This window comes from Paenibacillus sp. 1-18 (assembly GCF_000520755.1).
Classification (GTDB): Bacteria; Bacillota; Bacilli; order Paenibacillales; family Paenibacillaceae; genus Paenibacillus; species Paenibacillus brasilensis.
Genome location: NZ_ASSB01000407.1, coordinates 1 through 43722, shown reverse-complemented (window position 1 = coordinate 43722; position 43722 = coordinate 1). Strand labels below are relative to the sequence as shown.

At 44.6% G+C, this 43722-nt stretch carries 41 protein-coding genes and 3 pseudogenes; 33 read left to right on the top strand and 11 right to left on the bottom strand.

All coding sequences use genetic code 11. The features are described from left to right. The 3 genes from L693_RS29710 to L693_RS0127415 all read right to left on the bottom strand — a co-directional run. On the bottom strand, positions 1-118 hold a 118-nt coding region (locus L693_RS29710; RefSeq protein ID WP_197030085.1), incomplete at its 3' end, for a threonine/serine exporter family protein. A 20-nt stretch (positions 119-138) separates the two neighbouring features. Beyond that, positions 139-894 (bottom strand): threonine/serine exporter family protein, encoded by a 756-nt coding sequence (locus L693_RS0127425; protein ID WP_025721670.1) that lies wholly within the window; start codon positions 892-894, stop codon positions 139-141. Between the two features lie 111 nt (positions 895-1005). Next, positions 1006-1860, bottom strand: a complete 855-nt coding sequence (locus L693_RS0127415) for a hypothetical protein (RefSeq protein ID WP_025721669.1) — start codon at positions 1858-1860, stop codon at positions 1006-1008. 375 nt (positions 1861-2235) lie between these two features. Between L693_RS0127415 and L693_RS0127405 the strand changes: the two genes are divergently transcribed. Together L693_RS0127405 and L693_RS0127400 are read left to right on the top strand one after the other, a co-directional pair. Beyond that, positions 2236-3012 (top strand): HAD family hydrolase, encoded by a 777-nt coding sequence (locus L693_RS0127405; RefSeq protein ID WP_025721668.1) that lies wholly within the window; start codon positions 2236-2238, stop codon positions 3010-3012. Positions 3013-3106: 94 nt separating this feature from the next. Continuing rightward, on the top strand, positions 3107-3787 hold the full coding sequence (locus tag L693_RS0127400; RefSeq protein ID WP_025721667.1) for a serine/threonine protein kinase: 681 nt from the start codon (positions 3107-3109) through the stop codon (positions 3785-3787). 83 nt (positions 3788-3870) lie between these two features. Here the strand turns inward: L693_RS0127400 and L693_RS0127395 are convergent, their stop codons facing one another. Next, positions 3871-5289, bottom strand: coding sequence for an NAD-dependent malic enzyme (locus L693_RS0127395; protein WP_025721665.1), 1419 nt, complete (start codon positions 5287-5289; stop codon positions 3871-3873). 271 nt (positions 5290-5560) lie between these two features. Next, complete coding sequence (gene speD / locus L693_RS0127390; protein WP_025721663.1) at positions 5561-6367, bottom strand: adenosylmethionine decarboxylase; 807 nt, start codon at positions 6365-6367, stop codon at positions 5561-5563. A 659-nt stretch (positions 6368-7026) separates the two neighbouring features. Here speD and L693_RS0127385 point away from each other — a divergent pair. Then, positions 7027-7863, top strand: coding sequence for a hypothetical protein (locus tag L693_RS0127385; RefSeq protein ID WP_049825309.1), 837 nt, complete (start codon positions 7027-7029; stop codon positions 7861-7863). Between the two features lie 94 nt (positions 7864-7957). Here the strand turns inward: L693_RS0127385 and L693_RS0127380 are convergent, their stop codons facing one another. Beyond that, positions 7958-8971: an RluA family pseudouridine synthase gene (locus L693_RS0127380; RefSeq protein WP_025721661.1), complete on the bottom strand. Its 1014-nt coding sequence runs from the start codon at positions 8969-8971 to the stop codon at positions 7958-7960. Between the two features lie 218 nt (positions 8972-9189). On the opposite strand from L693_RS0127380, the gene recQ reads away from it, so the two are divergent. The 3 genes from recQ to L693_RS0127365 all read left to right on the top strand — a co-directional run bounded on the left by recQ (position 9190) and on the right by L693_RS0127365 (position 14536). Continuing rightward, a complete protein-coding gene (gene recQ / locus L693_RS0127375) occupies positions 9190-11088 on the top strand; it encodes a DNA helicase RecQ (RefSeq protein ID WP_025721660.1) in 1899 nt (632 codons plus the stop codon). 50 nt (positions 11089-11138) lie between these two features. Then, entirely contained in the window at positions 11139-13049 is a 1911-nt protein-coding gene (locus L693_RS0127370) for a B12-binding domain-containing radical SAM protein (protein ID WP_025721659.1), read from the top strand. Positions 13050-13225: 176 nt separating this feature from the next. Then, positions 13226-14536, top strand: a complete 1311-nt coding sequence (locus L693_RS0127365) for an alkaline phosphatase (RefSeq protein ID WP_025721658.1) — start codon at positions 13226-13228, stop codon at positions 14534-14536. A 209-nt stretch (positions 14537-14745) separates the two neighbouring features. Here L693_RS0127365 and L693_RS32555 read toward each other — a convergent pair whose 3' ends face one another. After that, positions 14746-14835, bottom strand: a complete 90-nt coding sequence (locus tag L693_RS32555; RefSeq protein ID WP_370880996.1) for a putative holin-like toxin — start codon at positions 14833-14835, stop codon at positions 14746-14748. 837 nt (positions 14836-15672) lie between these two features. Here L693_RS32555 and L693_RS30340 point away from each other — a divergent pair. Continuing rightward, positions 15673-15831, top strand: a complete 159-nt coding sequence (locus L693_RS30340) for a hypothetical protein (RefSeq protein WP_155983957.1) — start codon at positions 15673-15675, stop codon at positions 15829-15831. 14 nt (positions 15832-15845) lie between these two features. Here the strand turns inward: L693_RS30340 and L693_RS0127345 are convergent, their stop codons facing one another. Next, positions 15846-16451 carry a DedA family protein gene (locus L693_RS0127345; RefSeq protein WP_025721657.1) on the bottom strand — a complete coding sequence of 202 codons (606 nt, stop codon included), beginning with the start codon at positions 16449-16451 and terminating at the stop codon, positions 15846-15848. Positions 16452-16470: 19 nt separating this feature from the next. Further along, entirely contained in the window at positions 16471-17046 is a 576-nt protein-coding gene (locus L693_RS0127340; protein WP_025721656.1) for a class I SAM-dependent methyltransferase, read from the bottom strand. Between the two features lie 282 nt (positions 17047-17328). On the opposite strand from L693_RS0127340, the gene L693_RS28625 reads away from it, so the two are divergent. The 23 genes and pseudogenes from L693_RS28625 (at position 17329) to L693_RS0127220 (ending at position 33456) form a co-directional block, all read left to right on the top strand. Continuing rightward, a complete protein-coding gene (locus L693_RS28625; RefSeq protein ID WP_081752223.1) occupies positions 17329-17598 on the top strand; it encodes a hypothetical protein in 270 nt (89 codons plus the stop codon). A 448-nt stretch (positions 17599-18046) separates the two neighbouring features. After that, a complete protein-coding gene (locus L693_RS0127330) occupies positions 18047-18475 on the top strand; it encodes a GNAT family N-acetyltransferase (RefSeq protein ID WP_025721654.1) in 429 nt (142 codons plus the stop codon). A 186-nt stretch (positions 18476-18661) separates the two neighbouring features. Then, positions 18662-19153, top strand: coding sequence for an 8-oxo-dGTP diphosphatase (locus L693_RS0127325; protein ID WP_025721653.1), 492 nt, complete (start codon positions 18662-18664; stop codon positions 19151-19153). Positions 19154-19155: 2 nt separating this feature from the next. Then, on the top strand, positions 19156-20163 hold the full coding sequence (locus tag L693_RS0127320) for a phosphotransferase family protein (protein ID WP_025721651.1): 1008 nt from the start codon (positions 19156-19158) through the stop codon (positions 20161-20163). 44 nt (positions 20164-20207) lie between these two features. Next, positions 20208-20507 (top strand): annotated as a pseudogene (locus tag L693_RS28620) (GNAT family N-acetyltransferase); the annotation flags it as partial. Positions 20508-20569: 62 nt separating this feature from the next. Next, positions 20570-21067 carry a DUF1572 family protein gene (locus L693_RS0127310; protein WP_049825308.1) on the top strand — a complete coding sequence of 166 codons (498 nt, stop codon included), beginning with the start codon at positions 20570-20572 and terminating at the stop codon, positions 21065-21067. A gap of 114 nt (positions 21068-21181) precedes the next feature. Further along, on the top strand, positions 21182-22216 hold the full coding sequence (locus L693_RS0127305) for an NAD(P)/FAD-dependent oxidoreductase (protein WP_025721647.1): 1035 nt from the start codon (positions 21182-21184) through the stop codon (positions 22214-22216). Positions 22217-22364: 148 nt separating this feature from the next. Continuing rightward, positions 22365-23030, top strand: a complete 666-nt coding sequence (locus L693_RS0127300) for an HD domain-containing protein (protein ID WP_025721646.1) — start codon at positions 22365-22367, stop codon at positions 23028-23030. A gap of 175 nt (positions 23031-23205) precedes the next feature. Beyond that, on the top strand, positions 23206-24267 hold the full coding sequence (locus L693_RS0127295; RefSeq protein WP_025721645.1) for an SPFH domain-containing protein: 1062 nt from the start codon (positions 23206-23208) through the stop codon (positions 24265-24267). Further along, a complete protein-coding gene (locus L693_RS0127290) occupies positions 24264-25265 on the top strand; it encodes a sugar kinase (RefSeq protein WP_025721643.1) in 1002 nt (333 codons plus the stop codon). Before L693_RS0127295 ends, L693_RS0127290 begins: the two co-directional genes overlap by 4 nt. Positions 25266-25340: 75 nt before the next feature. Further along, positions 25341-25520 (top strand): hypothetical protein, encoded by a 180-nt coding sequence (locus L693_RS0127285; RefSeq protein ID WP_025721641.1) that lies wholly within the window; start codon positions 25341-25343, stop codon positions 25518-25520. A gap of 184 nt (positions 25521-25704) precedes the next feature. Then, the gene (locus L693_RS30335) at positions 25705-25854 is read left to right on the top strand and encodes a hypothetical protein (protein ID WP_155983956.1); all 150 of its coding nucleotides are present in this window, start codon (positions 25705-25707) and stop codon (positions 25852-25854) included. 186 nt (positions 25855-26040) lie between these two features. Next, a complete protein-coding gene (locus L693_RS0127275) occupies positions 26041-26436 on the top strand; it encodes a hypothetical protein (RefSeq protein WP_025721638.1) in 396 nt (131 codons plus the stop codon). A 107-nt stretch (positions 26437-26543) separates the two neighbouring features. Next, complete coding sequence (locus tag L693_RS31835) at positions 26544-26753, top strand: hypothetical protein (protein WP_025721637.1); 210 nt, start codon at positions 26544-26546, stop codon at positions 26751-26753. 67 nt (positions 26754-26820) lie between these two features. Continuing rightward, positions 26821-27402, top strand: a pseudogene (locus L693_RS31830) (DJ-1/PfpI family protein). Continuing rightward, entirely contained in the window at positions 27399-27569 is a 171-nt protein-coding gene (locus L693_RS30870; protein WP_167518723.1) for a hypothetical protein, read from the top strand. The pseudogene L693_RS31830 and the gene L693_RS30870 overlap by 4 nt, the downstream one beginning before the upstream one ends. A 33-nt stretch (positions 27570-27602) precedes the next feature. Beyond that, entirely contained in the window at positions 27603-28316 is a 714-nt protein-coding gene (locus tag L693_RS0127255) for an HAD family hydrolase (RefSeq protein WP_025721636.1), read from the top strand. Further along, the gene (locus L693_RS0127250) at positions 28313-28921 is read left to right on the top strand and encodes a GNAT family N-acetyltransferase (RefSeq protein WP_025721634.1); all 609 of its coding nucleotides are present in this window, start codon (positions 28313-28315) and stop codon (positions 28919-28921) included. Before L693_RS0127255 ends, L693_RS0127250 begins: the two co-directional genes overlap by 4 nt. A gap of 251 nt (positions 28922-29172) precedes the next feature. Continuing rightward, complete coding sequence (locus L693_RS0127240; protein WP_025721632.1) at positions 29173-29673, top strand: ribosomal maturation YjgA family protein; 501 nt, start codon at positions 29173-29175, stop codon at positions 29671-29673. A 60-nt stretch (positions 29674-29733) separates the two neighbouring features. Beyond that, a pseudogene (locus L693_RS0127235) lies at positions 29734-30947 on the top strand (rhamnogalacturonan acetylesterase). A 131-nt stretch (positions 30948-31078) separates the two neighbouring features. After that, complete coding sequence (locus tag L693_RS0127230) at positions 31079-32023, top strand: class I SAM-dependent methyltransferase (protein ID WP_025721630.1); 945 nt, start codon at positions 31079-31081, stop codon at positions 32021-32023. A gap of 287 nt (positions 32024-32310) precedes the next feature. Then, on the top strand, positions 32311-32868 hold the full coding sequence (locus L693_RS0127225) for a hypothetical protein (RefSeq protein ID WP_025721629.1): 558 nt from the start codon (positions 32311-32313) through the stop codon (positions 32866-32868). Between the two features lie 27 nt (positions 32869-32895). Next, entirely contained in the window at positions 32896-33456 is a 561-nt protein-coding gene (locus L693_RS0127220; RefSeq protein ID WP_025721628.1) for a GNAT family N-acetyltransferase, read from the top strand. 3 nt (positions 33457-33459) lie between these two features. Here the strand turns inward: L693_RS0127220 and L693_RS0127215 are convergent, their stop codons facing one another. Further along, entirely contained in the window at positions 33460-33801 is a 342-nt protein-coding gene (locus tag L693_RS0127215) for a GIY-YIG nuclease family protein (protein ID WP_025721626.1), read from the bottom strand. A gap of 31 nt (positions 33802-33832) precedes the next feature. Then, on the bottom strand, positions 33833-34591 hold the full coding sequence (locus tag L693_RS0127210; protein WP_025721624.1) for a DUF2087 domain-containing protein: 759 nt from the start codon (positions 34589-34591) through the stop codon (positions 33833-33835). Positions 34592-34952: 361 nt separating this feature from the next. Here L693_RS0127210 and L693_RS0127205 point away from each other — a divergent pair, with 361 nt between their 5' ends. The 3 genes from L693_RS0127205 to L693_RS0127195 all read left to right on the top strand — a co-directional run bounded on the left by L693_RS0127205 (position 34953) and on the right by L693_RS0127195 (position 43278). Further along, positions 34953-36974, top strand: a complete 2022-nt coding sequence (locus tag L693_RS0127205; RefSeq protein WP_025721622.1) for a fibronectin type III domain-containing protein — start codon at positions 34953-34955, stop codon at positions 36972-36974. 82 nt (positions 36975-37056) lie between these two features. Then, complete coding sequence (locus tag L693_RS0127200; RefSeq protein WP_049825310.1) at positions 37057-42870, top strand: RHS repeat-associated core domain-containing protein; 5814 nt, start codon at positions 37057-37059, stop codon at positions 42868-42870. A 21-nt stretch (positions 42871-42891) separates the two neighbouring features. Beyond that, positions 42892-43278 carry a DUF5071 domain-containing protein gene (locus tag L693_RS0127195; protein ID WP_025721619.1) on the top strand — a complete coding sequence of 129 codons (387 nt, stop codon included), beginning with the start codon at positions 42892-42894 and terminating at the stop codon, positions 43276-43278. Positions 43279-43722: the final 444 nt, after the last annotated feature.

The window sequence follows — 43722 nt, the reverse complement described above, 5'->3', positions numbered from 1 at the left end:
AGAAAAGCCAGCCGAGCATACCGACAAAGCCGCATTGCAGCAGCGAGCGCCGGGGGGCGTGAAACAGAATGCCGAAAGCAGCGGTGGCAATAAAGCTTGTGAATAATTGTGCAAGCATAAGCTTGGATCTCCTCCGAATCACATATACGTAATGATAACTGCAACACCAGCTCCGATGCCAAAAGACGTCAGGCAAGCATCAGCACCCTTCGAAAGTCCCGAAACAAGGTGTCCGGCCATTAAATCACGGATGGCATTGGTTATTAACAAGCCTGGCACGAGTGGCATGACGGAGCCAATAATGATTTTGTCCATCATCTGCCCCCAACCTGCTATCGTGAGCAGAGCCGCTAGCAAGCCGATCAAAAAAGATGCGGAAAACTCTGAGAAAAACTTAACCTTAACAAGCCTGTGAAAATATTGCACGGATGCGAAGCCAATACCGCCGCACAACACGGCTGCAGGGAAGTCTCGCCAGACTCCACCAAACATAATCATAAAACAACCGCTAGCCAGGGCGGCGGCTGCCAGCTGTACACGGTTGGAATAGCGGAGAGGCCCACATTCAATCTCTGAAAGCTCCTCTACCGCAGCGCGGGGAGACAAGTCACCTGTGCTGATTTTACGTGAAATGGAATTCACCGCAGTTACCTTGTGCAAATCGGTGGTCCGCTCTACGATACGAATGAGCTTGGCAGGCTCCGAGTTGTTAATGGCAAAAAAAATCCCGGTCGGTGTTACATAGCTATGGGACTCGGGGATACCGTAGGCTGAGGCAATGCGGGACATCGTGTCTTCGACGCGGTAGGTTTCAGCTCCATTTTGCATCATCAGCTTGCCGGCCAACAGACAAACCTCCACGATCTCAGGAGTAGGATAGGAATGATTATTCATGCTCGCTCTCTTTCATGCGTACGGGTCGTTTGACCCTATTATTTTCATTTATTGTAGCACAAAAAGCCGCCTTTTTAGAGGCGGTGTTGCTCGAGAAATTCAAGAATTCGGTTAAGATTCCACCGTATCCGGAATAACTGTATAATAGGACTCTTCCAAACATGCTGCGGCCTCAGACAGGCCCATAGCTTTAAGCTGTCCTGCTACAAAAGCACGCAGGGCGGAATGGGTGAACAGATGCCGTGTCTGGGCATCCCGAATAAAGGCCAGTCTGGCTTCATACGATCCGCTGCGAAACAACTCACGCACAGCTTCACCTTGCTGTCCCCAATGGAAGGGCTCTGCCACGCTCAAAAGGGCACCCTTAGTAGAAGAGTGTTGCCTTGCAGTCGAATATCTTTGAATGCCCAAGCCGTTCAACGTAGGAGCGGCTTCATTTTGCTTCCGTTCCAATCGCAAATTGTCGATGTAGACAGCCATATCCTGTATGGGCTGGATACTGAAGCGTTCTCGAAAGCATTCGCGTACAAATTGCGTGCGTTCATCTGTGGCCTGAGGCGTTCGCTGATCTAGATGTCCAGAATAGTCCTCTCCATTGGCGTAGTACCGTTTTAATGAACTGTTTTCTGTATAAACCACGCTTAAAAAATCCTGCAAATGGCGCGCAACCACCCATACTCCTGTCCAATCAACGGGGGATACGCACACAATAGGAGCCTGTGAAAGATCCTTTTCAAGTCCAAAATCGGTTAAAAAACCATAATGTATTCCATCCACACCTGCATGGGCAAAAGGAATGACATCTGGCGGTGTAGCCATATATCGTGGTGCGCGACCCTGCTCCATTATCAATCCCAAATCAAAGCCCAGAGAATGCCGGTTCGCTTCAAGCTCCTGTTCAAATTCGATAAGTGCCTCAATCAAAGGTGTAGCTGATCCGTAGGCTAAGTTAGAACCGGAATCCATCGTGTATGCCTCCCTTTTCCAAATACATCCGTAAAGCATTCATCCCTAAAAGTTAAGTGATTTCACACGAAATGTAAACCTCTGTAACGAATCTTTTCAAAAATGTGACCTTCTACCTGTGTACTGAGGAATAAAACTCTTTCGGGTCAAGCAGGACAAGATACCTATGTTAGTCCAGTATATTAGTTCAGTACAGGAGTAAAGTGAATTTGCGAAAAAAAGTGGTCTTTTCAGAGTATGTTAGCAGCTGTGAAGCGTGAATGCGGGAGACGGATCATGAATGGGTAGGGTGCAACGCAACAGGTCAACGGGTATAATATCAGGACAAGGTGAAGATGAGCGTCATCCAAAGATTTTACAGAAAGAAGTGGGCATATGAATTTGCAAAAGAAGGCCGTTTTTTTTGATGTAGATGATACCATGTATGATCATTTGCACCCTGCACGCGCTGCGCTGCGTACAGTATTAGGATTAAGTGAGCGTTTTCCTTATGAAGAAGCCTACCACCGCATTCGTTATTATAGCGATCTATTGTCGGCCCAAGGAGGATTATTGGAGGGGAAGGCAGGATCAGATGAGTTGGACGATATGAGGGAGGGCCGTTTCGTTCTGGCTTTACAGGAATTCGGAGTGGATATCACTCGTGAGCAGGCGGCACATGTTCAAAAAGTATACTTGGATCGCCAGTATCGGATCGCTCCTTTTGAGGGAGCCACATCCTTAATGGATGCATTGAGCTCGGCTGGATACTTGGTTGGCTTGATTACGAACGGTCTTGAAGAGCATCAGATGAGTAAAATCAAGGCGATGGCGCTGGAAAATCATGTTGCACCCGAGCATATCTTTGTATCTGGAACTGTTGGATATGCCAAGCCCGATCCACGCATTTTTGAGGTAGTGAACGAGCGGACAGGAACTTTGGCAGAGCATTGCTGCTATATTGGGGATTCCTGGCGGAATGATGTGGCCGGAGCCGTAGCCGCAAATTGGCGGGGGATTTGGTTCAATCACAGGAACGCTTCCCCGGAATCTGACGTGCTGGGAGCCTATGAAACAGCGGTAAGTTATGCAGAGTTGAAGAAATTACTGCTGCCTGATACTTTGAAGCCGGTGCATATTGCAGGTTCCAAAACCAATCCTGCATCATTTTGAACCCGTTCCTGAAGATGACCCGTAATACAACTTATCCGGCATATGTCTAACTTCATTTGAAATGTTTTAGAACAGGAGAAGGAAGGGATCGCACATGGTTGAACAATGGAGACAAGCAGACGACATCATAAGTCAAGTGACCGTTTACAGTACGGAGGATAATGACCCAGTTACTATTAAAACAGTCACCCAGGACGTCCGCTGTATTGGCATTGGAACAGATGCGGCCGTATTTACACTTGATTCATTACCCGGCTACGCGTTCAAGGTGTATTCAGACATGGCGATCGAGAAGAAAGATGCGGAGGCCCAGGTGTATGAACGCTTGCAGGGGTCCGATTTTTTTCCTCATTATTACGGGAAGGGCGATAAATACATTGTGATTAGCTATGAATCCGGTATTACGCTGCTGGATTGTCTGCTGCAAGGAATACCGGTGCCGGAGCAGGTCATTCTGGATGTGGAAGAGGCGAGGGAATTTGTCCGATCCAAGGGATTGAATCCGCGTGATATTCACCTCAAGAATGTGCTAATGCAAAATGGACGTGCCAAGGTATTGGATGTATCCGAATATGTCAAAGAAGGCGATGACAAACGATGGGAGCATCTCGTATGGGCGTATCACACGTTTTATTCAGGTATATCGGAGGTTAAAGTCCCGTCCTGGGTTTTGGATACGATCAAAAAGTGGTATTACAAGCTGGATAACTCCAGCTTCAATCTGGAGGAGTTTGCCCAGCGGGCCAGTCAATTGTTCTCTAAATGGAGATCATAACGGCTATTGCGGTAGCCCATTTAGTACCTGAATTTTTATAAAAAAAGGATTGCACCCGCAATAAGGGGAGCAATCCTTTTCTTTTATCTGAAATCTCGGGGCACTCTTCTGGCGACACCGCTCGCAATTGCAGCTTTAATGACATTTTCCCGTACACGTTGAACAGCGCTCTCATTAAATACACCGGGGATGATATACAGCTTGTTTAACTCCTCGGGACGGATAGTGCTGGCGATGGCTTCTGCCGCCGCCAGCTTCATCTCCTCGTTAATTTCACGGGCACGGCAGTCAAGCGCTGCCCGAAAAATACCAGGGAAACAAAGCACATTGTTAATCTGATTAGGATAGTCCGAACGTCCTGTGGCGATGACACCTGCGATATCCTCGACTTCCTCTGGCGCAATCTCGGGAACCGGGTTAGCCATGGTGAATAGCACAGGAGCCTCATTCATGCGTTTCACGTCCTCTCGTTGCAGCAGTCCACCTGCCGATAGACCGATAAACACGTCAGCGTCCTTCAGAACCTCAGACAGTGAGCCAGACAGCCGTTCGGGGTTGGTATGCTGCGCATACCAGTTCCACATCGAGTTCTCATAAGTCTCATCAGCTGTAATCGCTCCGTGACGGTCTACGCCAATGATGTTGACAGCTCCGGCAGATAGCAAAATCTTGCTGCAGGCCACACCCGCCGCGCCGATACCGCACACGACAATTTTGACCTCAGACAGTGATTTGCCGACGACCCTCAGCGCATTGATCAGACCAGCATATAAGACGACAGCTGTGCCGTGCTGATCGTCATGAAAGACTGGAATGTCCAGTTCTTTTCGTAGCCGCTGCTCAATCTCAAAGCAACGTGGTGACGAAATATCCTCCAGATTAATACCGCCAAAAGCTGGGGCCATTTGCTTAATAGCCTTGATAATTTCCTCGGTGTCCTGCGTGTCCAGGCAAATCGGAAAGGCATCAACGGAACCGAGCTGCTTGAATAGCATGGCTTTGCCTTCCATGACCGGCATGGCTGCATAGGGGCCGATGTTGCCCAATCCGAGGACGGCGCTTCCATCAGAGACAACAGCAACTGTGTTGCGCTTGATCGTCAACCGGAAGGCTTTGTCCGGCTCCTCATGAATGGCCATGCATACGCGTGCCACATCCGGGGTATATACCCGGGACAAATCGTCACGATTTTGAATCGGAACCTTGGGCTGCATTTCAATTTTACCCCCAAGGTGTAGGAGAAAGGTACGATCAGAGATGGACAATACTTTTACGCCTTGCGCTTTTTTGATCCGGGTAATCATTCGGTCGATTTCTGCTGGATCGGCAATGGTCACCGTAATATCCCTCACAGTGACTTTCTCAGAGGTACGAATGACGTCAATCGCAATGACATCTCCGCCATGTTCGTTTACCAGCGTAATCAATTGACCAAATTGGATGTGCTCGGTGGAAATTTCCAGTCGTAAAATGATATTTTTACCGCCAATACCGCCTTGCATGCAAATTCCTCCTTTTTGTTGCATAACAAAATCAATTGATTGCGCTTACAAATGGAAGCGAGCCTCCAAATAGCTGCTGACATTTCAAATTAGTAGTTTCTTTCCCTATCATATTGAACAATCTCCCATTTGTACAGATAAAGCTGGAAGATACCTATGACTCCGCAGCAAAAAAGGACAAAAGCCCGGCTATATTCCAGCCCAAACGATCATCCTCTCTTCAAAAAAAGATTCAGCATTGTGCATCATTCGATGCCCAATGCTTATCTGGCTACGTCATATTTTTACCATAATAAATTTCGTCCATTTCAGCTTTGAGGCGTGTTGATATGTTCTGTTGCTCGTCCATGCTCATACTTTCCTTTGTATAGCCGAACAGATAATTGTCCAAATCGAATTGTTTTAGCTTGCATTTGGTATGGAATATATTTTCCTGATACACGTTCACATCTATCATGTCATACTGGCTGCGTACTTCGGCGGGAATATAGTTTTGAATGGAGACGATGTCATGGTCAATGAACAGCTTGTGTCCATTCGTATCACGCGTAAAGCCGCGTACCCGATAATCAATCGTCATAATATCTGTGTCGAAAGAATGGATCAAATAATGCAATGCCTTAAGCGGAGAAATTTCTCCACAGGTAGAGACATCAATATCTGCTCGGAACGTACTGATCCCCTCGTCTGGATGATACTCCGGGTAGGTGTGGACAGTGATATGGCTTTTATCCAGCTGTATCACGACTGAGTCAGGCAGGGGGCCTGGTGATTCGGTGTATGATTCAGTTGGTACCTCCACAATAGGGCCTTCCGATATAAGCACTGTCACGCTCGCTCCTTGAGGAACATAGTCCTGTTGGGCTACGCTCAGCACATGGGCGCCTATAATGTCGGACACATTTTTCAGGATAGCTGTCAGCCGGTCCGAATTGTATTGCTCATCAATATATTCAATATAGGCCTCGCGTTCTTCTTTGGTTTTGGTGTAACAGATATCATACATGTTGAAGCTTAATGATTTGGTCAGATTGTTAAATCCGTGCAGGGTAATCCGCTGTTCCGGTGTGATGGTCATAGGCTATTTCCCCTTATGGTCGCAGTATTCATACATAATATTCCCAACGAACCTGTTCATATACCGATTCATCCAATCAGTTCTGTAGCGATAAGACTAAGGCATGAACAAATATGTCTTACCCGTTAGGGCGAATTGCAAACAGGCAAGGGAACCAAAGGAGCCTCTCTTTTTAACATGTATGGAAATTTAATGCGCATATACTTTATTTCTTCCTTAGCGATTTTTAAGTAACAGGATTTATAATGTGGACTATGCAAATGAGGAAAAAGGCTATATGGGTGTCTACTCAAGTGTGGGAAAGTCGTTGTTAGCGGATTAGTTGTTTTGGTGTTGGAACAGAATCGACAATGGACTCGTAGTAAACAGAAGATCCGGGTGATTGACCGCTCTATTCAAAGATGTACTTCATTATTTTTTAATGTTCAAAAAAAGTATATGTCATCTTCATAATATTTAAAACTTAACCGAATATGATTATAGACCCCGAAGATAGTGACTTTGTACATTGCGTAAATGAGAAAAGCAACTTCAGTTTATGTTGTGCGTATAAACATAAAAAGCTAAGAATTATGAAGTTAAATGAATTTTGATAGAATAAGGGATTGCAAAATCTTATCCCACGTTTCTGTAAGAAAAACGGTGAAAGGAGTACCAAGATGCTGGCTTTGTCCGATCCGGTCTGGAATTTGCTCCAAGGCCCCTACGGTTCTTCTCAATACGTTCCGGAAATGTTGAACCAGCTCCAAGCCGGATATGACGGCGAAATAGCTGACACCTTGTATTGGGAGGAACTATATCACCAAAACACGTTGTATACTTGTACATTTGCAGCCGTACCTTACCTTGTAGACATTGCATTAAACAGCTCTGATGTAGGTATTCGCGCGGACATATATAACATCTGCGGAATATTCGAAGCGAAAAATTACAATCCTTCGCATACCAAAGTGCCTTTGGAATTTACAAGGGATCAAATAGAAGTGGATTCTAGTGTGGCTGAATATATTTATGAGCAATATCAGCAGGCCATTGTGAGGCTTGCACAGTTGACCGAAGAAATGGTGCTTTATGCGAAAGAACATGAGGGAAACATAGGCAAGCGTTATGTTTTGGCTGCTGCTGCTGCCTTTCAAGGCTATCGCAGTATAGCCAATATGCTTCAAAGTTTCGATACAGGGGATGAATATACGCTGGATTGTCCGCATTGCGGTGTCCCGCTCTATATTTGGCCTGCTGAAGAGAGTGATGCCCTGATCGTTTACGATAAAGATCCTGTACTTTTAAGCAGCCTGACCCCCCACCCGATTCACCCCGGCTTATTGGATCATAGAGGTTCCGATATACAATGGTTACATGAGTACACCCAGAAAATCGAAGAGAACAAGCTTTTGACCCATTTGCCTTATTTGAACGGTTGGCTAAATTGTCCAGTCTGCAATACTCCCGTGTACATATGGGATGAACTGATGAAAATGGCTGACGGTGTTCGGTAACATACCGCTTAATCAACAAAACTTGGGGCTGACTCATACAGCCCCAAGCTTTTCATTCATAATTCCATCCAATCCCTGTATGCCCTGTACAATTTTAATCCCGAAACAAATTCAAAAAGGTCTTAGGCGTTTCGGATTCAAAACGCAGCAATACTCCAGTAACGGGATGAATAAATGACAATACTCGCGCGTGCAGGCCAAGGCGGCCGATCGACTTGGATTTGGAGCCGTATTTTTTATCTCCAACAATCGGATGACCGATATCCTCCATATGTACGCGAATCTGGTTCTTGCGTCCGGTTTCCAAACGTACTTCCAGCAAGGAAAAATGCCGATTAGCTTGGAGCAGCTTGTAATGAGTAACCGCGTGCTGTCCGTCATTCGGATATGGACTGGAGTACATTTTCAGCGTTTTGCTTTCCTTCAGCCATGAGGAGATCGTACCCTCCGTTTTTTTAATCTGCCCTTCTACGAGAGCGATGTATGTTCGTTCATACACCACTTCTTTCCACGCTTGTTGCATTTGCTGCTGAATGGCCTCGCTTTTGGCAAACATCATGACTCCTGACGTATCCCGATCCAAACGATGCAGCACAAAAATACGATTATACGGATGTTCTCGCCGTACATGGGCCGTAAGCTGGCGGTAGGCTGTCACTTCTTTTTCCTGCGCAGAGGCGACAGACAGAAGCCCGGCATCCTTATGAATGACAATGATGGCTTCATCCTCATGTAAAATACGCAGGCCAGTCAGCGGCACTTCGGGAGCGACTTTTTCCTTGGAGAGTGTGACGGTATGACCTTGCTCCAGCGGGAAATTGTGCACTGTGCGGGCCACGCCGTCTACAGATACCTGTCCTCGGGCAAGCGCTGATTTAATGGAATTACGCCCCATACCAGTGACATGCTCTACCAAAAAGCTCAGCAGTTCGGCCGGCTCTTGGACGATATATGTTTTTGCAGGAGTTTTATCAAAAGTGCTCTTTTTTCCTCGTGTTTCCGGTCTATGTGAGCCAGGTTTTTCGGCAGATTTGTGGTTGCGCTTAGAGTCGCTTGTGTTAAACGTTGATTTTGTACGATTTTTTCGTTGGGGTTTCCGATTGTTCATGGATTCTTTCTCCTTCTTGGTACCGTATCTCATCATTGTGTACAACTGCGGCACCGTGTTCACTATATCATGAGAAAACAGCGAATGCCATGGGGAAGGAAACTTGTATAACGGTCTTCCAGCGGTTGAACATTACCTTGAACCCCGGTAAACTAAAGATAACGAAAGAAAAGCTGATATGCGTCGAGGACGCTGGAAATATGAGGGGTTTTAAATTTATGAGTGTACAAGCACCTACGTTGGAACGGGCGCAGGATTTACTACAAAAATTTTATGGCTATCCCGACTTCCGGGAGGGACAAAAGAAAATTGTCGCCAGTATGCTGGAAGGAAACGATACGTTAGGAATTATGCCGACAGGCGGTGGGAAATCCATATGCTATCAAATTCCTGCCTTATTGCATGAGGGTTTAACGATTGTTGTGTCACCACTCATCTCGCTAATGAAGGATCAAGTGGATGCGCTGACGACGATGGGGATAGCGGCTGCGTATATCAATAGCACGCTGAGTGGACGAGAAGTGAATGACCGCATCCGTGCCGCACGGAATGGCGATTTGAAGCTGCTGTATGTCGCACCGGAGCGGCTGGAGCTGGACTGGTTTCGCGATGAGATGACCCAGCTGCCGATTTCCTGCGTTGCGGTGGACGAGGCTCACTGTGTATCCCAGTGGGGCCATGATTTCCGCACCAGCTATCTGGCCGTGGCTCCGTTCGTGGAAGGGCTGTATGAACGTCCGATTGTAGCTGCGTTTACGGCAACGGCAACACCGCAGGTCATGGACGACATCGTGCGACTGCTTCGTCTGCGCAACCCGGAGACGTTCGTCACAGGCCTTGGACGGCCGAATTTGGCGTTCAGCGTGCTGCGCGGGGAAGACAAGCGCAGCTTTTTGCTGAATTATGCCCGTGAGCATGAGGGTGATTCAGGCATTATTTATGCGGCGACTCGTAAAGACGTAGACGATTTGTACCAACGACTTCGTGATGCAGGCATGGCAGCAGGACGCTATCATGCCGGGATGACAGATCAGGAACGTGCAGATAGCCAGGAGGGCTTCCTGTACGACGATATCCGTGTTATCGTTGCGACCAACGCCTTCGGTATGGGGATTGATAAATCGAACGTGCGCTACGTCATTCACTACAACATGCCTAAAAATATGGAAGCTTACGTCCAAGAAGCGGGACGCGCAGGACGTGATGGCGATCCGAGTCAATGCATTTTGCTGTTTGGACCGCAAGATATCGTCACTCAGAAGTTCCTGATTGAGCAAAATCCGCAGGATGAAGACCGCAAGCGCAACGACTACCGCAAGCTCCAGCAGATGGTTGACTATTGCTACACAACTCGCTGCCTACGCACGGCACAGCTTGAGTATTTCGGTGAGGCAGAGGAGCATGAAGCCTGCGGCATATGCAGCTCGTGCACGGATGAGCGGGAGCTGGTCGATATGACCATAGATGCGCAAAAGATTTTTTCCTGCATTCATCGCATGCGGGAGCGTTTTGGGGTTTCGATGGTAGCCTCAGTGTTGAAAGGTTCACGCAACAAAAAGGTGCTCCAGTATGGTTTTGACAGTCTTCCAACCTATGGGGTGATGGGCAATCGGACGGAAAAAGAAATTGCCGAAATTATAAATGTTCTCGTATCGGAAGGCTATTTGGTGCTGTCTGAGGGCCAATATCCGGTCGTTCGTTTGCAGCAACTTGCAGTAGAAGTGCTGAAAGGTCAGCGTGAAGTTATGCAGCGTGTGGTTCGACATGCCACGGCTTTTGCAGGTGGGGCAGGTCCACGCGGAAGACAGGGACGCGATGCATATCCAGCGGCGGTCAACGAAACCGTATTTGAGCAATTGCGCCTGATCCGCCGTGATCTGGCCGCTCAGGAGCATGTGCCGTCTTATATTATTTTCAATGATGCTACATTACGTGAGATGAGTGTGGCGAATCCGCAATCCGAGGCGGATATGCTGCGGATCAAGGGTGTCGGTGAAGTGAAGTTTCGCAAGTATGGCAAGCTGTTTCTTGATTTTTTTCAAAATCAGGGGAATGTCGGTGGAACGGTGAACGAGGATGAGATTTATCCAGACGATGTGTATGAGGATTTTGAATAGCTATACTAAAGAATAGAAGCATCCATGCAAACTATAGAAGGTTGTGACCTATGAAAGTCATTTTATCAACGTTAAATGCAAAATATATTCATACCTCGCTGGCCATCCGATGTCTCAAAGCCTACAGTGAAAAGGATTTTGATATCGAGCTGGCGGAGTATACGATCAAGGACCCAGTGATGAACATCGTATCCGATTTATTTCAGCGAGGAGCAGATGTCATCGGCTTCTCCTGCTATATATGGAACATTGAAGAGACCATTAAAGTGATTGATGTGCTGAAAAAGATTATGCCCGAGGTCAAAATCATACTGGGTGGTCCGGAGGTATCTTACGATACAGAGCACTGGATGAAGCGCTTGGCGAATGTGGATTTTATCGTTGTTGGTGAGGGAGAAGAAACGTTCCATCAACTGCTCCAGGAGCTGGAGGGGGATCGCAAGTTCCATTTTGTATATGGACTGGCTTACCGCAAGGGTGAAGAGGTTATCCTGATGCCGGGTCGTCCGAAGGCGGATTTGAACGAGCTGCCGTCGCCCTATCGCTTTGCCGAAGATATACCGGAACTCGGGAAGCGGGTTGTTTATTTTGAAACGAGCCGGGGCTGTCCGTTCAGCTGCCAGTTTTGTCTGTCGAGCATTGAGGTCGGGGTGCGTTATTACGATATTGAGCGCACAAAGTCGGACATCCTGTATCTGATTGACAACGGGGCCAAATTGATCAAGTTTGTAGACCGTACATTTAATATCAAACGGGACTATGCGCTGGAGATGTTCAAATTTCTGATTGAAAACCATCGCGGCTGTGTCTTCCAGTTTGAGATTACAGCAGATATTATGCGTCCCGAGGTGTTGGATTATCTGGCGGAGAATGCGCCGCCGGGCATCTTTCGCTTTGAAATCGGAGTCCAGTCGACGAACGACCCGACCAATGAGCTGGTTAAGCGTCGGCAGAACTTTGCCAAGCTTTCCCGCACCGTTACGAAGGTCAAACAAAGCGGCAAAATCGACCAGCATCTGGATCTGATCGCTGGCCTGCCTTTGGAGGACTACAATACCTTCCGTAAAACGTTTAATGACGTTTTTGCGCTCGGCCCGGAAGAGCTCCAGCTCGGTTTCCTCAAAATGCTGCGAGGTACAGGGCTGCGTATTGACGCCGATAAATATAATTACACATACATGGATGTGGCACCTTATGAAATGCTGAGCAATGATGTCCTTTCCTTTGCCGATATCGTTCGGCTCAAACGCTTGGAAGATGTATTGGAGAAATACTGGAATTCCCATCGTATGGATCATACGGTGAACTATTTGATCGAGCGTGAATTTGTCTCCGCCTTTGATTTCTTTCAAGAGTTCGGAGACTACTGGGAGGGGCAAGGCTGGCAAAAAATCGGCCACCAGCTCGAGGACTTGTTCACGCGTCTCCAGTCTTTTCTGGTATCGCGCGGAACGAAGCGAATGGAGATCGTGCTCGGGCTCATGAAGCTCGATTATTTCCTGAACCATAAATACAAGCCGCGTAAAATCTGGTGGGAGCATACTTTGGAGAAGGATGACTGGTCCAGCTATATGAAAATGGTTCTTCAGCACCCGGATGCACTGTTGTCACCTGTGGTTGCGGACGCTGTGGCGGAGACGGTGAGAGAGGATTCGACACAGCATGCTGTACAGGCTTCTCCTTCTCCTGCTGCGGATGTCCATTCCGCTACGAGCAGCCAGCAGTCGCAGCCATATCGCGAGATGATCCCGGCCTTTGCTTCCTTGAAGCTGGGTGAAAAGGAGCTGCAAAAGCACGCTGTGCTGGATATTTTACCGTTCAGTCTGGACCATATCCTGAGTGGAGGTAGCCCATTGACTGCTGAAGGGCGAACACTGCTACTAGTCGTCTATCAGCAAAACGAACAGCAAAAGCCGCTTTACTATACCATGCCGATCGGCAAGGAAATTGCTGCGATTTAACTAAGAATAGCTTTTAAACTATAGAAGGCATCGAATCTTGGTTTACAAGAATCGGTGCCTTTTTTGTGTTTTATGAACATAATTTTTACATTCGCATAATCTATTGCTTTATAAAATTTCACAAAACAAATATATGATTATTTCATCATATATTAACTTTATTGGAGTGTGACCTTGTGAAAAAGCATTCAGTGAAAAAGAGTCTTCTTGCTTTAAGCGCCCTTACCGTCTTGAGTGCGCCATTGTTATCCTCAGATATTCCTAAGGCCTTTGCAGCGTCAGCTACCAAATCCACTACCGCACAGGCATCGAAAGGACAAAATGCTGCATCAGCAAAAGCCGCTGCTCCTAAAAATGTCATTATTTTTATCGGCGATGGTATGGGAGAAGCAAGTCGCAACGCGATTCGCTTGGCCACGGTTGGAAAGTCGGGATTGCTTGAAATGGACAATATGCCGGTAACGGGCCTCGTTAGCACGAGCTCGGGGGACAACCTGGTTACAGATTCGGCAGCTGCGGCTACTGCAATTGCAACAGGTGTAAAAACATATAACGGTGCTATTGGGATGGATTTGAATAAAAAACCAGTCACAACGATTATGGAGTTGGCTAAAAAAGCAGGTATGTCAACAGGTGTCGTGACGACAAGCCAAGTGACAGACGCAACGGGTGCAGCTTTTGGTGCGCATGTTGAGAAGCGTTCTGCTCAAAGTGAGATCGCCAAGCAGTATCTGGAAAAGAGTAAGCTGGATGTTATTCTGGGTGGTGGTGAGGATTTCTGGTATCCGGCAGGAACAGCCGGTAAACATCCTGATGCCCCGGCAGAAGATCCTGAGGAAGCCAGTAAAGGAACTCAGGGAAATTTGGTGGAGCAGGCCAAGAAATTGGGCTATAGCTATGTGACAGATCAGGCAGAAATGAAAGCAGCCAAGGGCTCTAAACTGCTCGGATTGTTCGCCAATGAAGAAATGTTCCAAGCTCACAACAAGCTCGGCAACTCTTACAACCCAACGGTTTCTTTGCCGGATATGACAGCGAAAGCGATTGACGTGCTTTCCAAAAACAAAAAAGGTTTTTTCCTGATGGTAGAGGAAGAAGGAACGGATGAGATGGCGCATGACAATGAAGGTGAATTAACGATTAAGGCCGGACAACAGCTGGATAAGGCTGTTAAAGTAGCTAAGGACTATGCCAAAGCGCATCCAGATACATTAGTTCTGGTGACGGCAGACCATGAAACAGGCGGTTTGGCCATTGAAGGCAAGGATGCGAAAGATGAAGCGGATGACGGTACAACAAATGAAGACGGTCCTTTCACCATTCATGGCACGGACGAAACGTTCTATATTGATTGGACGACAAAAGGACACACCGCAGTAGATGTGGCACTGACTGCAATGGGACCGGGCTCTTCTCAATTTACCGGGAATTACCCGAATACTGCCATTCATGACAAGCTGGTTAAGCTGCTTCAATTGAAGAAGTAATATGGTGTGAAAGCCGCGCCTTGAAATATTTTCCATATTGGCAATATGGATTTTCCTGTGATAAACTAAAGCTAATAAGTATATACTGAAAAAGAGTAAGGATGCTGCCAACATCCTCACTCTTTTACAACAGCTGCTTATAAGGGCGGTGGCTGTTCAAAAAGTTTTAGTCATTGAAATATGACCGCATTCCTTTTCCAGAGGGCGGTCTATTTCTTTTTGTTGAAGGAAATAATCAAGATCACCAACGTTGCAAATTGAATCATCAACATCAGCGTATCTTTAACCTCCACAAGCATCACCTCCTTTGCAGGAGACTAGCCGACCGCCATCTAAGCCATTCTGTTGTTAGTTTATAGTATATCATATGGATAGTATTGCTAAAAAGGACAAAAATGAAAACGCCTACCAACAGGCGTTTTTTGTTTTTTCAGAAGATATATTTTTAAAGTTGAAAATTATTATGTAGTTCTTAACCAGTATAGGTGTTACGTAGCTCATCTAAAAATTGCATAGCATCTTTGAATCCATTTGGTTCTCCAGAATAGATTGTAGAGAGATTTGGGCATCTTCATATAAAAATAGGGTATGTTCGAGATGCTCGGGAACGGATTCACGGATTTGTTGAAAATACTGGTTGCTTTCCGTGGAAAATTGGTTGTATTCCGGTATGGTTTTAGAAAGATTACTATACAATGTTTCTAATCGGTTTCTGATTATGGGTTCAATTAATATTTCTAAAGAATTAGACATGATTTACAAACCTCCGGAGGGAAAATATTTTAATGTGGAATGACAAAATATCATGTAAATATTGTATCATTACATAGCGATTTGGTATACCGAAAGGTGACATCATAGTGACATCAAATCAATAGGAAATTTCAATAAATATCGAATATTTTGTGAACATTCTTGATTTGATTTAAAATTACAGGTAGGAAAAGGAAGCTATGTATTTTGCAGTCGATCATTTTTATCGTAAAGGATATAGCAAAAGATAAAGTGATTGAGTTTACACAATTGTATCCTTATTTTCTACTATTTCGATGAAATGATCTTGGATATTGATAATTTATTCGTGGATGAAGAATACCGAAAACGAGGGATCTCCCAGCTGAACCGAGGAAATGTACATGAAAAACGGAGTAGGCGGAATGGTGCTGTACAAGCGAAGCGGTCGCTTTTGTCCCCGGATTTTTACCGATGAAAGACTTTATTCCAAAAATCCGGGGGCGGTGGCGATGGGAAGCACCATCCGTCTGCGCAGTGGTACTGCAGTGGCACTAAGGTAACTTTTAATCTTCCTTTACTCCTCTGTTGTTTTCTTCCCCCAAACATATTTCATTGTAAAAAATATAATGGTCAGTACAATGACAAGCAGAGTAACCTTCAAGCCATAACGATGTATCAGTTCTCCAGCTGTCTCTACATGCTTGCCAAAGAAGCGTCCGAGCAGAAAGAAGATCAGCGTCCAAATCAAGCCAGTTGAATAAGAGAAAAGTGCATAGCGTTTGAAGCTTATTTTATTGATACCGACAATGTAAGGAATAATGTGACGAACGATGGGTAGCAAATAGCTGATGCAAATCGTGAAATTTCCATACTTATGTACTAAATTTTCCGAAAACGCAATGTACTTGTCCATTCTTTTCCGTCGTCGCAAACGGTCCAAAACGGATATACCTAACAGTCTCCCCAGTACATATCCTAAGGATAAGCCTGATATAACCCCAAGATAAACCATTAAAAAAGCGGGTAGTGGATGAAGGATTCCCATGCTTGTTACAGCCCCGCCAGTCATCACAATGACTTCGTCTGGAATGGGCAGCCCCACGATTCCGAGCCATAGAGTAAAGAATAAGGCCGCATAGCCGTACTCTTCAATAATGGAAATTAAATGGTCAATGTCCATACCCATTTTCCCCCCTTACTTATGCTTTCTTCCGGCATACATAGACGAATGCAGGCGGAATGTTCATGGGCACAAACTTGATCTCTTCAATATCAAACCATTCACCTAACTGCTGCTTCATTTGTTTAGAATATTGAAAGGCGACGAACAATCCACCATCCCTGAGCGATAGATGAATTTGCTCTACGATCTGATTTCGCATGGCTTGTGGGAAATTAAAAAAGGGAAGCCCGCTTATTATGCAGTCAAGCTGCTCAATTTCGGCATTTTTTGTGGCAAGCTGAAGCTCACGTGAATCGGAATAACACAGATAATTCGGGAACCTTCTTTTTAAGCTCTCCTGCATAGTCTGATCCTTCTCAAACAGCAGAACCTTGGTTTGAGCTCTTGCCGCTTGAGGAATATACTGAGTAATTGCTCCCGTGCCAGCCCCTAGCTCTGCGACGGCATGAACTTCACTCCAAGGAATGGATTCAATCATGCTTTTAGCCAGAAATCTGGAGCTTGGTGTTACACTCCCCACATATGTAGGTGAATGCAAAAATTTAAATAAGAACATAAATCTTTCGTGAACCAAATGACTAATACGGATCATGAACCGTTCCCCTTCTTCCACTTTTCTAAATACGTTCGTTTATTCTCTGCTAAGAGTAACAAATTATCCCTATACTTACTCCTGTCCGGAGTAGGGTTCATATCCCCGTCCTACGGCGGGGATTTTCCTTGGCTATAGTCTAGGGAAATGGGGATTATTATTCACACGACACATAAGAAATCTAACGATTCACTCGAATTGAGCAAGGAATTTACAGAATACGCGGGAGGAATGCAGGCTCCCAGTGGTCTGCCTCCAATGATGCAAGCCATGGGCTGAATTATGCCTCCATTTGCATGGAATATCCAAGAAGCCTCCAACCAAGAGGATTACAGTACTGCATCTGAACAAGAGCTTACGGTAGATGAAAAAAGATCCTTGCTGAGTGATCTGCAAAGCATCTTGAATTCCAGTTCTGTATCCGGGTTGACCACTTCGGAGAATGATCAAGAAACAGATATTCTCTCTGCCCTGAAAAACGCAATGGGAAATACTGACGAATCGAATCCGACAGATGAAGAAATATCGGCTTTATTTGATAAAAATCGCTAAGATTTTTGAGCAATCTGTTTCATCGCCATCCAGCACTAACGATACAGCCAGCCTGGAAAAGAGAAGGGATCAACTTGAAGCTCAAATTGCGCAGCAAAGTTCTCAATCCAGCAGTACATCAACTACAAAAGTGGAAAAGTCCGTTCCAAGCAACACGGAAGCGCCCCGTAGCAACAATGATAGCAGTAGCGATATTGCAGAAATTGGAAAATAACTGGATATTTCGGTTAAGCCATTCGTCACTACTCACATTGTACAACAATGATAATTATTAAAGATAGCAGACTCTCCGCACACCGGAGGGTCTGCTTTTTTAGCATTCAGCAATTCTTCAGTGGGCGCTCTGGATAAAAAATGAAGTAAGTGACTAGGCATACAAAAATATATACAATAAATAACAGTAGAACCCCGTTTTAAGGACACATTAAAAAATTGGAGGACTTATGTCATGACGCTGAGAACTCAAATGAGTCGGAGCAGTAGAGATGGGGCGCGTTTTGTTAGAAACAAATTGATTGAATTTAATGCGAAACATGTACCTGAAGATGTTCGAAACCGATATGAAGAGATTAATCTTACCCTTAAAAATGAAGATGGTCAGATCATTGGCGGTCTCCTAAGTGTAATGTGTTGGAACTGGGTGGAGGTTGATATTTTGTGGGTAGATCAGCGTCACAGAGGAGCGGGCTATGGCTCGCAGCTGCTTGGTAAAATCGAACAAATCGCTAAAAACAAAGGGTGTACTTTTATTCAGCTCAACACGTTTACTTTTCAGGCACCCGAATTTTATGAAAAGCATGGGTACGAAGTGGTTGGCGTCATTGATGATGCTCCCCGAGGTTTTAAACACTATTATTACAAGAAAAATATCTTTTGAGGACTCTATAATATACTCGTACAGATCAAGGAATTATATAACGTGTCATGATTCGATTATTGTTCGTCGATCCCTGGTTTGAGGAGATATTACCGTCGCCGTCGCAAAAGGAGTGTACCTTTGCTCAACTGGTGCTGGTATGAAAATTTAAAGCTAGATCATAGAGAAGAATGAATAAAGAAGGGTATGATCAAAATGACCACGGAAGTAACACACAAATTATATACCATGTGTATGATTCAGGACGGAACCAAGGTATTGCTTATGAACAGACCGGATAAGAAGGGTTTTCCGGGCTATATTGCCCCAGGAGGGAAAGTGGAGTTTCCAGAAAGTATTGTGAATGGGGCCATTCGTGAAGTAAAGGAAGAAACGGGGTTGACGGTTAAGGAAATTGTATTTAAAGGAATTGACGAATATTGTGACCCGAGCCAAGGGCTGCGATACATGGTCTTTAACTATTTGGCTACAGCAACGGAAGGTGAACTATTGAACAATCCCCCCGAGGGAGAACTGCTGTGGGTGGATATGAAGGAGGCGCTCAATCTGCCGATGCAGGATTGGTTTAAGCGGAGATTTCCCTTATTTTTCGAGCCGGGAACGTTCGAGGTTAGTTTTGTATGGCTGGCGGATACTGACGAAACCCTCGAAGCAACAATTAAAAATTATGGGGTGTAGAGATGACGACGAGGATTTATTTTTCATCTAACCGGTTAGGAGAGGTCACGAATGATCAATTGCAGAGAGTGCTGGATCGTTTCGATTTGGGGCGTCTGCTGTCTTCTGAAAAAACGGCAGAAGGAGTGATGGGACAAACCCTCTATATTTCCTCAACGGCTGGACAGTTTGTGTTAAAGGGAAATCCACTTTTTTCAGGACAATGGGTGGAAGAAAGGTTTATAGTGGAGCAATTAGACACACGGACTTCAATTCCTGTACCGGCACCCTATCTGGTGGATGATACCGACGATATTTTCGGCTGGAGCTATGCTGTTATGCCGCGTTTGTACGGTGAGCACATACATACACCCGAGCTGCAGGCAAGACTGAGCTCACTGGATAAACAGCAAATGGCTGAAAGGCTTGCTGCTGCCTTGTTGGAACTTCATAGCTGGAAGGTTAAGAACAGTGGGGAGCTGGATACAACGACTTTGGCCATTCGTCCTTTTGAAATCTCATATCGAGCATGGTTGTATGGACGGATTCGATACTGGCTAGAGGATGCCCAAAAATACTCAAACATTTCTGTAATGGATATGGAATGGGTAGAGGGAATATTGGAAGATTCACGTCAAGCATTTGATCAACTGGGGGCTGCCACATTTGTGATGGGAGATTTTAAACCGCAAAATGTGCTTGTGCAGAACGGAGAAAACGGCTGGAGAGTCAGTGGACTATTTGATTTTACGACAGCTTATTTTGGCGATGGAGTTGCAGATCTTCCGAAGATAACTACCATGTATCTGGAAAACGGCCAGGAAGAGCTGGCAAAACAGTTTCTCACTGTATACTTCAAAGGTATGGAGACCAAAGAAGGATTTATTGAGCGATTCCGGGTGCATATGCTGTATCAACAAATTCTCAACTGGGGATGTGCCAAAGCAATGAAGCAAGTCACTTGGGATGACAAGCTCTCTTTTGCGGAATGGGCGCAAAAATTTACGGACGTTGAAATATATAAATCATAACAGACCAATCAAATACATAAAGAGAAGGAAGTGAGTGGTATGCAAACCGTCAGGTAGTTGGCGCGGTAAACATCCGGCATGATCTTAACGAACACCTGCTCAATGCAGGAGGTCATATCGGTTACGGTATCCGTCCTTCGGCACGAGGAAACAGGTATGCTGTTACCATGCTGACCTTGGCACTGGAGAAAGCAAAGGAGCTGGGTATTCCCAGAGCCTTGGTCGTATGCGACTCCGAGAATATCGCTTCCAAAAAAACAATCATACGCAATGGCGGAACACCGGACACAGATTACGTAGAGGAAGACGGAAATCTTGTTAATCGGTTTTGGATCGAGCTGTGAGTGAGAAAGAGGATAACGCGAGAAGATTAGATAGATAAAGCACTAAGGGGGCTATTGACCATATGAATCCTTCTATGCATGAATTTAAAATCATCTCCAAACACAGAATGTATGATCAATATTTAGTAAAGCTGCGGACATGCATCAAGCTTTTGGACGAACAGGGGTTATGGAACGCTGGTGAGGCGGAAACGAACAGTATTGGTGGGATCATCCATCATATTTTGGTGCATGTGCGTAGAAACGCATCCAAGCTCATGGATCCGACGATTACATACAAGCAAGGAATGGAGGATAGCTTCATACCATCCATGCAAAACAAGGAGCAGCTTATGGAGGAAGTAGAAGAAGCTTTTTCATCCTTCTGCGCAGCATTGGACAACACAGGCGCGATCAATATGCATGACGTTTACCATGTGGTAGAGCATACGGCTTATCATTTGGGACAGATCATAGACCGAGTACAAAGATTGGCAGATCACCGTTTTCAATTTGTACAAAATGGACTTAATGAAAGAGCGTTGCACGCGATAGTACAGCGATCCCTGAACGGAAAATGAGGAAAAGCTGCAACCTCCGTAATTGTCATGTTTTTATTTCTTAATTGATATTGATAATTATTATCACTTATAATAGAAACAGACAGATTATGCTAAGGTAGGGAGAGTTGCAGAGTGACAGAGTCCTTGGAATTATATGATGTAACGATCATCGGCGGTGGTCCTGCCGGAATGTATACTGCGTTTTATAGTGGCATGAGAGATATGAAAACCAAGCTGATCGAAGCCAAGCATGAGCTGGGCGGACGGATGCGCATATACCCGGAGAAGATGATATGGGATGTTGGGGGAGTCACCCCGATTTTATGTGAAAAGCTGATCGACCAGCTGGAGCAGCAGGCGCGAACGTTCGAGCCTACGATTGTGCTGGGACAGCAGATCACAGGTTTGAATCGGCAAGAGGATGGAACCTTCCTGCTAACCTCTGCAACAGGAGAGCAGCATTGGACCCGCACCGTTATACTGGCAGTAGGCTATGGCATTCTCAAAATGGCCAAGCTGGAGATTGACGGGGCGGATCGTTATGAGGTTACGAACTTGCATTATACCGTGCAAGAGCTGGAGCCATATCGGGATAAGCACGTCCTGATTTCCGGTGGAGGCGACTCGGCGGTGGATTGGGCGAATGAGCTGGAGTCTATTGCGGCGAGTGTGACCGTCGTACATCGTCGGGATCATTTTGGCGGACATGAGAAAAATGTAGCTCGGATGAAAGCGTCTTCGGTCCAAGTCCTCACGCCTTATGCGGTAAGTCAGCTACATAGCCATAACGGAGAAACGATTGAGCAGGTGACGATTAGCCATGTAGAGACGGGCGAAACTCAGGTATTGAATGTCGATGCAATAATCGTGAATCATGGTCTGAAATCCGACTTCGGTCCGATTCGGGATTGGGGACTGGATATGGGTGAGTGGCATGCCCGAGTGAGCGAAAAGCTGGAAACGAATGTACCGGGTATCTTCGCAGCAGGTGATTTTGTCGAGTACGGAAGCAAGCTGTATCTAATTGCAGGCACGTTCACGGACGCTGCCCTTGCGCTGAACAGTGCCAAGCTGTACATTGATCCCACAGCAGACAAAGCGGCTTATGTATCCTCCCACAACAGCCGTTTCAAGGAAAAAAATCGTGAGCTGGGTGTTGTAGAGTAGGTATATAAGCTCCCCTACTTGGATGATGAGGATATGTATGACAGGAACGTGCGTCTATCCTATTGGGACATCATGAAGCAAATGGACAAGCGTTAAAAAATGATACTAGGCCGCCATAGCATTCGGGGGCGGGATTGGAAGGTGACTTATGGAGAAACGAACAGAGCAAGAGGTGGCTGTTTTGGCAGATATTATTCAAAAGGCAGAGCCCTTTGTACAACAGCAGTTGGAGCATGACCACAGTGGTCACGATTGGTGGCATATTGACCGGGTAAGAAAGCTGTCCCTTACCATTGCTGCCCAAGAGGGCGCAGATCCGTTTGTTTGTGAACTGGCAGCACTGCTGCATGATGTAGCAGATGAAAAATTAAATGATTCCAAGCAAGCAGGGCTGGATAAAGTGGAGCAGTGGCTGCGTCTGCATGTAAGTGATCCGGATATGATTACACACGTGATGACCATTATTGCGACGATGTCCTTCAATGGCGGCAAAAATCCGCCTATGGAGACGCTGGAGGGTCAGGTTGTGCAGGATGCAGACCGGTTGGATGCTCTTGGAGCGATTGGCATTGCAAGAACCTTTATGTATGCAGGCTCAAATGGCAGTATCATGCATCACCCGGATCAAGACTTTTCACAGCACGAATATCGTGCTGCAGGTAAAAGTGCTATATACCATTTTTATGAAAAGCTGCTGAAGCTCAAGGATTTAATGAATACTGCTTATGCCAAAGAACTGGCGGAGACTCGGCATCAATGGATGGAGATGTACCTGGAGCAATTTTATAGAGAATGGAATGTGGATGTTAAATAAGTGGGTGCAATAAGATAAGGCTGTTTCCTCTAACCGAGCGTATCGGAGAGGAAGCGGTCTTTCTTTTTTTATAAATGTCATATTGATATTATTGAGAAAGTGTGCTACTTTATTGTTAATAACAAAATGATAATAACAAAATATTATAAACTATAAAGAAAGTGAGGAAGCAACTATGTTTGGATTTAATTTTGTTAAATTTCAGCCGAGTGAGTATGTGATGAAGGTGAAGAACGGTAAAGTGGTTCGAGAGGGGGTCGGGTTATCCTTTTATTATTACGCTCCAACGACCTCGGTTGTCGTCGTACCTGTTTCTTCGATTGATGTGCCGTTCATGTTTGAGGACATGACGAATGATTTTCAGGCGGTGACGGTGCAGGGACAACTGACTTATCGGATTGTGGATTATCGGAGAACGACGCAGATTTTAAACTATACGTATGACTTGAAGGAAAAACGCTATATTTCGGATGATCCGGGCAAGCTGGCGCAACGTGTAATCAACATCGCGAAGGTGCTTACCAAAAAATATTTGGAGCGTGTTCCGCTCAAGGAAGCTGTTCAGTCCAGTGAACGTCTGGCGCAAAATATGACGAAAGATATTGCTCAGCATACTGAAATGGAAAAGCTGGGGATTGAGGTTATGGGGCTGTCGATCTTGGCAATTTTACCGAATAAGGAGACGATGAGAGCGCTGGAGGCGCAGGCGAGAGAAGAAATTCTTCGCAATGCGGATCATGCGTTGTATGAGCGTCGTAATGCCTCCATTGAGCAGGAGCGGCGTGTGAAGGAAAATGAGCTGAACACGGAAATCGCGGTGGAGACGAAAAAGAGGCAAATCCGTGAAACCCAGCTCGATGCCGAGCGTTCTGTGAAGCAAAAGCAAAGCGAAATGAAGGAGGAACAGCTGCGGTTCGACACGGCTCTGGAGGAGAAAAAACGCGAGCTGATTGAGCTGACCGTAACCAATAAAAAGGCAGAAGCCGATGCCAAGGCCTATGAACTGACGGCAGTGATGAAATCGTTGCAGGATGTTGAGCCGAACGTGCTTCAGGCGATGGCCCATATGGATATGAGTCCAGATAAGCTGATTGCAATAGCATTCCAGGAGCTTGCAGAAAATGCAGGAAAAATCGGTCAGTTGAACATTACGCCGGATCTGTTGCAAGGCCTGATGTCAGATGCGGGAACAAGTGGATCAGCAGGATCGAGAGGAGCTGGAGGCAGAACACGATGAACAGCCGAATGACAGAGCGCAAAATTATTTTGGTGAAGCGTAAAACGCGACTGGAGGAGCTGATTGTCCGATATAATACGATCCAGCAGGCTCGTTTCTTTATGGAGCGGCTGGGTGCGGATTTCAGCGATTATGTACTGGAGGATGAGAATTACCGCAGGGCGGTGGCGACGGCGATGTCGGAATTAACAGCCTTGGGCAGAGTTCAGATTGTGGAGCGGGAGCATGTGCCAAACTTTATTTTTGGTGAGCAGGATACGATAGTGGTGCTGGGTCAGGATGGGCTTGTAGCCAACACGTTAAAATATTTGAACGAGCAGCCGCTTATTGGTGTGAATCCGGACCCCCTACGCTGGGATGGGATATTGCTGCCGTTTACCGTATCGGATCTGCGCCGGGTGGTGCCGGATGTGTTCGTGCATAGGCGGCCGATCAAGGAAGTCACGCTGGCTAAGGCCCAACTGAATGATGGCCAGTCGCTGTATGCTGTGAACGATTTGTTCATTGGGCGCAAAACCCATGTCTCTGCGAGATACGAGCTAAGACTGGAGGATCAGGTGGAGCAGCAATCGTCCAGCGGCATTATCGTTTCCACAGGGCTGGGGGCGACAGGCTGGCTGACCAGCGTGCTGGCTGGAGCAGCAGGAATTGTCGGCAGCGCTACGCGGCATCCGATGTCTTTGACTCCAGACCATCTGGTGTCAGATAAAGCCTTTGGTCAGGAAGCAGCAACCGAAGGATCTAGCCAAGATCCTCGTGCAGCTTGGAGTTTGCCATCGCTTTTTTTTACGGTGAGAGAACCGTTTCCCAGCCGGACGACGGCTACGGAGCTTGTGTTTGGTCAGGTAGCCGCCCAACAACCGCTGCGGATTGCTTCGCAGATGCCGGAAAATGGAGTTATTTTCAGTGACGGAGTGGAAAGTGACTTTCTGGAGTTTAATGCTGGCATTGAGGCGACCATAGGTCCGGCAGAGAAAAAAGGCCATCTGGTCGTGTAGAGGTTTGTACAGGACGGCAATGGGTAATTATGAGTAAGGTACAACAATCAGATGAAACAAAAAGGAGGAATCAACATGAGCGACCACACTCAAGACGAAGCGAAAATCCGCAACAAGAAAAACGAGGACGGAGATTCCTTAATGGAAAAAACGAAGCTGGACAACGGCGTGGATATCGAGCCTGAGGCTGACGAATGGATTGCGAAGCCTTCCCCAGTGTCATACGATGATACGAAATCCTCTTCGAAGCAATAGGCTCCTGCGTCTCGATAGAGCAAATATGCAAAGACAGATGATCCTTAAATGAGGGTCATCTGTCTTTTTGGCATGTAAAAGCCTTGGAGCGATTTGGAGGCAGGTTAATTGAATCTGGAATATACCTTCCATACCAGCTCGCGACGGCTGCTTACTATTCGTATTCCTCAGCAGCTTCCTATGGATGTCTCCCAAACCCGATTCCGTCAATCCCTCCGTGGAAAGCAATGTATGCGGATTAACCGAGGTACAGCATGCAGCATCGAAACAAACCAAAGTACGCAAGCTGTCGATTAGGGCAGGAGTTGTATACGAGATTGGCTGGGAGAACTAATAGCCGTAGAGATTCAGGTGGACGGACAGCATGTTTAGAAGTTATATATTCTAATAAAAAGGTTTTTTCATATCATCCAAGCCTTATTCAGCAATGAACTGCGGATAGGTCTTGGATTTCTTTTCCTATTGGATTACACTAGAACGAGTACATATTTTTGGGAAAGACCGGAGGGGATGAGATGAAATGTGGAACCCCTATGAAAATAACAGACAGCATCCGCACGACTTTACGATAAAATATCAATTTTACACGCTGGAAGAAAGAGGGAGGAAAAAACTGCCTATTCAGGGTTACCGCTGCGATTTTGCCTATAAGGGCGACGATATCACGACGACGGGTATTTACGCAATGCATCCTGAGTTTGAAGATGAAGAGGGTCGACTGATCTTGGATTCCCAACGTCCGGTTCACCGGGAAGGACAGGCAAGAATGTGGATTTTGTTTGGAGAAATGAGGGAACAGATACATCGACATCGGATACAGGTAGGGACAAGGGGATATTTTATGGAAGGTCCGCGCCGTGTCGGTGAAGTTGAAGTTACAAGTCTGGTAGGCCTCTTGACCAATCCGGTTGACTAGCTGGCTTCCCATTGGCAAAAGCTTTATCCCTTGGAGAGATACATCTCCACAGCGCATGGATGTAATTCAGCAAAGGTTGAACTGGCCGCTGGAGGGCATGATTTTCGATGTCGAGCAGCATATATTCTGGCTGCGTGTACCCAAGCAAATCCCGCTTTATGGACACAAATATATTCCCGAGCAGCCAACCTGAGGCAGGGAATCCGGTATTTTCGGTGTATCAAACGGATATTATCGTGTATGGGGAAGGATTGCAGGATTACTTCAAGCTTGAGTTCGGGGAGAAGTCTTATGAACAGTCAATTTTGATGCTGTAAAAACAGTTCGCTTTTGGAGCAATTTATGTGATTAATTGTTCATATTTTTTTAAGGAGTATAAAGAGCATGAAAACATACGTATTTATTTTCGACGGCTTTGTGCAATTTGAAATCATGTTGGCAACGTATTTTCTTAAAAGCCGTGGGGAAATTGTCCCTTTCGCGATAAGCAAAGATCCTGTGACTTCATATGAGGGCTTTTCAATTCTTCCGTCTTGCTCTATAGAGCAAGTGGATGTAGAGAGAGTGGATCTGTTGATTATTCCGGGTGGTGATGTAAGCGGAGTCGCTTTAAATAAGCATCTGCACGAACTGCTCCAGCACTTGCATTAGAAGAAAAGAGGGATAGGGGCTATCTGTGCAGGTACGCTGTTATTAGGTCAGGCGGGTGTGCTGAATGGGCACTCATTCACGACTAACTCAAATGAAGAGATGGAGAAGCTTGGTCGGCAGGGAACATTCTTAAACACCAATGTTGTTACAGATAGAAATATTGTTACTGCCAAAGCCAACGCCTATGTGGATTTTGGTATTGAGTTGGGGAAGCTTATGGACATTTACGAAAATGAACAGGATCTCAATGAGACCATCTCATTTTTTAAGTATTTTAAACCGCTAAGTTCAAACGAAGGGGGGAGTAGGACGTGAAGGTAGAACAGGATTTGGAAGAAATCAAACAAAGATTGGCTCAAATCGAGGCGAAGCTGGAACGCGGGTCGACTTCCGGGAGAATCATGAAGTACATGATTATCATCTTCTTGTCTATTTTTTTCTTGTTTTTGGTGATCGGAGTTGTTCAATTTGTTTCAGCCTAATCGGTGTAAGAGGAAGAAAGAAGGGAGCTGCTTATGCCTATAGAAGCGATTATTTTTGATTTGGATAATACGCTGATTCATCGTAAACGAGCGTTTGCGGCATATGCGGAGCGCTTTGTGGAACGATTTATTGTGGCCGAAGGCCCGGAGAAGCGAGAAGCTGTAATCGAACGGATACGTCTGGCAGATCAAGACGGATATCGGGACAAGAGGGAGCTGTATACCGAGCTGCATGCAGACTTGGAATTGAAAAATCGTGATACGACAGTACAAGAGATGCTGGGCTTCTGGTATGGTGAATTTCATAAGTTTACGGTACTGATGGACGGAGCGAAGGAAGTGCTGTCCGAACTGCGGTCACGTGGTTTGAAGCTGGGAATTATCACCAACGGCTCACTCCGTACGCAGCAAGCGAAAATCGACTGCGTTATGCTGAGGGATTATGTGGACTCCATTATCGTATCGGGTGGCGTGCACATTGAGAAGCCCAATCCTCGAATATTCGAGCTGGCTCTGAAGGAACTGGAAATTGCCGACCCTACTCATGCGTGGTATGTAGGGGATCATCCGACAAATGACATTCGAGGTGCGCAAAGAGCAGGCCTACATACGATCTGGCTGGAAGGCTTTATGCCGTGGGAGGAAAAGGGCATCGTACCAGACTATAGAATTGGGAGTCTGGGAGAAATCATCACTTGGCTGGATCGTCAAAGCTATTCAACGAATATGGAGGAGGGAGCATCATGAATATAGAACATCATGAGCATGAAGCACACGATCAGACCAAACCTATCCTGTTATCGTTTCCAGAACAATTTCAGACGGAGCGATTGACGATTCGCGCTCCACAGTGGGGCGATGGAGCGGTAGTGAATGCAGCGATTCGGGAGAGTGCAAATGAACTGCGGCCTTGGCTTCCTTTTGCGAGAAATCTTCCTACGCCGGAGGAATCCGAGATCAGGTCACGTCAAGCCAGACTTAAATTTCTGGAGCGGTCTGACATGATGCTATATATATTTGATACGGCTTCGGGAGAATTTGTAGCCAGCAGCGGCTTGCATCGCATCGATTGGGATACACGCAGTTTTGAGATCGGGTATTGGCTCAGAACCTCATGGACCGGCAAAGGTATTATAACAGAGGCTGTACATGGTATTACCGATTTTGCCATACAGCATTTGAAGGCTAATCGGCTAGAGATTCGTTGTAACTCCAATAATACACGTAGCGCCAAGGTAGCGGAACGGGCAGGCTTTACATTGGAGGGGATTTTAAGGAACACCGAATATGACGAAGAAGGAAAGTTGGCACACCAGATGGTTTTTGCCAAGGTCCGTGGTATTGAATTTTAGCATCAAAATTTAATTATCATTTTGTACAGCAACTAGGCTTAAGATCATCTGATATACAAGCTGCGTTTGTACGATATGGTGGGGGCTTATTATGATTGATTATAAGATGAAAAATCTAGTCAAGCTGGTGTGCATACAATATGACATCAGCATAAGGTTCGGCATTCATGCAAGCGTTATCCCAAGAGGGAGCTTAACGAATTTCCAGCAGCCTAACGGGGGTTTTCCAGTGTTAAGGCAGGTGATTTAACATGAGAAGCGTTCGTAAAAGCGTCGGCAGGAAGGTAAATCGGGCAATACAGGCCAAATCTCGCTGGAAGAAACGCGTTGTGTATCTGGCTGCCGTATTGGCCGCTATTTTATTGGGCTTGGGGAGTCGAGTGTTCTCCTCCAGGTTGCCTGAATTCGTTGCCAGTCACTTTGGGGACGCCTTGTGGGCGTGCATGATTTACTTTGGGCTGAGAATGTTGTGGATAGATCGACAATTGTCCGTAGCCCTGTGGGGCAGCTTGCTGTTTTGCTTCGCCATTGAGTTCAGTCAGATGTACCAGGCTCCCTGGATTAACCACATTCGGGCGACAACATTATGCGGGCTGGTGCTCGGCAAAGGATTCCTGACTGCTGATCTGATCAGGTATACGGTTGGTATTGCGATTTCTTGGGGGCTGGATCAAGGCTGTCAAAAGCTGATGGGGATCCATACACGAATAGACGACGACAATTCATTGAAATCATCCAAATTACTCAAATAACTTGAAAAGCGAGGGTTGCGCTTGAAACAGAAGGGTAAACGACGCAGGTTGTTCGGTAAGATGATTGGATTATGTGCGGGGTTCAGCTTGTTGTTTGCGACCGTACTTGTCCCAGGACAGGCACTGGCCGAAAAACAGCTTGCTGCGCCTATTCGTTTTGACTTTGGCCCGGGGAAGGTAGCTGACGGATACACCCAGGTTACCGCCAAGGATGCTTACACGCCTGAGCGAGGCTATGGGTTTATGGATCTGTCTAAAGTAAGCGAAGAGGATCGTGGCGGTAATGATGCTACTCGCTCGGATTTTGTCCGTGTTCAAGGCTCATCCTTTGTCGTCAATTTACCGCCAGCGGATTACACGCTTTCCCTGATTGCCGGAGATACAGCCGGAAACACAGATATATTACTGTAAAAGCCGAATCCATTGTTAAGATGGAGCCTACGACCAAAGCTGCAGGCCAATTTGTCGAGGCAGGATTTGAACTTGCCCTTATCGACGGTCAGTTGGAATTGTACTTCTCGGGAAATGATCCGAAGGTCAATGCTTTGATTATTACACCCAAGGAGGCTCGAACAGCCGGAGAACATCCTTCGGTATACCTTGCCGGAGATTCTACGGTTCAAACCTATAAATCCTCGATGAAGCCTCAGGCGGGCTGGGGTCAAATGATTGCTCCGTTTTTTACAAATGAAACTACTTTTGTGAATCGTTCGATAGGGGGGCGAAGCACGAAAACCTTCCTTGTGCAAGGACGGCTAGATGATATTTTGAGGAATATCCGTCCCGGGGATTATCTGCTCATACAGTTTGGTCATAATGATGCGGCGATTAACAACCAAGAACGTTATGTTTCACCAGCGGATTACAAGGTTTACTTGAAAACCTACATTCAAGGAGCCACACAACGTGGGGCGACACCTGTGTTAATTACTCCTGTTGGCCGTCGGGATTATGACGCAGCAAGTGCTTCCTTTCGGATTAGCTTCCCGGAATATGTGCAGGCGATGAAGGAAACGGCAGCCGAGACAGGTGTCGCACTAGTTGATCTTAGTCGCTTGAGTATAGCATACTATAATACACTTGGTCTGGAAGGGACACTCCCGTTATTTTTACATGTGGAGCCAGGGGTGTATCCTGCATTCCCTGATGGGGTTAAGGATGATACGCATTTTCAGGAGTACGGCGCGGAGCAAATAGCCCGACTGGTAGCCCAGGAGATCCGTGAGCTGAATATTCCTTTATCCTCTTATGTACAGGAGAAGGATTTGCAATAAAACGCTATCTACCATACCCATGGTATACTTAGAAAATAAGCTGACCCTACCCAAGGATGGCATTGTTTCGGCTTGGGTAGGGCTTTCACGTTTGTGGACTCATCTATCTTGTTTATGGGGAGGAAGCGAAGATGACAGTTACCCAGCTCAGCAGACTCATTGACAGTCAAATGTTCTATAATCAGCAGCGAAGTTTGTTCTATATACGAGAGGGAAATGTTCTTATGGGCTCTTCACCAGAGTTGGCCTACTGGATGACACAAAGGGGACCGGATTTGATTTTCATGCTGCAAAACTTAAAGCGTCAGGATATGTATGCCGCTTTTGTTGCGGATGTAGCGTCCAAAACGCTGCACCAGTTTGTAAGCACCAATCAGTTTCTGCATTTTCACACCAATCATGCGAGGGAGCTTGCGGAGCTGTACGATCGCCTCTTCACCCGGATTCAAAAGCTGTTCCAAAAGCAATCTATCGACGAAGCAATACTGAGCTTGCTGCTTCAGCAGCATTATGGGCATTTGAGAGATTTTTTAATTCGTACCAACGGACGAGCGATGTTTGCCAAGTATGCCAAGAGTGAGTATACCTTTTGGATTCCTTGCGAGGAATATACACCGGAGCTCCAAGCCAAACTGCTAGGATTGGATACGACACGTATGCAAGAGCCTGTTCTCGACATCGGTTGCGGATCGGAAGCACGGCTGGTCCTCTATTTGCGTTCTCACGGAATCAAGGCTTATGGGGCGGACCGGTTGGCTAAAACAGAGGGCTGTGTAACTCAGGGAGATTGGTTGGAAACCAGCTTTGAGCAAAACGCATGGGGAACGATCGTGTCTCATATGGCGTTTTCCAATCATTTTATACATCATCATCTGAAGACTGACGGTAATATTAACGAGTACGCACACAAATATATGGAAATCCTCAGAGCAATTCGGCCCGGAGGAAGTTTTATTTACAGTCCATGTCTTCCATTTATGGAAGAGCTTTTGGATGTCCGATCAGGTTATCTAGTAGAGTATATCCAATCTTCTACCGGTTACAAAGCCACGAAAATAACGCGATTAGGTTCGTAGGGACTAAGGGTATTCAGAGGCGAAAAGCAGAGTATAAGGGAGGTATAAAATGAGTGTAGAAAAGTACAAGCAGGCGCTTTTAGTGCTTTTTGGATTGAATTTAGTGCGTTCATTTGTCAGATTTAATCTTGGAATGGTAGTATAAGGATAGATATTACTCTATTTGGGATTCTATTATCTAAATCATATTTTCCTGAAAGCCGATATATGGAAATGAGGCGAGAACACACTGTTATTGTAGCCGCCCGAAAATAGATGTATACAATTGGGTTAGGAGAGTAGAAGAAGTGTCGGATTTATATACCAAAAAAGAAGTAAAGGAATATGTAACGGATGTAGCTCATGAACGGCCATTAGGTGTAAGTATTGCAGCCATTTTACTGATTTTTAATGGGGCCCTTCTGCTGGTAACGCAGCTATTGACGCTCAATGCATTAAATGAGGCTTCTACGTTGGTAGGAATTTGCAGGGGCATGTTTCAGGGCTTCATTGCTTTGCTTGGCTTGGCCGGGACGACTGCTGGTGTCGGTATGCTGCTTGGTAAGAAGTGGGCTTGGTGGCTGGCTGTATTTTATTTTACATATGAGACTATGCGTTATGCCTGTGCTATTCTGTTCATTCCGGATGTTCCGCCCGTATTGGGCGGTGTACAGCTAAGTTCCGCTTTATATTACATAAAGTACGGTATGCGTATTATCTGGAATTTGTCGTTTACTTTGTTCATGTGTCATAGTAAAGTGCCCGGATTTTTCAAAACGAATGAAGTCAACAAGTGGAGAGCTTGTATTGCATTATTACTTATTAATGGAGTGCTGGCTGCCATTGGCTGGCGGCTGCTTAATTAGGTTTTTATGTGAGGAAGGAGATGGATCATGACAAAGGAAATATTTCCGTTGCTGCAAACCCAAAGGCTTCGTTTAAGACAGCTTACATTAGAGGACGCGCAGGATGTATTCGCTTATTTCTCCAGAGATGAAGTCACAGCATATTATGATTTGGAAAGCTTTACGGAGGTAAAACAAGCAGAACATTTTATTCGTTCCATGCAATCCAGATATGAAAAGCAGGAGGGCTTTCGTTGGGGGATCACGTTAAGAGAAGCTCCTGAGCGTGTAGTTGGTACGATTGGATTTCATAACTGGCATAAGGAGCACTCTCGTATTGAAATCGGCTATGAGCTGGCAACGGAATATTGGCGGCAAGGCCTGATGACAGAAGCGATGAAGGTGGTAGTTGATTATGGCTTTCATTTGCTGCAGGTTCACCGTATAGAAGCCTTCATTGATCCAGATAACGAAGGCTCCAGACGGCTGCTGCTCAAAAGTGGTTTTACCCAAGAGGGCCACTTGAGAGACTATTTTTATGAAAAAGGGCAATTCGTCGATGCTGTTATTTTTGGCTACCTTCGGAAGGAGCATTCCGTGGATCAATAATTTTTACAAATATCCTTTGTCTCCGTAAGGCTGGAGTCGATCAAGCCAAGTCTGCTCCAGCTTGGCCAGTGCATCTTTGACATCGAAGAACTCTGAGTCCTTTTTCTTCAAAATGTCCAGCACTTCAAATTCAAACGCATCTTCGCCATACTCATTCCATTCCTGTTGCAGCTTTTTATTTTTAGCTGCGCCCATTTGCAATTCAAAACGACGACCATTTAACGACTTCAAATTCGGTGTAGCAGCGACAAACATTTTTCCGTTGTGTGTATTGCGAATGCAATAGATTCCAGCCTCCGTTTTGATTTCCATGTACTGCTGTACGAGTTCTTTTCTTCGGTTCATGTTGAATCCTCCTATTTATAAACGTTACCCATCAATAATCTTTCAACCAATATTCACTGCCATCCGGCTTGCGATCCAATAGACGGTATTCAATCATATATCTTCGCACCGTGACAAAATCGTCATACACTTCCTGTAAAATCGCATTGACATCCTTCTCATCATACGTTTGCCCCTTTGCAAAACGTCCCGCAATTTCACGCAGCACAATCAGCTTGTGCTTTTCCTGCATTTTGAAGGTTTTCAGGCGCCCGTCTGTACCGTCCGGAAAATACTTCGTGAGTATCTTTTGCTTTTCGGCTTCCGTAATGTTGTAGCGTTCGTCCACCATCCGTGCCCGTACCGGCACTTCGACGATGGCGGGAGCGTGACGGTCCTTCTCCTTCAGCAGCTCCATTAATGTGAGAAATACCTTGGCCTGCCGTTCCTTTTCCTTGAGACCAAAGCGATGATTGCGTATGGTGGATGCGCTGCCGATTCCGGTTTCCTTTTGGATATCTGCATCGCCCATGCCTTGATAAAATAACTGAAGCAGCCGATTCTGATGATCCGTCAGCCCGGTCAGCTTTTTGTCCAGGCCGATCAAATATTCAAATACCGAACCATATGACCGCTCAATATGAAGACGCATGTACCTCTCCGCGTCATAAAATACCCCTTGATCCTGATATATGATGCCTTGCTCGTATCGCTGTCCGTCCAGCAAGCAAACCACCTGCTCTTCCTGACGGACATATCCGCGCTTCAGTTCCTCGATTCCAGCATTCCAGAATAGCTCGGAATGATCCATTTTAACAAACACCTCGATTAAATGATGATTATTTTATAGACAATATAACATTTTGTTTATTTTAAATCAATGGGTGGAGTGAATGGAGTAACGATTTCAGTAATTTAAATTTATATAATGCTTAAAAAGAAAATTATTGTTTTAGACATATTTTATGGAATTTCAAAAAAATTTCTCTACTTTTCTTATTTCGACAATTTTCGCTATGTACAAATTTAATACGACATTGTTATCATATGTAAACACAAATACAATATATCCTTTTGTAGACGGGAAAATGTAAGCTGAACTTGGGATACATATTAAATTTGATGTTCTTTTAACTTCGTATTATCACTAATACAAGGGGATGATTTTAAAAATGAAATTTCTTTTGAACGAAGTAAGAAAACAGGAGGGAAGAAAAATAGTTAAGCCATTCGTTTTAACAATGCTTAGCTTATTTGTTTTGTTATCTCCATGGAGTATAGCTTGGTTAACTCAAGGTATAGCGTCAGCAGCATTTTCAGGTGGAATCCCCAAAAAATTTTATCCACCGCCAAACATGGGTGGATCAATCGGGATACCAGAGGATAGCCAAACACCAAGAACAGAACCATCATCTACACATGAAACAGTAACCATGTCAGATGGCTCGGTTGTACATGTGCAGGTGGATAATTCTAATGTTAATTTTATTCGCAACAATGTAGTCATCTATACCAAAAATCTTGGATTTGCATTATCAGTTAAATTTTACTATGCATCAGTATCTTCTGATACTATAACGGTTGGTTACTTTTATAAAGATGAGAGGGATGGAGCTAAACGTTCGGGAACTTTTACATATTCGGGAATTGTTTTGACCACTCCAGCCAGCCCGCACATTAGTCCTAATATTACAGGGATGACAAATCAAAATATTCTTATCCAATTGGATGGTGTGCCTAACCATTATAAAAAAGAGTATAAAATCGGTGCGAACGGTACGTGGACTCCGTATAATAGCCCATTTCAAGTGTCCCAAAACACTACCATTTTTGCTCGTTGTACAGATAATTACGGGAATATAAGCGCTGTAAATTCATTGGTGATCAACAATATTGATAAAACACCGCCTGCGCCGCCGGCATTCAATCATAGCCCTGCGAATGAAATAGCCAATAATATCAAAGTGACAATTAACTATCCCTCTGACGCGACGTCAAGAGAATACCGTGTCAACCAAAGCGAGTGGAGGGCGTACAATTCACCTATTGATGTCAATGAGTATGGGACAAGGATACAGGCACGGGCAACAGATAGTGCTGGAAATGTTTCGCAAGTCACAGAATCGGTGCTGAATTTGATCAATAGAACACCAGTCGCGCTTAAAGGCATTCCAGCTACAACGATTGAAATGGATGAGGGAGCATCAGTTAAAGATTTATCGGAATACTTTACAGATCCTGACCAGCATCAGCTTAGGTATTCTGCTGCGAATACAAATCCATCAGTTGTCACACATCAGTTGATTAAGGACTCAAAGGGAAATACCTCAATACTGAATTTGCAACCCCAAAGCTCGGGAGAATCGACGATAACGATAACAGCTACAGATCCGTTAGGTAAGTCTGTATCGCAGAATTTTGTTGTAAAAATTTTGGATACCAAATATATAGAACTATTAGCCAAAGCTACAGCAGCGGTAGCACAAGCCGAGACAAGCCAATTACAAAATGATGTGAATGCAGCTGTAGAGCTAATAAATAAGCTGCGCGATCCAGACAAGGGCAAGCTTGTTGAAAGGGTAGTAGCCATACAGAAAATCATTGATGCAAAAGCTGCCTATACTGAACAATTAACGACAGCTACGCAGGCAGTTGAAAAAGCAGAATCTTCAAAATTACAAACGGAGATTAATATAGCCCGTACTTTACTAGTGCGTCTCAATGATACAGACAAACAACAGCTTAATAACCGATTGGATCGTATACCGGCTATTGATGATTTGCCCAAGGATATAACAAGTCCTTCCAAACCTAAGAAGTTAGTAGGTTCCAAACCTACGCCTAACAGCATTATTCTAGCCTGGGAAGCATCTACCGATGATGTTGGAGTCGTTAGCTATGATGTTTATCGTAATGGTCAAATGATAGGCAATACCAAGGAATTAACCTTTCAAGTAGACCAATTAGAACCTCAGAAAATATATAAGTTTGCAGTGAAAGCCAAGGATGCGGCTGGTAACTATTCGGAATTTAGCAATAGTGTTAAAAGCGGCTTATCCAGAAAATATAAATATATTTATGACGCTAATGGAAGGCTTGAGCATATTGAACAGGATGGTCAGGTTGTTTTCCAATATCAATATGACTCCAATGGTAACCTGATACAGATTATAAAAGTAAGCAGCTCCAAATAAATGATATGTAACTCAATTTAAAGTCGGGAATGGAGAGAAGAACTTGCGATTTAGAACAACAAGACGTCATATAGCAATGATCATGATTATCACATTTATTTTCGGTACAATCAGCGGCTTTGTTCCTCCAAATGTATTCGGTGCTGGGAATGACAATTCGCAATATTCGGTGGATCAAGTGGCTGCCCGATTTGGAGTCACATCATCTTTTCTTTCGGAACAATTAAGAAAAGGTTATTCATTAAATCAAATTTATACGGCGTTATATATGGCTGAACAGGATCATATAAGCTACGAGCAGGCTGTAGCTTCGTTATTTCCTTCAGAAGAGAACCAATCACAGACTGTAACAAGTGACGTATATAACAAGCTATCGGATGCCCCATTAGATAACCTGATCTCCCATAGCGTTACAGGTGATGTTTATCCAACAGATGATCCTGATCCTACGAACAAAGTCACCGAAGATGTATATAAGACGGATTTCCTGAAACAAAGTCTCATGACGAATGTACCGCAGCTTCCACCTATTCGAGAGGAAGCGCCCGTTTACAATAAATCTTCTTTTAATGAAGCTCCTTATTCTGTTGGCGATGATAAAGAATCTATATCCACTTTATCAGGCAGCTTATCGCTGCAAAATACAGATTTAATTCTGCCTGGACGAAATGGACTTGGCTTTTCCTTGACGCGTCAATATGATACGAATCGGGCTCAATTTTTTGACAAAGGCGCTGAAATTGTTGACAACAGTGCTGCTGTGCAAAATTATTATGTGTACTTTAAGGCAATGATGAAACCTGTTACCAAGTCGTATAAGGTAGCCTATCAGCAAAAAAGATGGGTACAAGAGGACACGGACGGTGATGGGAATGTTGATGTTAACACTTATAATCTTCAGCCGGAAACCAAAGTTATAGGCACATACACGACTTACGAAGCTGCTAGTCAAGCGGCGGGACAAAAAATAACCTACACCACACCTTCGGAATCCAGGACAGAAACAGATTATAGAAGAAGTACATCTAGAAATGATTTTGTCAGTTCCATAAAGTATGATCAACATGGATTTAAAGGAACTCTATCCCGAAGTGGTTCACCTTATGTTATTTCTGGAAGCGAATCTCAGCCTGTTTCTATGGGTGCAGTTGATTCGTGCAGTTTTTTTAGTATGGGATCTTACAACTCACAAGGTTACTACTCGGGTAGTAGCATTACAACTTGTGGTAATTCAATGCATTATTCTTCAGCGAATGGATTTAGTGGAACACTTTATGCCTACAATACTTACTATTCTTCGACTTGCCCGAATTATGATAGTTCTAGAGCGAATTCTATTTGCTATGTATCAGGAACTAAATATTACAAAGGATCTGTTTCAAAACCAGGGTATGATACCCGAGAATGGAGACAAGATTATAGCGGGACCGTGACTAAACCCGGTTATACAAGCGATATTGGTTATAGCGAGTGGACTAGTAACGGAAAAGGCGGAAGGACAAGAACGGCCTTTACCATGGAGGGCTCACCGCAAATTGAAACGATTGTTTCAGAGGGGCTCGAAACGGCTGTTCGTCGGCAGACAGCACTGTTCACAACCATTGCTGAGGCTGAGCACTACAGGGATATAATAAACAGCAGTCCTCAGGCTGAAATTCCGGGTGACGATGGGAATAGATACTATATTGCAGCAGATGCAGATGCTACCGTTTTTGCTGAGATTGTAGCCTATCAACCTTCATTTATTTTTCAAAACCGTACCTATCCTGCGCTAGAAGATCAATTGAACCCTCTTGGCAAGGGATGGTCCTGGAATTTGCCTTATGTAGAAACCAAAGAGGGCAAGCAGTACATGCACTTGGGGGATGGTGGAAGCTATGAAATTGAGGGTGACCAGCTTAAAGGTTACGACTGGAAAGGACTGACCTTCACTCCTGACACTTCAGTAACAGTTAATGGAGAAAATTCAGCCTATGTATTAACTTCTGTGGATGGAATGAAAAAACAATATTTCTCCAAAGACGGTCAGTTGCTGCAAATTGAAGATGCATATCATAACACGATAAAGTTCAATTATGAACTCAATGCTACTTATAAACGTAAATTGCTTAGTAAGGTAGAAGATGTAATCGGCAACTCGATTGATATTCAATATACGGCTACAGACGTTACTTTGTCTAAAGGAAACCGCACAGTTGTCTATCATAAACATACAGAACAAGGTGTTGAATTACTGGATTCCGTGACAGATGCCGAAGGCAGAAAAACCACATATTCCTATACATTGGCACCTGCCAAGTTTAATTTGAGTGCGTCTCATCCTGAAAGACAAATCTCTAATCCGTACGCTTTGTTAACCAAAGTATTTCATCCTACCGGAGCCTCGACTTTATATACTTATGAGGACCAGCCGGTAAAACGCTATATTGGCTCCAATTCGGTAAACGAGGCATATAGAGCGGTCTCACGTGTAGATCAAATCACATATGAAAACAATCAAACCGAAAACTATAATCGGGAAACGATTCATTATAATTCCGATATGGGTGAGAGCTATGTAAAAGATACTTCGTTCTCTACCGTAACAGACAATGGATTGGTTCGTTCAACATTCAATTATAATAAAAAGTTTATTAGTGCAGACACGCCACCACAGTATTACCTGGACCAATCTGTGGTTAAAGCAGGAGATTCTGAAAAGAGCACAGCTTATCAATACGGCAAGCAGGTGACAGGCAAAGCCTATACCGTACCTGTTCCAACCCGTACTTCGTCCAGCAATAATCAAAATAGAGACGTTTTGACAACGACTGCTGAATATGATGATTACGGTAATATGACAAGCTCAGTGGATGAAAAAGGTTCACAAACTGCGTATACGTATGACGACAAGCACAGGATTAAAACCGTTACGGAACCGATTGATTCCCAAAGCACTGGAGTAACAGAGTACACACGTAACCCACAAGGGAAAGTAACGCAGGTCATCGTCTCCAAGGATCATTCCGGAGGAGAATTACTACAAAAAGTAAATTATTCGGGTATAGATGCTTACGGAAATATAACGGTTCAGACGATTGCGAATGGTAACAAGTCCGTGACTACAACAAAGGAATACAGCAGTAGTTACGATCATGCTTTTCCAACGAAGCAAAGTGTAGAGGTTACAAATATTGATGGAGAAAAATCTACAGTAACCATTCAGTCAGATTATGATAAGTCAACTGGTTTAATCACTTCCTCGCTGGATGGGAAGGGTCAGAAAACCGGGTATCAATACGATGCTCTTGATCGCGTAAAGGCTGTAACCTATCCGGATGGTAAAAGTATCCGTGTAGCCTACGATGATCTTGAGAACACCGTAACGGTTACGAATGAGCTGGGGATACGAACCAAAACACGTTACAATGCTTTGGGCTGGAATATTGAGTCAGGATTGTTCGAAGGTAACGATTACGTGATCAAGTCCAAGTCAGCTTATGACGCTAACGGAAGATTAGTGTCCAGTGAAGATGCACTTGGGCATCTGACACGCTATGGCTATGACGCTTGGAGCCGTACAACCTCGACAGCCTATGCGGACGGTTCAGAAGCAGCAGTTAAGTATGATGATGCTCTTCGTCAAGTAATTCAACGAGACGGTGAGCTTAATGAACAAATTCAAATCTACGATAAATGGAACCGTTTGGTACAAAATAAAGAGAAATCAGCAATAGACGTTAATGAGAAAATAACTTCCAAGATAGAGTATGATGCTGTAAACGATCAGATTTTGAAACAGACCGATGCGAATGGAAATGAGACTCAGTTTTCGTATAATGCTTTGGGTGATCAAACAGCGGTGACGGAGCCTAATGGCGAAACGACGAAGTACACTTACGATATGCTGGGTAATCTCACTCGGATCACATATCCGGATGGTCAAGCTAAAGTCAAGTCGTATGATGAACTGGGTAGAGTGATTCAAACCAAAGACGCGAAGGACCAGATCGAAAAGCGCTACTTTGATGCCAATGGCAACTTATCCAAAAAAATAGATCGCAACGGGAATGTCACTTCTTTTGAATACGATAGCCGTAATCGGTTGAAGTCGCGTATAGGTAAAGATGAGACTGTCAGCTATGTATACGATGCTGCAGGCAAACGCCTAAGCATGACAGATCAAACGGGTACAACATCCTATGCGTATGATCCGTATACGGAGCAACTGAACACCTTGTCTTACCCGGATGGTCTAAAGCTCTCCAATCAGTATGATTCGAATGGCAATCGAACTGAAATGACAGGACCATTTGGTGAGCAAGTAAACTATACGTATGATCAATTGAACAGACTAAAGACCGTAGGCAATACAAAAGATAAGCTTGTTTCGGAATATACCTATACCAAAAATGGATTGCTGGACTCAACCGTATCTGCAAATGGTTATCGTCAGCAAAACCAATATAACGGGATTGAATTAGTTGAATTAAAGCACACACGATCCGATGCGGAAACCAATAACTTTCAATATAGCTACGATCCTGGTAAAAATATCACCAAACGTACTCAAAATGGTGTAGAGGATGCCTTTACGTACGATAAGCTGAATCGGATTGTTACTTCTAGCGAAAATCAGGACGCATATTCGTATGATGCCAGAGGGAATCGTCTTACAATGGAAACGGAGAGAGCTCCGCATACGAAGCCGAGGGAGAACAGCTTTGACGATCAGAACCGATTGACGCAAGTCAAGATCGACGGAAAGCTCGTAGAGTACCGATACAACGGGGATGGATTGCTGACAGACCGTATACAGGATGGCATTCATACCCGATACTACTATGATGGAAACAGTGCGCAAATCATAGCAGAAGCTACGATTGAAAATGGAAAACCTGTTTTAAAAGCCAATTATATTCGCGGTCTGAAATTAGAGGCTATAGCCTATGCGGATCAAACCAAAGCCTATCCAGTCTATAATGGTCACGGGGATATTATCGAGATCAGGGATTCCTCCGGAGCTTTGCTGAATCAATATCAATATGATATTTGGGGCAATGAAGAGGTCAAGGAAGAAAAAGTCCACAATCCATTCCGATATTCAGGCGAATTATGGGATGATACAACAGAACTGCAATACCTGCGCGCCAGATGGTATGATCCTGATAGTGGAAGGTTTATTAATGAGGATACTTATGAAGGGAAGATAAGTGATCCGCAAAGCTTGAACTGGTACGTATATGTAAATAATAATCCCTTGATTTATGTAGATCCAACTGGAAATTGGTGCCAATCGATTGATGGGAAATCATCTCACAGTGGTGGGTGTAACGATCTAAGTAAAATTGATAGATATGTTCCTGATTCATTATATAAAGCTAATCAGCATAAGCCATACAGTTCTATTGTTCAGATATATGAGAAACAAAAATTGATGGCAATAGATAAAGCTCGAAATATATCTGTTTTTCGAATATCTAAAAATGAAGTTGCTTTACCAGCTAATAATGCTGGTTCAACAGCTAATTCTCTAATTCAGGTTCTAGGAATTAGTGCAGCAATTGGAATAGAGGCTAGTAAAACAAAGGTAGATACAAATAATACTATTAAACCTAGAACAATTTATAGAAGTGGGAGTGGTACGAATGTAAATCTGACACCAAGAACTGTGGATACATCTGGACTTTCTTATTTTCTTAAAGTGGTGGGGGATAAAGGCACACTTACAACTGTAGAAGCAGTCAATGCAACTGGTGTACTTAAAGCAGTTATAGATAACGCTGCTACGGGGCATGTCTCGGTTAGCGCCGTTGATCCTTACGAGCATAAAATGTGGATAGCTTCCAGAGAAAAAGCTAACCAGTCGCCTTATTATTTAACTGAGATATTAAAAAGTATATCAATAAAATACTGATTATTTGAAAGGGGCTATGAGGTGAAGCCACGAGATTATATTCCTAGACACAAATCTGATTTTAATAATATAAATCAGTTAAAACTTTTAGAAAAAGAACAAATTAGACCCATAATATCTGAACTATTCGTTTGGTTAAAAGATAGTAACTGGCCGATTTCATCAGAAATTAGGAATATATTATTTCAATTTGATGTAGAGTTGGTTCCAAACTTGAAAAAAATATTAAAATCTGATGATAGCACTTGGAAGTACTTTGTTCTTGAAGATTTTTGTAGATATCTTCCTAATAGTGTAATTGGAGAGATAGCATTAGAGTTAGAAGAGCTTATTATGCATCCCAGTTTGGATGATAAACTTGAAGAAGTCGACCGGATTGCTGGAGAGATTTTAGAGAAATTAAAATAATTGTAGTGAAATTATTTTGCTAACCTTGAGGGACACTATGCCTAGTTGAGTCCATATCAAATGTGCAAAAAAGGTTTTCAAAAAATGAACAGAGAGCCATGTTCAAAACCCTCAGTTAGAATAGAGTTATTGAAACAACATTCTAAAGGACAAGGTGTGTAATGACATGGCTCTATATCAAATTCCCCTAGATGCAGAGCATGTGCATCAACTTTTCTAGGAAGTTTCTCAAGATACGTTGGATCACGAAAATGCTGGGGGCAGTTTTGAATCAAGAGTCGCAAGCCAAGCCCAGATGACCGAGCATGTGGTGGCAGAGTGCCATGAGAGGATGGAAGAAAGGAAAAAAAAGTCCACAATCCGTTCCGTTACTCTGGCGAACTGTGGGATGATACCTCTTTAGCCCCCTAGTGAACTTGGACACTAAGAGTGTATATGGATTAC

What these genes read in the sequence shown, in the direction of transcription:
- L693_RS0127425 (WP_025721670.1), bottom strand. Translation starts at nt 894, where the DNA reads ATGAATAATCATTCCTATCCTACTCCTGAGATCGTGGAGGTTTGTCTG.
- L693_RS0127415 (WP_025721669.1), bottom strand. Translation starts at nt 1,860, where the DNA reads ATGGATTCCGGTTCTAACTTAGCCTACGGATCAGCTACACCTTTGATT.
- L693_RS0127405 (WP_025721668.1), top strand. Translation starts at nt 2,236, where the DNA reads ATGAATTTGCAAAAGAAGGCCGTTTTTTTTGATGTAGATGATACCATG.
- L693_RS0127400 (WP_025721667.1), top strand. Translation starts at nt 3,107, where the DNA reads ATGGTTGAACAATGGAGACAAGCAGACGACATCATAAGTCAAGTGACC.
- L693_RS0127395 (WP_025721665.1), bottom strand. Translation starts at nt 5,289, where the DNA reads ATGCAAGGCGGTATTGGCGGTAAAAATATCATTTTACGACTGGAAATT.
- speD (WP_025721663.1), bottom strand. Translation starts at nt 6,367, where the DNA reads ATGACCATCACACCGGAACAGCGGATTACCCTGCACGGATTTAACAAT.
- L693_RS0127385 (WP_049825309.1), top strand. Translation starts at nt 7,027, where the DNA reads ATGCTGGCTTTGTCCGATCCGGTCTGGAATTTGCTCCAAGGCCCCTAC.
- L693_RS0127380 (WP_025721661.1), bottom strand. Translation starts at nt 8,971, where the DNA reads ATGAACAATCGGAAACCCCAACGAAAAAATCGTACAAAATCAACGTTT.
- recQ (WP_025721660.1), top strand. Translation starts at nt 9,190, where the DNA reads ATGAGTGTACAAGCACCTACGTTGGAACGGGCGCAGGATTTACTACAA.
- L693_RS0127370 (WP_025721659.1), top strand. Translation starts at nt 11,139, where the DNA reads ATGAAAGTCATTTTATCAACGTTAAATGCAAAATATATTCATACCTCG.
- L693_RS32555 (WP_370880996.1), bottom strand. Translation starts at nt 14,835, where the DNA reads ATGCTTGTGGAGGTTAAAGATACGCTGATGTTGATGATTCAATTTGCA.
- L693_RS30340 (WP_155983957.1), top strand. Translation starts at nt 15,673, where the DNA reads ATGAAAAACGGAGTAGGCGGAATGGTGCTGTACAAGCGAAGCGGTCGC.
- L693_RS0127345 (WP_025721657.1), bottom strand. Translation starts at nt 16,451, where the DNA reads ATGGACATTGACCATTTAATTTCCATTATTGAAGAGTACGGCTATGCG.
- L693_RS0127340 (WP_025721656.1), bottom strand. Translation starts at nt 17,046, where the DNA reads ATGATCCGTATTAGTCATTTGGTTCACGAAAGATTTATGTTCTTATTT.
- L693_RS28625 (WP_081752223.1), top strand. Translation starts at nt 17,329, where the DNA reads ATGCCTCCATTTGCATGGAATATCCAAGAAGCCTCCAACCAAGAGGAT.
- L693_RS0127330 (WP_025721654.1), top strand. Translation starts at nt 18,047, where the DNA reads ATGACGCTGAGAACTCAAATGAGTCGGAGCAGTAGAGATGGGGCGCGT.
- L693_RS0127325 (WP_025721653.1), top strand. Translation starts at nt 18,662, where the DNA reads ATGATCAAAATGACCACGGAAGTAACACACAAATTATATACCATGTGT.
- L693_RS0127320 (WP_025721651.1), top strand. Translation starts at nt 19,156, where the DNA reads ATGACGACGAGGATTTATTTTTCATCTAACCGGTTAGGAGAGGTCACG.
- L693_RS0127310 (WP_049825308.1), top strand. Translation starts at nt 20,570, where the DNA reads ATGAATCCTTCTATGCATGAATTTAAAATCATCTCCAAACACAGAATG.
- L693_RS0127300 (WP_025721646.1), top strand. Translation starts at nt 22,365, where the DNA reads ATGGAGAAACGAACAGAGCAAGAGGTGGCTGTTTTGGCAGATATTATT.
- L693_RS0127295 (WP_025721645.1), top strand. Translation starts at nt 23,206, where the DNA reads ATGTTTGGATTTAATTTTGTTAAATTTCAGCCGAGTGAGTATGTGATG.
- L693_RS0127290 (WP_025721643.1), top strand. Translation starts at nt 24,264, where the DNA reads ATGAACAGCCGAATGACAGAGCGCAAAATTATTTTGGTGAAGCGTAAA.
- L693_RS0127285 (WP_025721641.1), top strand. Translation starts at nt 25,341, where the DNA reads ATGAGCGACCACACTCAAGACGAAGCGAAAATCCGCAACAAGAAAAAC.
- L693_RS30335 (WP_155983956.1), top strand. Translation starts at nt 25,705, where the DNA reads ATGTCTCCCAAACCCGATTCCGTCAATCCCTCCGTGGAAAGCAATGTA.
- L693_RS0127275 (WP_025721638.1), top strand. Translation starts at nt 26,041, where the DNA reads ATGTGGAACCCCTATGAAAATAACAGACAGCATCCGCACGACTTTACG.
- L693_RS31835 (WP_025721637.1), top strand. Translation starts at nt 26,544, where the DNA reads ATGTCGAGCAGCATATATTCTGGCTGCGTGTACCCAAGCAAATCCCGC.
- L693_RS0127255 (WP_025721636.1), top strand. Translation starts at nt 27,603, where the DNA reads ATGCCTATAGAAGCGATTATTTTTGATTTGGATAATACGCTGATTCAT.
- L693_RS0127250 (WP_025721634.1), top strand. Translation starts at nt 28,313, where the DNA reads ATGAATATAGAACATCATGAGCATGAAGCACACGATCAGACCAAACCT.
- L693_RS0127240 (WP_025721632.1), top strand. Translation starts at nt 29,173, where the DNA reads ATGAGAAGCGTTCGTAAAAGCGTCGGCAGGAAGGTAAATCGGGCAATA.
- L693_RS0127230 (WP_025721630.1), top strand. Translation starts at nt 31,079, where the DNA reads ATGACAGTTACCCAGCTCAGCAGACTCATTGACAGTCAAATGTTCTAT.
- L693_RS0127220 (WP_025721628.1), top strand. Translation starts at nt 32,896, where the DNA reads ATGACAAAGGAAATATTTCCGTTGCTGCAAACCCAAAGGCTTCGTTTA.
- L693_RS0127215 (WP_025721626.1), bottom strand. Translation starts at nt 33,801, where the DNA reads ATGAACCGAAGAAAAGAACTCGTACAGCAGTACATGGAAATCAAAACG.
- L693_RS0127210 (WP_025721624.1), bottom strand. Translation starts at nt 34,591, where the DNA reads ATGGATCATTCCGAGCTATTCTGGAATGCTGGAATCGAGGAACTGAAG.
- L693_RS0127205 (WP_025721622.1), top strand. Translation starts at nt 34,953, where the DNA reads ATGAAATTTCTTTTGAACGAAGTAAGAAAACAGGAGGGAAGAAAAATA.
- L693_RS0127200 (WP_049825310.1), top strand. Translation starts at nt 37,057, where the DNA reads ATGATTATCACATTTATTTTCGGTACAATCAGCGGCTTTGTTCCTCCA.